At 74.1% G+C, this 57,003-nt stretch carries 47 protein-coding genes, 2 tRNA genes and 1 pseudogene (2 of these 50 cut by a window edge); 19 read left to right on the forward strand and 31 right to left on the reverse strand.

Translation table 11 applies throughout. The annotated features are described in order from the left end of the window. The 7 genes and pseudogenes from LIX60_RS22595 to LIX60_RS22625 all read right to left on the reverse strand — a co-directional run. Positions 1–654: the 5' portion of an alkaline phosphatase PhoX gene (locus tag LIX60_RS22595; protein ID WP_227960107.1), read on the reverse strand. It extends 504 nt beyond the left edge of the window; the window shows 654 of its 1,158 coding nt (coding positions 1–654); the start codon lies at positions 652–654; the stop codon falls past the left edge of the window. Between the two features lie 310 nt (positions 655–964). Beyond that, on the reverse strand, positions 965–2,020 hold the full coding sequence (locus LIX60_RS22600; protein WP_227960108.1) for an SDR family NAD(P)-dependent oxidoreductase: 1,056 nt from the start codon (positions 2,018–2,020) through the stop codon (positions 965–967). 159 nt (positions 2,021–2,179) lie between these two features. After that, positions 2,180–4,846: pseudogene (locus LIX60_RS22605) on the reverse strand (glycoside hydrolase family 3 N-terminal domain-containing protein); the annotation flags it as partial. A gap of 41 nt (positions 4,847–4,887) precedes the next feature. Continuing rightward, positions 4,888–5,790, reverse strand: coding sequence for a carbohydrate ABC transporter permease (locus LIX60_RS22610; RefSeq protein WP_374117896.1), 903 nt, complete (start codon positions 5,788–5,790; stop codon positions 4,888–4,890). After that, complete coding sequence (locus tag LIX60_RS22615) at positions 5,787–6,746, reverse strand: carbohydrate ABC transporter permease (RefSeq protein ID WP_374117897.1); 960 nt, start codon at positions 6,744–6,746, stop codon at positions 5,787–5,789. Before LIX60_RS22615 ends, LIX60_RS22610 begins: the two co-directional genes overlap by 4 nt. 5 nt (positions 6,747–6,751) lie before the next feature. Then, entirely contained in the window at positions 6,752–8,062 is a 1,311-nt protein-coding gene (locus LIX60_RS22620) for an ABC transporter substrate-binding protein (protein WP_227960111.1), read from the reverse strand. A gap of 692 nt (positions 8,063–8,754) precedes the next feature. Continuing rightward, the gene (locus LIX60_RS22625) at positions 8,755–9,792 is read right to left on the reverse strand and encodes a LacI family DNA-binding transcriptional regulator (RefSeq protein ID WP_227960112.1); all 1,038 of its coding nucleotides are present in this window, start codon (positions 9,790–9,792) and stop codon (positions 8,755–8,757) included. 126 nt (positions 9,793–9,918) lie between these two features. Here LIX60_RS22625 and LIX60_RS22630 point away from each other — a divergent pair, with 126 nt between their 5' ends. Beyond that, a complete protein-coding gene (locus tag LIX60_RS22630) occupies positions 9,919–11,046 on the forward strand; it encodes an endo-1,4-beta-xylanase (RefSeq protein WP_227960113.1) in 1,128 nt (375 codons plus the stop codon). A gap of 122 nt (positions 11,047–11,168) precedes the next feature. Here LIX60_RS22630 and nirD read toward each other — a convergent pair whose 3' ends face one another. The 5 genes from nirD to LIX60_RS22655 form a co-directional block, all read right to left on the reverse strand. Then, positions 11,169–11,582: a nitrite reductase small subunit NirD gene (nirD, locus tag LIX60_RS22635; protein WP_227960114.1), complete on the reverse strand. Its 414-nt coding sequence runs from the start codon at positions 11,580–11,582 to the stop codon at positions 11,169–11,171. Then, positions 11,579–14,128, reverse strand: coding sequence for a nitrite reductase large subunit NirB (gene nirB / locus LIX60_RS22640; protein WP_265585676.1), 2,550 nt, complete (start codon positions 14,126–14,128; stop codon positions 11,579–11,581). The genes nirD and nirB overlap by 4 nt, the downstream gene beginning before the upstream one ends. 166 nt (positions 14,129–14,294) lie before the next feature. Further along, positions 14,295–15,869 (reverse strand): NAD(P)/FAD-dependent oxidoreductase, encoded by a 1,575-nt coding sequence (locus LIX60_RS22645; RefSeq protein ID WP_227960116.1) that lies wholly within the window; start codon positions 15,867–15,869, stop codon positions 14,295–14,297. A 122-nt stretch (positions 15,870–15,991) separates the two neighbouring features. Next, positions 15,992–16,831, reverse strand: a complete 840-nt coding sequence (locus LIX60_RS22650) for an oxidoreductase (protein ID WP_227960117.1) — start codon at positions 16,829–16,831, stop codon at positions 15,992–15,994. Further along, entirely contained in the window at positions 16,828–17,409 is a 582-nt protein-coding gene (locus tag LIX60_RS22655; RefSeq protein ID WP_227960118.1) for a TetR/AcrR family transcriptional regulator, read from the reverse strand. Before LIX60_RS22655 ends, LIX60_RS22650 begins: the two co-directional genes overlap by 4 nt. A gap of 175 nt (positions 17,410–17,584) precedes the next feature. Between LIX60_RS22655 and LIX60_RS22660 the strand changes: the two genes are divergently transcribed. Then, complete coding sequence (locus LIX60_RS22660; protein ID WP_227960119.1) at positions 17,585–18,370, forward strand: TSUP family transporter; 786 nt, start codon at positions 17,585–17,587, stop codon at positions 18,368–18,370. A 332-nt stretch (positions 18,371–18,702) separates the two neighbouring features. Here LIX60_RS22660 and LIX60_RS22670 read toward each other — a convergent pair whose 3' ends face one another. The 3 genes from LIX60_RS22670 to LIX60_RS22680 form a co-directional block, all read right to left on the reverse strand. Further along, positions 18,703–18,912: a 4-oxalocrotonate tautomerase family protein gene (locus LIX60_RS22670; RefSeq protein WP_227960120.1), complete on the reverse strand. Its 210-nt coding sequence runs from the start codon at positions 18,910–18,912 to the stop codon at positions 18,703–18,705. Between the two features lie 114 nt (positions 18,913–19,026). Continuing rightward, positions 19,027–19,932 carry an SDR family NAD(P)-dependent oxidoreductase gene (locus LIX60_RS22675; RefSeq protein ID WP_227960121.1) on the reverse strand — a complete coding sequence of 302 codons (906 nt, stop codon included), beginning with the start codon at positions 19,930–19,932 and terminating at the stop codon, positions 19,027–19,029. Continuing rightward, on the reverse strand, positions 19,929–20,684 hold the full coding sequence (locus tag LIX60_RS22680; protein WP_227960122.1) for an SDR family oxidoreductase: 756 nt from the start codon (positions 20,682–20,684) through the stop codon (positions 19,929–19,931). The genes LIX60_RS22675 and LIX60_RS22680 overlap by 4 nt, the downstream gene beginning before the upstream one ends. Before the next feature lie 78 nt (positions 20,685–20,762). Here LIX60_RS22680 and LIX60_RS22685 point away from each other — a divergent pair, with 78 nt between their 5' ends. Next, positions 20,763–21,632: a helix-turn-helix transcriptional regulator gene (locus LIX60_RS22685; RefSeq protein ID WP_308101736.1), complete on the forward strand. Its 870-nt coding sequence runs from the start codon at positions 20,763–20,765 to the stop codon at positions 21,630–21,632. A gap of 23 nt (positions 21,633–21,655) precedes the next feature. Here the strand turns inward: LIX60_RS22685 and LIX60_RS22690 are convergent, their stop codons facing one another. Genes LIX60_RS22690 through LIX60_RS22700 form a run of 3 tightly spaced genes read right to left on the reverse strand, consistent with a single transcriptional unit; the run spans position 21,656 to position 22,799 of the window. Beyond that, positions 21,656–22,090 (reverse strand): PRC-barrel domain-containing protein, encoded by a 435-nt coding sequence (locus LIX60_RS22690; protein WP_227960124.1) that lies wholly within the window; start codon positions 22,088–22,090, stop codon positions 21,656–21,658. Further along, positions 22,090–22,659: a PRC-barrel domain-containing protein gene (locus LIX60_RS22695; RefSeq protein ID WP_227960125.1), complete on the reverse strand. Its 570-nt coding sequence runs from the start codon at positions 22,657–22,659 to the stop codon at positions 22,090–22,092. Before LIX60_RS22695 ends, LIX60_RS22690 begins: the two co-directional genes overlap by 1 nt. Further along, entirely contained in the window at positions 22,656–22,799 is a 144-nt protein-coding gene (locus LIX60_RS22700) for a hypothetical protein (protein WP_227960126.1), read from the reverse strand. The genes LIX60_RS22695 and LIX60_RS22700 overlap by 4 nt, the downstream gene beginning before the upstream one ends. A 261-nt stretch (positions 22,800–23,060) precedes the next feature. On the opposite strand from LIX60_RS22700, the gene LIX60_RS22705 reads away from it, so the two are divergent. Both LIX60_RS22705 and LIX60_RS22710 read left to right on the forward strand, forming a co-directional pair. Next, complete coding sequence (locus LIX60_RS22705) at positions 23,061–23,594, forward strand: GNAT family N-acetyltransferase (protein ID WP_227960127.1); 534 nt, start codon at positions 23,061–23,063, stop codon at positions 23,592–23,594. A gap of 127 nt (positions 23,595–23,721) precedes the next feature. Then, the gene (locus LIX60_RS22710; protein ID WP_227960128.1) at positions 23,722–24,231 is read left to right on the forward strand and encodes a hypothetical protein; all 510 of its coding nucleotides are present in this window, start codon (positions 23,722–23,724) and stop codon (positions 24,229–24,231) included. Positions 24,232–24,314: 83 nt separating this feature from the next. On the opposite strand, the gene LIX60_RS22715 is transcribed toward LIX60_RS22710, so the two are convergent. Next, on the reverse strand, positions 24,315–25,523 hold the full coding sequence (locus tag LIX60_RS22715) for a LuxR C-terminal-related transcriptional regulator (RefSeq protein WP_227960129.1): 1,209 nt from the start codon (positions 25,521–25,523) through the stop codon (positions 24,315–24,317). A gap of 407 nt (positions 25,524–25,930) precedes the next feature. Here LIX60_RS22715 and LIX60_RS22720 point away from each other — a divergent pair, with 407 nt between their 5' ends. From LIX60_RS22720 to LIX60_RS22730, 3 genes are all read left to right on the forward strand, one after another. Continuing rightward, a complete protein-coding gene (locus LIX60_RS22720) occupies positions 25,931–27,094 on the forward strand; it encodes a S8 family peptidase (protein ID WP_227960130.1) in 1,164 nt (387 codons plus the stop codon). A gap of 269 nt (positions 27,095–27,363) precedes the next feature. Next, positions 27,364–27,687 carry a divalent-cation tolerance protein CutA gene (gene cutA / locus LIX60_RS22725; RefSeq protein WP_227960131.1) on the forward strand — a complete coding sequence of 108 codons (324 nt, stop codon included), beginning with the start codon at positions 27,364–27,366 and terminating at the stop codon, positions 27,685–27,687. Next, positions 27,684–28,166: a gamma-glutamylcyclotransferase family protein gene (locus LIX60_RS22730; RefSeq protein ID WP_227960132.1), complete on the forward strand. Its 483-nt coding sequence runs from the start codon at positions 27,684–27,686 to the stop codon at positions 28,164–28,166. Before cutA ends, LIX60_RS22730 begins: the two co-directional genes overlap by 4 nt. Positions 28,167–28,227: 61 nt before the next feature. Here LIX60_RS22730 and LIX60_RS22735 read toward each other — a convergent pair whose 3' ends face one another. After that, positions 28,228–30,339: a molybdopterin oxidoreductase family protein gene (locus tag LIX60_RS22735; RefSeq protein ID WP_227960133.1), complete on the reverse strand. Its 2,112-nt coding sequence runs from the start codon at positions 30,337–30,339 to the stop codon at positions 28,228–28,230. 184 nt (positions 30,340–30,523) lie between these two features. Then, positions 30,524–31,246, reverse strand: coding sequence for a vancomycin high temperature exclusion protein (locus LIX60_RS22740; RefSeq protein ID WP_227960134.1), 723 nt, complete (start codon positions 31,244–31,246; stop codon positions 30,524–30,526). Between the two features lie 223 nt (positions 31,247–31,469). Here LIX60_RS22740 and LIX60_RS22745 point away from each other — a divergent pair, with 223 nt between their 5' ends. The 5 genes from LIX60_RS22745 (at position 31,470) to dnaG (ending at position 38,459) form a co-directional block, all read left to right on the forward strand. Next, on the forward strand, positions 31,470–32,513 hold the full coding sequence (locus LIX60_RS22745) for a sirohydrochlorin chelatase (RefSeq protein ID WP_227960135.1): 1,044 nt from the start codon (positions 31,470–31,472) through the stop codon (positions 32,511–32,513). Positions 32,514–32,939: 426 nt separating this feature from the next. Next, positions 32,940–34,376: a deoxyguanosinetriphosphate triphosphohydrolase gene (locus tag LIX60_RS22750; RefSeq protein ID WP_227960136.1), complete on the forward strand. Its 1,437-nt coding sequence runs from the start codon at positions 32,940–32,942 to the stop codon at positions 34,374–34,376. A gap of 239 nt (positions 34,377–34,615) precedes the next feature. Next, complete coding sequence (locus LIX60_RS22755; RefSeq protein WP_227960137.1) at positions 34,616–35,893, forward strand: NAD(P)/FAD-dependent oxidoreductase; 1,278 nt, start codon at positions 34,616–34,618, stop codon at positions 35,891–35,893. An 87-nt stretch (positions 35,894–35,980) separates the two neighbouring features. Then, positions 35,981–36,442 carry a GNAT family N-acetyltransferase gene (locus LIX60_RS22760; protein WP_227960138.1) on the forward strand — a complete coding sequence of 154 codons (462 nt, stop codon included), beginning with the start codon at positions 35,981–35,983 and terminating at the stop codon, positions 36,440–36,442. An 85-nt stretch (positions 36,443–36,527) separates the two neighbouring features. After that, positions 36,528–38,459 carry a DNA primase gene (gene dnaG, locus LIX60_RS22765; RefSeq protein ID WP_227960139.1) on the forward strand — a complete coding sequence of 644 codons (1,932 nt, stop codon included), beginning with the start codon at positions 36,528–36,530 and terminating at the stop codon, positions 38,457–38,459. A 13-nt stretch (positions 38,460–38,472) separates the two neighbouring features. Here the strand turns inward: dnaG and LIX60_RS22770 are convergent, their stop codons facing one another. Next, entirely contained in the window at positions 38,473–39,402 is a 930-nt protein-coding gene (locus LIX60_RS22770) for a hypothetical protein (protein ID WP_227960140.1), read from the reverse strand. Between the two features lie 410 nt (positions 39,403–39,812). On the opposite strand from LIX60_RS22770, the gene LIX60_RS22775 reads away from it, so the two are divergent. Beyond that, positions 39,813–41,135, forward strand: coding sequence for an RNA polymerase sigma factor (locus LIX60_RS22775; RefSeq protein ID WP_227960141.1), 1,323 nt, complete (start codon positions 39,813–39,815; stop codon positions 41,133–41,135). Between the two features lie 148 nt (positions 41,136–41,283). Then, positions 41,284–42,849, forward strand: a complete 1,566-nt coding sequence (locus LIX60_RS22780; protein WP_265584909.1) for an FG-GAP and VCBS repeat-containing protein — start codon at positions 41,284–41,286, stop codon at positions 42,847–42,849. 141 nt (positions 42,850–42,990) lie between these two features. On the opposite strand, the gene LIX60_RS22785 is transcribed toward LIX60_RS22780, so the two are convergent. From LIX60_RS22785 to LIX60_RS31525, 7 genes are all read right to left on the reverse strand, one after another. After that, positions 42,991–44,946: an ABC transporter ATP-binding protein gene (locus LIX60_RS22785; protein ID WP_308102087.1), complete on the reverse strand. Its 1,956-nt coding sequence runs from the start codon at positions 44,944–44,946 to the stop codon at positions 42,991–42,993. A 41-nt stretch (positions 44,947–44,987) separates the two neighbouring features. After that, positions 44,988–46,751 carry an ABC transporter ATP-binding protein gene (locus LIX60_RS22790; RefSeq protein ID WP_227960143.1) on the reverse strand — a complete coding sequence of 588 codons (1,764 nt, stop codon included), beginning with the start codon at positions 46,749–46,751 and terminating at the stop codon, positions 44,988–44,990. 364 nt (positions 46,752–47,115) lie between these two features. Then, positions 47,116–50,685: a CHAT domain-containing protein gene (locus LIX60_RS31795; RefSeq protein ID WP_227960144.1), complete on the reverse strand. Its 3,570-nt coding sequence runs from the start codon at positions 50,683–50,685 to the stop codon at positions 47,116–47,118. Continuing rightward, positions 50,682–51,614 carry a DUF6338 family protein gene (locus LIX60_RS22800; protein ID WP_227960145.1) on the reverse strand — a complete coding sequence of 311 codons (933 nt, stop codon included), beginning with the start codon at positions 51,612–51,614 and terminating at the stop codon, positions 50,682–50,684. Before LIX60_RS22800 ends, LIX60_RS31795 begins: the two co-directional genes overlap by 4 nt. Positions 51,615–51,626: 12 nt before the next feature. Beyond that, the gene (locus LIX60_RS22805) at positions 51,627–51,791 is read right to left on the reverse strand and encodes a hypothetical protein (RefSeq protein WP_227960146.1); all 165 of its coding nucleotides are present in this window, start codon (positions 51,789–51,791) and stop codon (positions 51,627–51,629) included. 261 nt (positions 51,792–52,052) lie between these two features. Continuing rightward, positions 52,053–53,522, reverse strand: a complete 1,470-nt coding sequence (locus LIX60_RS22810; protein ID WP_095757422.1) for an FGGY family carbohydrate kinase — start codon at positions 53,520–53,522, stop codon at positions 52,053–52,055. A 193-nt stretch (positions 53,523–53,715) separates the two neighbouring features. Next, positions 53,716–54,021 carry a hypothetical protein gene (locus LIX60_RS31525; RefSeq protein ID WP_019709154.1) on the reverse strand — a complete coding sequence of 102 codons (306 nt, stop codon included), beginning with the start codon at positions 54,019–54,021 and terminating at the stop codon, positions 53,716–53,718. A 159-nt stretch (positions 54,022–54,180) separates the two neighbouring features. Between LIX60_RS31525 and LIX60_RS22820 the strand changes: the two genes are divergently transcribed. Next, positions 54,181–54,253, forward strand: a tRNA-Asn gene (locus tag LIX60_RS22820). Positions 54,254–54,439: 186 nt separating this feature from the next. Beyond that, positions 54,440–54,513, forward strand: a tRNA-Ile gene (locus tag LIX60_RS22825). Between the two features lie 204 nt (positions 54,514–54,717). On the opposite strand, the gene LIX60_RS22830 is transcribed toward LIX60_RS22825, so the two are convergent. Next, entirely contained in the window at positions 54,718–55,164 is a 447-nt protein-coding gene (locus LIX60_RS22830; RefSeq protein ID WP_125623647.1) for a PIN domain-containing protein, read from the reverse strand. Beyond that, positions 55,161–55,403, reverse strand: a complete 243-nt coding sequence (locus tag LIX60_RS22835) for a type II toxin-antitoxin system Phd/YefM family antitoxin (protein WP_039821370.1) — start codon at positions 55,401–55,403, stop codon at positions 55,161–55,163. The genes LIX60_RS22830 and LIX60_RS22835 overlap by 4 nt, the downstream gene beginning before the upstream one ends. Before the next feature lie 155 nt (positions 55,404–55,558). Between LIX60_RS22835 and LIX60_RS22840 the strand changes: the two genes are divergently transcribed. Further along, positions 55,559–56,851 (forward strand): VWA domain-containing protein, encoded by a 1,293-nt coding sequence (locus tag LIX60_RS22840; protein ID WP_227960147.1) that lies wholly within the window; start codon positions 55,559–55,561, stop codon positions 56,849–56,851. Then, positions 56,851–57,003, forward strand: partial view of a hypothetical protein gene (locus tag LIX60_RS22845; RefSeq protein ID WP_227960148.1) — the beginning only. It continues 711 nt past the right edge of the window; 153 of the gene's 864 nt are visible here — the first part of the coding sequence; the start codon lies at positions 56,851–56,853; its stop codon lies beyond the right edge, outside the window. The genes LIX60_RS22840 and LIX60_RS22845 overlap by 1 nt, the downstream gene beginning before the upstream one ends.

A 57,003-nucleotide genomic window follows, 5' to 3' on the forward strand; every position in this document is an offset into this window, starting at 1 on the left:
CATCCTCAGCACCTCCAGCGTGCCGGAGGAGAGGTCGCCCCACGTGGTGGGCCGGAAGCGGTAGAAGCAGCTGTCGGAGACGTCCTCGGTGAGGTAGACGACCTTGCGCACCGGGTCGGCCGCCGCGGCCTCGTGCTTGAAGCGGCCCATGGCGTCCCGGCGGACGGCCTGCTCCACCCCCCACGGGTCGGTCTCGTAGACGTAGCCCCGGTCGACCTCCTCGCAGGAGAGCCAGGTGTTCCAGGGGGTCTTGCCGCCCGCGCAGTTCTGCCGGGTGCCGGAGAGGATGCGGTACGCGCCGGTGATCGAGCCGGACGAGGAGAAACGCACCGCGCCCGCGCCGCCCGAGGGGGTGATCTCGGAGTTGGAGACGTAGATCCACCCGCTGCCGTCGGCGTAACAGGCGCCGCCGTCGGGGGCGTTGTGCCAGGTGTACGAGGTGCCGGAGACCTTGCGGCCGGACCGGGCGATCACTCTGCTGCTGAAACCGGCCGGCAGCCGGATGCCGTTGGCGTCCGCCGCCCGCAGGGCCCCGTAGGGACCGCTGCCGGGCTGGGCGGGTGCCGCGTACGCGGCGCCGCGCCAGAGACTGCCGCCGAAGGCCGCGGCCGAACCGCCGATGACGGTGGTGCGCAGGAAGGTACGACGTTCCACGGATCCTCCCACCAGGATCGTGTCTGCCCCGCGCCGGACCGGACGCGGAGTCGGTGTCCGGGAGTCTGTGCGGCGGTGGTTGACTGAGCATCAACAAGCGGTGACGGGTGGGCGGCGGAGCGGGGACGACCGCGGCGCAACCGGGCACGGCTTCCCCCGCGGCCCGGACGGCACGCGGGCGCGGTGGCTCCCCGGCCGCCCCGGGCGCCGGGCCCGCCTCCCGGGCCGCTCCCGTCCCGTGGCGGGACGGGACGCGCAAGAGGCGGGAAGGAGCGGGAAGGAGCGAAACAGGAGGGCGCGCTGCCGCCGCCTACACCGCCGGAGGCACGTCCAGGGCCGCGTAGCGGACGCCGGTGAGCTCCTCCGAGCGCTGCCACAGGCGTTCGGACGCCGCGTCGTCCAGCGTCCGCGCCGCGCGCCGCGCGGGCGCCGGTCCGCCCCGGGGCGGCACCGTGCGGCCGGGCCCGTAGAAACCGTCCGGACGGACGTCCGGTGCGGTGGCCGCGTACAGCGACGGCAGCGCGCCGGCCGCCGCGGGCTGGGCCAGCAGCCGGCCGCCGAGCCCCATCAGGCGCTCGGTCCCGCGGCGTCCCTCCATCCGCGGGCCCGCGGTCTGCAGATTGGTGGCGGCGTAGCCGGGGTGGGCCGCGGCGGCCACCACGTCCGAGCCCGCCCGCCGCAGCCGGCGGGACAGCTCATGGGTGAAGAGCAGATTGGCGCTCTTGGAACGGGCGTAGGCCATCCACCGGCGGTACGGCTCCTCGCCGGACGGATCGCCGGGATCGCCCGCGCCGGGCAGCAGGTGCATCGCGCTGGAGACGGTGACCACCCGCGCGCCCGGTGTCGCGAGCAGGGCCGGCAGCAGCAGGCCGGTGAGGGCGAAGTGGCCGAGGTGGTTGACCCCGAACTGGGTTTCGAAGCCATCGGCCGTGCGCCGGTACGGCAGCGCCATGACACCGGCGTTGTTGATCAGCAGGTCCAGCCGGGCGGTGCCGCCGGGCCCCGATCCGCCGGACTCCGATCCGCCGGAACCGGACCCGCCGGACCCCGGCGCTTCGGAAGCGGACCCGCCCGGCCCGGACCCGCCGCTCCGGCCGCCCCCGAGGAAGGCGCCGGCGAACTCCCGCACGGAGGCCAGGTCCGCCAGGTCCAGCGCGGCGAGCCGGACCCGCGCGCCCGGAACCTCCTCCGCGATCCGGGCCTCGGCGGCGCGGCCGCGCGTCTCGTCCCGGCAGGCGAGCACCACCTCGGCGCCGTGCCGGGCGAGTTCACGGGCCGTGACGAGGCCGAGGCCGCTGTTGGCGCCGGTCACCACGGCCGTGCGGCCGCTCTGGTCGGGGATGTCGCTCACGGTCCAGCGCCGCACGCCCTGCTCCTCGGATCGGCTGGTGGCGGGCCGCTCACACGGCCCGCCGTCAGCCTAGAGGGACCGCACCGGGGGCGCGACGGCCACGGTGCCGTTCTCCTCGCGCGCCGGTTCCGGGGCCGCCGCGGCCGTGCCCTGCCCGGGCACGCCCAGCCGGTGCACCATGGCCGCGCAGACCATCCGCCGGCAGTGGCCGACGGTGCGCTCCGCACCGTTCAGCCGGACCCGGGCCGCGTGCCGGATGTCGGCGCTGGACGCGGCGAGCCGCAGCTCCAGGTCGCCGGGCTCCACGATGCGGCGGCCGTCGCGCGTGGTGTACGCGGCGAGGTCGGTGTGGAAGCCGAACCGCACCTCCGCGGCCTCGCCCGGACCGAGCGGCACCCGCGCGTAGCCGATGAGGCGGTTCACCGGCCGGGTGGTCCGGGCCACCGGGTCGTGCAGATAGAGCTGGACGGTCTCGGTGCCGGGCCGGTCGCCGGTGTTGCGCACGGTGAGCCGGACGGTGGCCTCGCCGTCGGTGTCCAGCAGGACGGTCCCGTCGCCGTCGGCCGCCTGCGCCGCGGAGCCGTCCGCCGCCTCCACGGCACCGCCGGTCCACGCGAACGAGGTGTACGACAGGCCGTGCCCGAACGGGTAGAGCGGCGTCGGGTCGAGCGAGCTGGCCTCATTGTGCAGCCCGAGCTGCGGGGCCAGGTACGTCCAGGGCTGGCCGCCGGACCCGTACGGCACGCTGACCGGCAGCCGTCCGGAGGGGTTGACCCGCCCGGACAGCACACCGGCGACGGCCGGCCCGCCCTCCTCGCCGGGGAAGAACGCCTGCACGACGGCGGCGGCCGGGGGCGTGCCGCCGGAGCGGCCCGGGCCGGCGTACCGGCCGAGGGCGTAGGGGCGTCCGGTCAGCAGGACCAGTACGACCGGGGTGCCGGTGGACAGCAGGGCGTCCAGCAGCGCACCCTGCGCGCCCGGCAGTTCGAGGTCCGCGGCGTCGCAGCCCTCGCCGGAGGTGCCGCGGCCGAAGAGACCGGAGCGGTCGCCGAGCACGGCCACGCAGACGTCGGCCCCAGCGGTCAGCGCGACCGCCTCGGTGAGCATGTCGGCCTCGGCGTCGAGCAGCTCCGCGGCCGTCGGCAGCCCGGCCGCTCCGCCGGAAGCCGTCTCCGGCTTGGTGAGGACGCCGCCGAGGGACGGGGAATCCGCGCCGGCGACGCCCGCGGCCACCGCGCCGGACTTCTCCGGCTCCGGCGGTACGCAGCCGGGGGCGTGCGAGATCTCCGCTCCGGGCAGGGCCTCCCGGACGGACTCCAGCAGGGTGGGGACCTCCACGCCCAGCGGCAGCTCGGGGTGCTCGACGCCGACGTGGCGGGGGAAGGTGTAGCAGCCGAGCATGGCGGCCGGGTCGTCGGCCATCGGGCCGACCACGGCGATCCGGGAGCCCGGGCCGTCGGTGAGCGGCAGCAGTCCCGCGTCGTTGGCGAGCAGCACGACGGACTCCTCCGCCAGCTGCCGGGCCACCGCCCGCATCTCGGCCGGGTCGAAGTCGACACCCGCGGCGCCCGGAACGGTGCCGGGCCGCAGGGCCGCCTCGCGGGCGGCGGTCAGCGGGGCCACGGCGCCCGCGGTGTCCGCCGTGTCCGGGGCCGCGGTGCTGTCCTCCGCGGCCCCGGCGGGGCCGGTGACCGCGGCGGGCGGGCCGGCGAGGGCGGGCGGGGCCGGGTCCCAGTCCGGGTCGAGGAGGCCGAGTTCGCACTTCTGCCGCAGGACGCGGGTGACCGCGCGGTCCACCAGGGACTCGGGGACGTCCCCGGCGCGTACGGCGTCCAGCAGGGGGGTGCCGTAGCAGCGGACGGCGGGCAGTTCCACGTCCACGCCGGCGGCCAGGGCCATCCCGGCCGCCTCCCGGGGCGAGCCGGCGACGTGGTGGGCCGACTCCAGGAAGGAGATGCCGAAGTAGTCGGCGACGACCGTGCCGGTGAACCCCCACTCGTCGCGCAGCAGTTCGGTCAGCAGCCAGGAGTCGGCGGCGGCCGGCACCCCGTCGATCTCGTTGTACGCCTGCATGACGGAGCGCGCGCCGCCGTCCCGTACCGCCAGTTCGAACGGCGGCAGCAGGACGTCGGCCAGCTCGCGCCGCCCGGCCGAGACCGGGGCGTGGTTGCGGCCGGCGCGGGAGGCCGAGTAGCCGGCGAAGTGCTTGAGGGTGGCGATGACGCCGCTGGACTCCAGCCCGCGCACATAGGCGGTGCCGATGGTCGCCACCAGGTACGGGTCCTCGCTGATCGACTCCTCGGTACGGCCCCAGCGGGGGTCGCGCACCACGTCGAGGACGGGGGAGAGACCCTGGTGGATACCGGCGGAGCGCATGGTGGAGCCGATCAGCTCCGCCGCCCGGCCCACGAGCGCCGGGTTGAAGGAGGCGCCCCAGGCCAGCGGGGTCGGGAAGACGGTGGCGCCCCAGGTGGTGAAGCCGGTGAGGCACTCCTCGTGGGCGATGGCCGGGATGCCGAAACGGTTCGCCGCGGCGATCCGGGCCTGGGTGCGGGCCAGGGCCGCGGCGCCCGCCGCCGGTTCGAGGGGCGCGGTGCCGAAGGCCCGGGTGAGCTGGCCCAGTCCGTGCCGGATCAGGGCGTCGAGGTCCGCGGGCTCGTCGGACGCCGTCATCTCGTGCTGGAGAGGGGCGACGTCCTCGCCCTCGGAGTCGGAGCCGGGCCAGATGCTGAACAGCTGTGCGAGCTTCTCCTCCAGGGTCATCCGGGCGAGCAGGTCGCTGACGCGGTCCCCGGTGGACAGCGAGGTGTCCTGCCAGGGGCCTTTCGTCTCGGGGTGCATGGGACTCCTGTCCGGCGCATGAAGGTGGGGGGCGGTGCCGTCTACTTGCCGCCGACGCCCATCAGGCCGCTGACCAGCTGACGGCGGGCGAAGAGATAGACGACGAAGATGGGCACGATCGACAGCACGACGGCCGCGAGCAGCGCCGGGATGTCCACCCGGAACTGGCCGACGAAGTCGTAGAGGCCGAGGGTCAGCACCCGGGTCTCCGGGGACTGGGTGAGGATCAGGGGGAACAGGAAGTTGTTCCACGCCTGGAGCGAGGCGTAGACGATCACCGTCGAGATGCCGGACCGGCTGAGCGGTACGACGAGCTGCCGCAGGATGCGCAGCGAATTGGCCCCGTCCAGGGCCATGGACTCGTACATCTCCTCGTCGATGTCGCGCATGGTGCCCGCCAGGATCACGACGCTGACCGGCAGCGTGAAGGCCGCGGTCGGGAGGATGATCGCGAGCAGCGAGTCGTAGAGATGCATCTTGGTGATGATCAGATAGACCGGAATGATCACCGCCTGCGCGGGAATGGCCAGACCCAGCAGGAAGACCTGGAAGATCCGGTTGGACATCCGGCTGCGGGTGCGGACGACGGTGTATCCGATCGTCACGGCGAGCACCACCACGATGGCCGCGGTCGCCACGGTGACGATGGCCGTGTTGGTGAGGTAGGTCAGGAAGTCGCTCTCGAAGACCTTGCGGTAGTTGTCCAGGGTCGGATCGGCCGGCACCGACAGCGCTCCGCTGTCGAGATAGTCGTCCCGGGTCCGCAGGGTCGACGTCAGCAGGGCGTAGAGCGGCACGCCGACGATGAGCAGCCAGATCAGGGAGGCGAAACCGGCCGGGTAGTTCCAGCGCGGCAGCCGGAAGGACCGCCGTCCGGACGCGGGCCGGGAGCCGCCGTGCTCCGGTGAGCCGGTGGCGGGGCGCTTGGACAGCACGTCGGTCACATTCCCTCCCGGGTACTGCGCATGGCGCTGAAGCCGGTGAGTCGTACGAGGAGCAGGGAGATGCCGGTGGCGATGGCGACCAGGATGGTGGCGATGGCGCTGGCGTAGCCCATGTCGAACGCGTCGAATCCGGTGGTGTACATGAGGAACGGCACGATGGTGGTGTCCGTGCCGGGACCGCCCTCGGTGAGGATGAGCACGGTGTCGAAGAAGGTCAGCGCGCCCACCACCATCAGCACCGACGAGGTGATGACGGTGTTCTTGAGCTGCGGCAGGGTGACGCTGAAGAACTGCCGGACGGTGCCGGCCCCGTCCACGTAGGCCGCGTCGTAGAGCGACTTGGGGATCTGCCGCGCGCCGCCCTGGTAGAGCAGCGTGTGGAACGGGATGAACTGCCAGGAGGCGACGAACAGCACGGCCGCGAAGGCGCCCTTGGGGTCACCGAGCAGATTGCCGTCGGGGAAACCGATGTACGGGCCGATGTCGGCGATCAGGCCGAAGTTCGGGTCGAGCAGTGACTTCCAGAGCAGCGCCAGGGCCACCGAGGAGGCCAGCAGCGGCAGGAAGAAAATCGCGGAGAGGACGGCGCGGTTGCGCTGCGTCCCCGCGGCCCAGACACCGAGCAGCAGTGCCACCGGGGTCTGGAAGAGCCAGGACAGGCCGGTGAGCAGCACGCTCAGCCAGATGGCCTGCCGCATCTCCGGGTCCTCCCAGAGCCGGGACCAGTTGGCGCCGCCGGTCCACTCGGGGAGGCCGAGGCCCTGCCACGAGGTGAAGGACAGAGCCACGACCAGCAGCATCGGGATGATCGCGAAGAGGGTGAAGAAGAGCAGCCCGGGGACGGCCCAGCCGAGGCCCGGCCGCCCCGCGCCTGATGAGGCGCGGGACGGCCGGGCCCTGACCGCTCCCGTGGGGGGCTCTTTCACCGTGGTACCAGGGGTGGCGGACGCCGGCATGTGACTTACAGACCCTTCATCGCTTCGACGAAGTCCTTCGGCGAGAGCTGGCCGTTGAAGAGCTTCTGGATGTTGGTGAGCATGGGCTCCGCCTGCTGGGAGGGGAGCGCCTGGTCCCAGGAGAGGGTGAAGTTCGGGGCGGCCTTGACCATCTCGTACTGGAACTCGGCGTACTGCGGGGCGTCGTGGGCCTTCAGCCGCTCTTTGGCGTCGGAGGTGGTGGGCACGTCACCGTTGGCGACCAGGTCCTTGACGTACTCGTCCTTGGCCGCGGTCTTCACGAACTCCAGAGCCGCTTCCTGCTCCTTGGCCTTGGCGTTGATCGACCAGTAGTTCGTCGGGTTGCCGACGACGTTCTTGGGGTCGCCCTTGCCGTCGGGGAGGGCCGGGAAGGAGGTCCAGCCGATGCCGTCCTCGGCGAACTTGGGCTGGTTCGCCTTCTGGTTGGCGTACTCCCAGCTGCCCATCAGGTGCATGGCGGCGCGGTCCTTGGCGAAGAGGGTGGAGGCACCGTCCTCGGTGTAGTTGACCGACGCGAAGTTCTTGCCGAACGCGCCCCGGTCCACCAGCTCCTTGATCTGCTCCGCCGTCTTGAGCACGGCCGGGTCGCCCCAGGCCTCGGAGTCGCCGTCCTGGATGCGCTGGAAGACCTCGGCGCCGCCGTTGCGGTCGAGCAGGTACTCGACCCACATCAGCTCGGGCCAGGCGTCGGCGCCGGCGAGGGCGAACGGGGTGACGCCCTCCTCCTTGAAGGTGTCGACGAGGGCGAGCATGTCCTCCCAGGACTGCGGGGGCTCGGCGTCGGCCTTCTCGAAGACGTTCTTGTTGTAGAACAGGATCACCGGCTGCATACCGCGCATGGGGACGCCGTAGTACTTGTCGTTGACCTTGCCGGCGTCGACAATCGAGTCGATGAACGCGCCCTTGAGGTCCGGGTCCTTCTCGAACTCCGGGGTGAGGTCGACGAGCATGTCCTTCTCGACGAAGTTGGCGATGCTTCCGCCGCCCCAGTTGAAGAAGACGTCCGGGGCGTTGGGGGTGCCCATCGCGGTACGGAGCTTGTCCTGGTAGCTGTCGCCGGGGACCTTGGTGAGCTTGGCCTTGACGTCGGAGTTCTTGTTGAACCGCTTGACGGCCTCGTCCTGCACCTTGGTCGAGGCGTCTCCGTAGACCCAGACGTTGAGGGTCCCTTCCTCACCGCCTCCGGAGCCTTCGGGGCCGCTGCTGCCACAGGCGGCCAGGACGGATGAAGCGACGATCGTGGCCGTGACGGCGGCGATGGTACGGCCGCCTCTACGTGACAGGTTGTTCCGCATGGCACACCTTCCGGAAGCTTTCCGAAAATTATCGGTCGATGTTTCTGGAAGTTACGGATCCATCATGAGCTGTGTCAACGGCTGTAACGAAAATGGGATCGGAGGGTTCGTGCCGGAGGGGTCCGGGCGGCCCCCCGGGTCGCCGTACGGGCACCCGGACACCGTGGTGCGGAGGGCCGGTTGACGGGGTGTCGGATGGCCGGGCCGCCGGCGCGGTCCCCGGAACGGGTGTAGGGGCCACGGGGGTTGACGGTTGCCTGAGGCTACCGGTTGGGTGCCCGGGTCCGCGTTCGCCGGGACTTCCCGGTGCGGGTGGCCGAGGGGGTGTGCGGGCCCGGAGTGTCCATCGGGGCCGCTTGAGGCTGCCGGGGCTCGGGGCCGCCGAGGGAGACGGGGTGCGCGGGGCCGCCCCGGTGCCGGTGGTGCTGCCGGCGCGGGAGGTTCATGCTCTCCCGCCCTCACGAGTGCCGGGGGCGCTGGGGGCACCAGGGGTGCCCGGGCGGGCTCGGGAGGGCGCCTGAGGGGCCTGGGGGCGCCGGCTGCGGCCCGGGGGCCCGGCGCCCGGAGCCGCGGCCCCGGAGGGCACCGGCGGCGGGACCGCCGGACGGGCCGGACCGGCGGCGGGGCGGCTGGACCGGCGGCGGGGTCGGCGGCGGGGTCGGCTGGGGTGCGGGCGGGGGTGCCGGCGCCGCTCAGGACTCCCGGGCGGGCGCCCCCGAGCTGTGCCGGACGATCAGCTCGGTCGCCAGCTCGACCCGCGGGGAGTCCAGTTCCTCGCCCCGGGCCTGGCGCAGCACCGTACGCGCCGCGACCTTCCCCATCTCGGCCAGCGGCTGCCGCACGGTCGTCAGCGGCGGCGAGGACCACCGCATCTCGGGCAGGTCGTCGAAGCCGACGACGCTCACGTCGTCCGGCACCCGCAGCCCCCGGCGGCGCAGCGCCTCGATCGCGCCCAGGGCCATCTGGTCACTGGAGGCGAAGATCGCGGTGGGCGGCTCGGGCAGGTCCAGCAGCTTCTGTGCCCCGGTGAAACCGGACTCGTGGTAGAAGTCGCCGCCCACCATGAGTTCGTCCACCGCGGGGATGCCCGCCGCCTCCAGCGCGGTGCGGTAGCCGTCCATCCGGGCCCGGCTGCACAGCAGCCGCATGGGGCCGCCGATGAAGCCGATCCGGCGGTGCCCGAGCTCCAGCAGGTGTTCGGTGGCGGCCATGCCGCCCGCCCAGTTGGTGGCGCCGACGGTCGGGGCGTCCAGGGCGGGGGAGCCGGCCGGGTCCACCACCACGATGGGGACGTCCAGCCGCCGCAGTTCCTTCTGGAGCAGCGGTTCCAGGGCGGAGGTCACCAGGATGACGCCGTCGGAGGCGCGGTCCCGGAGATTCTCCAGCCACTGCCGGGTGGCACCGGCCCGGCCGTGGGTGGCGGAGACGACCGTGCCCATCCCGGCCGCGTGCGCCACCTCCTCCACCCCCCGGATGATTTCCACGGCCCACGGGCTGTCGAGATCGCTGAAGACCAGGTCGATCAGGCCCGCCCCCTCGCGGCCGGCGGTGCCCCGCCGCTGGTAGCCGTGGCGGCGCAGCAGGTCCTCCACCTTGGCGCGGGTCTCCGGCGCCACGTCGGACCGGCCGTTGACCACGCGCGAGACCGTCGGGACGGAAACCCCCGCTTCCTGTGCGATCGCCGTGATCGTGACCTTGGGTCGCGACTGCCCGGCTTCGTCGACCGCCATGGAACCTCCTTGCACCACACCCGTTGACGGGTGTCCCAACCAGCTCTAGCGTTCCCGGCGCAGCCTCCGAAAACTTGCAGCATTCTTCCGGAAAACTGGAAGCGCGTGAAGCTGAGAGGGAACCTCATGAATCTACTGCGCGTCCGGAGGGCCGCGGTGGCGGCTCTCGCCGCGACCGCCCTGCTCGGTGGTCTCGGCGCTGTCTCGGCCTCGCCCGCGACCGCCGCGGAGACCTCCGGAGGAGCCCACGGCGAGGCCCACCGCACGGCCCACGGCAGGACGCTGAGCGATGCCGCCGCGTCGACGGGCCGCTTCGCCGGCACGGCCGTCGCGGCCGGCCGGCTGGACGATCCCACCTACGCGCGTATCGCCGCCACGCAGTTCAGCAGTATCACTCCCGAGAACGCGATGAAATGGGAGTCGGTCGAGCCGGAGCGCGGCGAGTTCAACTGGACCGACGCCGATCGTATCGCAGACTTCGCGGATGCGAACGAGCAGGATCTGTATGGACATGTCCTGGTGTGGCACAGCCAGCTCCCCGCCTGGCTGAACGAGGGCGACTTCAGCCCGTCCGATATCCGTACCATCATGACAGACCACATCGCTACCGTGGCAGGCCGCTACAAGGGCCGGGTGGACCGGTGGGACGTGGTCAACGAGGCGTTCAACGAGGACGGCACCTTCCGGGAGACCATCTTCCACAACGCCATGGGCGAGGACTACATCGCCGAGGCCTTCCGCGCCGCCCACCGGGCGGACCCGGACGCGAAGCTGTTCATCAACGACTACAACACCGACGGTCTCGGCCCCAAGAGCGACGCGACGTACCGGCTGGTCAAGAAGCTGCTGGCCGAGGGCGTGCCGATCCACGGCGTGGGAGTCCAGGGCCATCTGGTGCTCGGACAGCAGCCGGAGGACATGAAGGCCAACCTCCAGCGCTTCGCCGACCTCGGCCTGGACGTCGTCGTCACCGAGCTCGACATCCGCATGGAACTGCCGGTCACCCGGAAGAAGCTGCTCCGGCAGGCCGTCGAGTACAAGGCCGTCACCGACGCCTGCACGGCCGTCGCCCGCTGCGAGGGCATCACCGTCTGGGGTTTCTCGGACGCCGACTCCTGGGTGCCGGGCTGGTTCGAGGGAGAGGGCGCGGCCTGCCCGTACGACGAGGAGTACGAGCCGAAGCCCGCCTACTACGCCATGAAGCTCGCCTACACCGTGGCCGGATGGAAGCACCACCTGCACGGACGGCGCTGAGCCGCGGCCGGCCGCCCGCCCCGCCGCATGGCTCCGGCGCGCCCCGGCCCGTGAGGGACCGGTGGCGCGCCGGACGCGTGTGCGGACGACGGCGGCCGCGGCGGTACCGGTGCCGACCGCCGTCAGCCCCTGCGCGCGGTGTACGCGGGCACGGCCACCGAGGCGTCGTCCAGGCACTGGCCGGTGGCCAGGTCGAAGCGCTGCTTGAGGAGCGGCGAGGCGACGAACGGCCGGCCGTCCCGCCCCGTGCGGCCGATCAGCCCGCGGGAGAGGACGTAGGCGCCGGTGAACGGGTCCTGGTTGCCGATCGCGTACACCGCGCCCGCCCGGTCCAGGAAGACGGCCGCCTGCCGCCCGTCCGGCAGCAGCACCGCCACCCCGCGGCCGGGCGTGAGGCCGGCGGTGTCGCAGACCGCGTGCCAGCGGTTGCCGACCAGCAGTTCGACACGGGTCGCGGTGGCGGTGGCCGTACCGGCGGCGGAGGCCGGGGCGGCCGGGGTGAGCCGGTCCAGGGTGGTCTCGGGTGCGAGCGTCATCGGGCGGAGCTCCCTTCGAGGGTGCGGACGGGGAGAACGGGGCCGGCCAGGATGCCGAGGTCCGGCTTGACCTGGTCGCGTTCGGGCACGAAGCGGACGGACGGGTCGGGGGTGCCCGGGGCGTTGACGAAGGAGACGAAGCGGCGCAGCCGCTCCGGGTCCTCCAGCGTCGCGCCCCACTCGTCGCGGTAGCCGGCGACGTGGTCGGCCATCAGCCGCTCCAGTTCGCCGCAGATGCCGAGCGAGTCGTGCACCACCACGTCCCGGACGTGGTCCAGGCCCCCTTCGATCCGCTCCAGCCAGACGGAGGTGCGCTCCAGCCGGTCGGCGGTGCGGATGTAGAACATCAGGAACCGGTCGATGAGGCGGACCAGTTCGGCGTCGGACAGATCCTGGGCGAGCAGGTCGGCGTGGCGCGGGTCGGCGCCGCCGTTGCCGCCGACGTACAGGTTCCAGCCGTTCGAGGTGGCGATGACCCCGAAGTCCTTGCCGCGCGCCTCCGCGCACTCCCGGGCGCAGCCGGAGACGGCGGACTTCAGCTTGTGCGGCGAGCGCAGGCCCCGGTAGCGCAGCTCCAGCTCGATGGCCATCCGGACCGAGTCCTGCACGCCGTAGCGGCACCAGGTCTGCCCGACGCAGGACTTCACGGTGCGCAGCGCCTTGCCGTACGCGTGCCCGGACTCGAAGCCCGCGTCCACCAGCCGGGCCCAGATCTGCGGGAGCTGGTCCACGCTGGCGCCGAACAGGTCGATCCGCTGCCCGCCGGTGATCTTCGTGTAGAGCCCGAAGTCGCGGGCCACCTCGCCGATCACGATCAGCTTCTCCGGGGTGATCTCACCGCCGGGGATGCGCGGGACGACCGAGTAGGAGCCGTTGCGCTGGATGTTGGCGAGGAAGTGGTCGTTGGTGTCCTGAAGGGCGGCCTGCTCGCCGTCCAGGACGTAGCCGTCGGCACCGATGGAGGGGGCGAGGGAGGCGATGACCGAGGCCACGGTCGGCTTGCAGATCTCGCAGCCGTCGCCGCCGCGCGCCTCCTCGCGGCCGTGCTCGTCGAGCACCTGTGCGTACGAGGTCAGCTGCCGCACCCGGACGATCTCGTACAGCTCGGCGCGGGTGAGCGCGAAGCAGCCGCAGAGGCCCTTGTCGACGCTGACGCCCTGGGCCTCCAGCTCGTCGTTGACGAGCGTGGTGAGCACCTTGACGCAGCTGCCGCAGCCGGTGCCGGCCTTGGTGCACTTCTTGACCTCGGGCACCGTGCCGCAGCTGTGCTCGGTGACGGCTCCGCGGATGCTGCCCTTGGTGACGTTGTGGCAGCTGCAGATGACGGCCTCGTCGGGCAGCGAGGACGGTCCCAGCGCGACCGGCGCCCCGGCCCCCGCGGGCAGCACGAGCTGCTCGGGCGGCACCGGCGGCACGGACCCGGTGAGCGGGCGCAGCATGCCGTAGGCGTCGGCGTCGCCGACCAGGACGCCGCCGAGCAGCGCACCGTCGGAGCCGACGACCAGCTTCTTGTAGACGCCGGAGCGGGAGTCGGAGTAGACGACGTCGAGGCAGCCCTCGGCGGTGCCGTGCGCGTCGCCGAAGCTCGCCACGTCCACGCCGAGCAGCTTGAGCTTGGTGGAGGTGTCGGCGCCGGTGAAGGCTGCCTCCGCGCCGGCGATGGCCGCGGCGGCGGTCTCGGCCATCTCGTAGCCGGGGGCGACCAGGCCGTAGACCCTGCCGTCGGCGGCCAGGGCGCACTCGCCGATGGCGTAGACGGCGGGGTCGGAGGTGCGGCAGCTCTCGTCGACGGTGATGCCGCCCCGCTCGCCGACCGCCAGGCCGCAGTCCCGGGCGAGCTGGTCGCGGGGGCGGATGCCGGCGGAGAACACGACGAGGTCGGCGGCGAGCGCGGAGCCGTCGGAGAGCGCCATGCCGGTGACGGAGCCGCCGTCGCCGGTGGTGATCTCCTGGGTGCCGACGCCGGTGTGCACCTCGACGCCCATGTCCTCGATGGTGCGGCGGAGCGCGGCGCCACCGCCCTCGTCCACCTGGACGGGCATCAGCCGGGGCGCGAACTCCACGACGTGCGTCTCCAGGCCGAGGCCCTTGAGCGCCCCGGCGGCCTCCAGACCGAGCAGGCCGCCGCCGACGACCGCGCCGGTGCGGGAGTTCTTCGCGTACTCCTCGATGGCGAGCAGGTCCTCGATGGTGCGGTAGACGAAGCAGCCCTCGGCGTCCTTGCCGGGGACCGGCGGGACGAAGGGGTACGAGCCGGTGGCGAGGACGAGGGTGTCGTACCGGAGCGTGCGCCCGGCGCGCGAGGTGACGGTGCGCGCTTCGCGGTCGACGGCCACGGCCGGGTCGCCGAGGTGGAACTCGATGCCGTGCCGCTCCATGAACTCCGGCTCGCCGAGCGCCAGGTCCTCCGGGGCGCGGCCGGAGAAGTACGAGGTGAGCTGGACCCGGTCGTAGGCGGCGCGGGGCTCCTCGCAGAACACGGCGATGTGCGCGCGCTCCGTCAGCCCGCGGTCGGCGAGGGCCTCCAGGAAGCGCTGGCCGACCATGCCGTGGCCGACGAGGACGATGGTGGGACGGCCGGTGGCGCCGGTGCCGTCGGCGGCGGCGGTGGTGGTGGCCGTGGCGATGCCCGGGGTGATGCCCGTGGTCGCGGCGGACGTCCCGGTCACGCCGGTCACGCCGTTGAGGCGGGTCGTCTGGTCGGGTGCCATCTCAGCAACCTCCGTCATGGGTCAGCAGATGGAGCAGGGGAGCGGAGGGCAGCGGCTCGTCGCCCTCCCAGGTGCGGGCGAGCGCGCCGACAGTGCCGAGATCGCCGAGAAGGATTCCGCCGACAAGCCGGTCGCCGCGGACGACGACCTTGCGGTACGCGCCGCGCGTGGCGTCGGAGAGATGGATGACGTCGTCCCCGGGGGCGGGGGTGGTCTCGCCGAAGGCGGCGAGGTCGAGCGGGCCGGCGGCGTCGCCGGCTCCGGAGCCGTCCGCTCCGGGGGTGGCGGTGGTGTCCGTTCCCGGCGCGGCGGCGGGGGCGGCGAGCACGGTGGCCGCGGCGTCCCCGGCGGCAGCGGTGGTGGCCCCGGCGGTGACGGGCCGCGGCTCCGGGCGCCGCGGATCCGGGCGAAGGGCGGACAGGTCACCGTCATCCGCCGGGACCGGGACCGGGGCCGTCCGGCCGGTGGCGGCGGCGCCATTGCCGCCACCACCGGCCGGCCGCGGGCCGGACCAGGCCGGCAGGCTGAGCCGGGTCAGGGCGCGGGTGCCGCGGTAGCGCGGGGCAGGACCGCCCGCGGCTCCGGCCAGCACCCCGGCCAGGACATCGGCCTGCTCCTGCGCGGCCCCGGCCAGTCCGTAGACGGTGCCGTCGTGCTCGGCGCAGTCGCCGATGGCGTGGACGCGGGGGTCGTCGGTGCGCAGTTCGTCGTCGACGACGATGCCGCGCGCGACCTTCAGCCCGGCCGCCAGGGCGAGGCCCGTGCGGGGCCGCACCCCGCAGGCGAGGACGACGATCTCGGCGTCGAGCCGGAAACCGTCGGCGAGCTCCACGGCGGTCACCTCGCGGGCGGACGAGCCGCCGTCCCGGGTGACGCTCCGGGTGCGCAGCCCGCGGACCCGGCACTCGGTGTGCACCTCCACGCCCAGCGCCTCCAGGTGGCCGCGGAGCATGCCCGAGGCGTCGGCGTCGAGCTGGCGTTCCATGAGGTGCTCGCCCTGCTGCGCCAGCACCACCTGCGCGCCGCACCGGGCGAGGGCCCGGGCGGCGGACACGCCGAGCAGTCCGCCGCCGATCACCACGGCGCGCACGCCGGGGCGCACGGCCTCGGCGAGCGCCCGGCAGTCGTCGAGGGTGCGGAAGGGGTGCACCCCGGACGGCAGGTCGCGGCCGTCGGGCTCGAACAGGCCGCGCAGGGGCGGCAGTACGGGGTTGGAGCCGGTGGCGAGCACCAGCGCGTCGTACGGCACGCTCTGCCCGTCGTCGCACAGCACCAGCCGGGCGTCGCGGTCGATCCGCACGGCGCACACGCCGGTCAGATGCCGCACGGAGGCGCCGGGGGCGGGCAGGGCGATCACCTCGGGCCCGTACCGTCCCGCGAGGACGTCCGCCAGCAGGACCCGGTTGTACGGACCGTGCGGTTCCTCGCCGATGACGGTGACGTCGGTGCCGTCGGCGAGGGCACCGCCGCCGAGGGCGGTCAGCTGCTGCACCAGCCGGGCACCGGCCATGCCACCGCCGATCACCACAACGCGACGGCGGCCCGGGTCCCGGTCCGGCTCCTTGTTCGAGGTCATACGGAGAGCGTGCGGGGTGGCTGTTTCCCGACCGCATCCCCGCTGTTTCCCCCCGGCAACGCTGCCCTCAGCGGGCCCCGCCCCTCACTGTGAGCCGGACCCGCTCCCGTGGGACCGCGCGGTCAGACCGCCGCCCTGAACTGCCGGCGCAGGTAGGCGTCGAAGAAACCGGCACCGAACAGCCGGCGGATCTGCACCAGCAGCCGGGCGGCGGGCGTGATGACATAACGGGTCCGCGGGCGGGCTCCGGTGGCGGCGCGCTCGATGACCTCGGCGACCGCCTCGGGCGGGGCGGACAGCGTCCGCGACTGGAAGGACCGGGCCATCTGCTGGTCCATCGCGTCGTTCAGCCGGGTGTACGGGCCGGCCGCAGCGGCCGAGCCGGCCAGAGTACGGGCCGCGGTGCCGCCGAACGCGGTACGGATCAGGCCGGGCTCGACCAGGCTCACCTTGATCCCGAACGGCGCGGCCTCGAAGCGCAGCGCGTCGGTGAGGGCTTCGACCGCGTACTTGCTGGCGTGGTAGTAGCCCGCGACAGGGAAGACGAGCCGGCCGCCCATGGAACCGACGTTGACGATGCGGCCGTGCCCGGCGGCGCGCATGCCGGGCAGCGCCAGCTGGGTCAGCCGTGCCAGACCGAAGACGTTGGTCTCGAACTGGCGGCGCACCTCGGCCAGATCGGTCTCCTCGACGGTCCCGTACGCGCCGTATCCGGCGTTGTTGACCAGTACGCCGACCGAGCCGTGCTCGGCCTCGACGGTCTTGACGGCGGCGGCCATGGACTCCTCGTCGGTGACGTCCAGGGCCAGGGTGCGGGCCCCGGCCCCGGCGAGAGGGGCGAGCGTCTCGGGCCGGCGCGCGGTGGCGTAGACGGTCAGGTCCGGCCGGGCGGCCAGGCGCAGGGCCGTGGCCCGGCCGATGCCCGAGGAGGTCCCGGTGATCAGTACCGCGGTCGTGGTCATGCTGTCTCCTCGGAGTAGTGGTCCATGCCGGCGACGAACAGCGCGACGCCGTGGCGCAGGCGCCGGACGGGGGCCTGCGGGTCGGTCAGGTCGGCCTCCAGGCCGCGGGTGAAGGCCAGGAGCAGCTGGGCCACCTCGTCCGCTCCGGTCTTCGGCAGATGCGGGCGGGCGGCGGTGATGGCCGAGGTGAGCAGCTCGCACATGGCCGTCTCGTAGGCCTCCAGCAGATCCGCCGACTGACGGGAGTCGACCCCGAGCAGCTCGGCGGCGTGCGCCGGGCTGTCCCGCCACACCCCGGTGATCAGCCGCAGCTTCACCTCCAGCACGCCGGTGAGCCGCTCGGCCAGGTCTCCCCGGGCCGTCGCCGCGGAACGGGCGTCGCTCAGCGAGGAGTCCAGCAGCCGGGTGGTCAGGCGGCGGAACGCGTCCTGCTTATTGCGGACGTACTGGTAGACACCGGGCCGGGACAGACGCGCCTCCCGGGCGATGTCGTCCATCGTGGTGCGCCGCACGCCGTGCCGGGTGAAACACGCATATGCGGCATCAAGGATCTGGTCGAGCCGCTCATCCTCCAACATGCTGACAATATTTGCATGAAATGTCAGTCTGTTCAATCCTGTGGCGGGGACCTGCCCCGCCGGGCCAGGGGTTCCGGCGGTGGCCGTTCCGGGCTTTCGTCCGGACGCGCGTACGATTCCCCAGGCTGTTGCGGTCGCCGGCGAAGTGCTTCCGCCGTGAACGGGAACTGCGGGGATGGACGACATATCACTGGCGACCGTGGCCCTGCTGTGCCTGGCGGCCCTCTCCGCGGGGTGGATCGACGCCGTGATCGGTGGTGGCGGCCTGCTCCAGCTCCCGGCGCTGCTCGTGGGTTTCCCGCACCTTCCGCCCGCGTATCTCCTCGGCACCAACAAGGCCGTGTCCATCGTTGGCACCACCGCCGCGGCCGTGACGTACACGCGCAAGGCGCCGGTCGACGTCCGGACGGCTGTGCGGATCGGACTGGCGGCGCTCGGCGGCTCCCTGCTCGGGGCGTTCTTCGCCGCCGGCGTCGAGAGCGCGGTGCTCCGCCCGCTGATCATCGTCATCCTGCTGGGCGTGCTGGCCTTCGTCCTGCTCCGCCCGTCCTTCGGCACCACGGTCCCGGTGATGACCGGTCCGGTGACCCGGCGGCGCGTCCTGACGGCGATCCTGGTCGCGGGCCTGGGCATCGGCTTCTACGACGGCCTGGTCGGCCCGGGCACCGGGACCTTCCTGGTCATCGCCCTGGTGGCGATCCTCCACATGGATCTGGTGACGGCCTCCGCCACCACCAAGATCGTCAACGTGTGCACCAACTTCGGCGCCCTGGTGGTGTTCACCGCGCAGGGCACGGTGCTGTGGAAACTGGCCGCCCTGATGGCCCTCTTCAACCTCGCGGGCGGCACCCTCGGCGCCCGTACGGCCCTCAAGCGGGGCAGCGGCTTCGTCCGCGTGGTGCTGGTGGTCGTGGTCCTCGCCCTGGTCGCCAAGCTGGCGTACGACCAGTGGACCGGCTGAGAGGCTTCAGCCGGCGGGCCCGCCGCCGCGTTCCTCCGGAACCAGACCGATGCACCGCACGGCCGCCGGTGCGGCGGGACCGTCGGGACCGGTGGGGAGATCGAGCTCGCACCAGACGGTCTTGCCGACCGTCCGGTGCGTAACGCCCCACCGGGCGGCCGGCGTCCGGACGATGAGCAGACCCCGGACGGCCTGGTACTCCGCGTCGGGGCACCGAGCTGGGGCGCGTTCACCAGCGGTGTCGTGTCCGCCGGCCTTCGCTCCGGCGGTGAGGGCCGCGGTTGCGCGGGCCCGGCGCCGCGTGGCGCCGGGCCTTACACAGGGGGTGGAGATCAGGTGTCGCCGTTGAGCATGGCGGCGGTCAGGACGTTGCCGGCGACGCCCCAGCCGCCGTCGGCCACTTCGTCGACGAGGACGACGGTGGTGGGGCGGGCCCGCTCACCGTAGATCTCCGCGTACAGGTCGGTGGTGCGCTCGACGATCTTCTGCTTGTCCTCGGCGGTGATGGTGCCCGCGGGGACCTTGAAGTGGGCGAAAGGCATGAGTGTTCCTCTTGGGTGGTGGGTTTCTTCCGTGGTCCGGACGTATGGGTCCGAGGGTGTGCGGCCATGGGGCCGCTTCCCGGCCGCGGCCGGAGTGGCCGGAGGCCGGCGTGGTCAGAGGCTTGCGTGGGGGGTGAGCAGTTCGCCGATCCCGATGCGGCGGAAGAACTCCGCGCGGATCCGGTCGTACACGGCCGACACCACCTCGCTGCCGTCGCGGCTGGGATCGATGTGGGTGCGGAACGGGCGCTCGCCGTGCGGCAGGCCGATGACCCGGACGATCTCGGCGGCCACCTCTCCGGCTTCGCGTCCGGACGGGAAGATGTCGCTCAGGGCCTCGGTCATGGTGTCCCTGAGCCGGCCGTAGGGCTCGTCGTACTGCGCGCCTCGCGTGGTGTCGGCGGGTGTGCCGGCGTGGGCGAAGTGGTTGGTGCCGCTCGGGTAGGCGCCGGGGACGACGAGGGTGGTCTCGATGCCGAACTTGACCAACTCGGCGGCGTAGCTCTCGGCGAGGGCGTCCATGGCGGCCTTGGCGGCGAAGTAGGGCGCCAGGAAAGGCGGGTGACCGCCGCGGGTCGAGGAGGAGCCGACCCACACGAGCAGACCCCGTTGCCGGCGGCGCATGACCGGCAGCACCGTGCGGTTCACCCGCTGCGTGGACAGCACATTGACGTCGTAGACGCCGGCGAGCTGATCGACGGTGAACGCCTCGGCCGGCCCGAGAACCATGTGGCCGGCGTTGTGGACCACCACGTCGACGCGTTCCTGCTCCGTCATCACACGGTCGATGGCGGCGTCGACCGACTCCTGTTCCAGGACGTCCATCTCCACGGCTGCGATCTCGGCGCCGCGGTCCCTCTTGAACTCGGCCAGCGCGGCGGCAGCGGGTGCGTTGCGGTCCGCGGTGGCGCGCATACCGGCGTAGACGATGTGGCCCGCCTCGGCCAGGGCCCGTGCGGTGAGGTTCCCGAAGCCGCTGGAGGCGCCGGTGACCACCACGACCTGCGGCTGCGCCGTCATACCATGCCCCCGTTGGCCCGCAGGATCTGGCCGTTCACCCAGCGCCCTGCCGGGCCGGTGAGAAAGGCGACCACCTCGGCGATGTCCTCCGGGGTGCCCAGCCGTTCCAGGGGCGGGGCCTTGGCGAGCCGGTCGATCTGTTCGGGCGTCTTGTCTTCGAGGAACAGGTCGGTGGCCGTGGGGCCGGGGGCGACGGTGTTCACCGTGATGTCCCGTCCGCGCAGTTCGCGGGCGAGGATCAGCGTGAGCGCCTCGACGGCTCCCTTGCTCGCCGCATACGCGCCGTAAGCGGGGAACTGTGTGCCGACCACGGAGGTCGAGAACCCCACGAACGAGCTGCCCGCCCGCAGGCGCCGCGCGGACTGCTGGGCGACGACGAAGGTGCCGCGGATGTTGGTGCGGTGCACGGCGTCGAGGACGGCCAGGTCGAGGTCGGCGACGGGCGAGAGGGCGAGCCGGCCGGCGCAGTTGACGACGACGTCCACGCCGCCGAACTCCTGCTCCGCCCGGTCGAACAGCGCGGCGACCGCGTGCTCGTCCGCCACGTCGGCCCGCACGCCGATCGCCCGTCCGCCGGCAGCGGTGATCGCAGCCACCGTCTCCTCGGCGGCATCCGCGTCGCGGGCGTAGTTCACCACGACGGCCAGGCCGTCCCGGGCGAGCCGGTGGGCCACCGCCCGGCCGATGCCGCGCGATCCGCCGGTGACGACAGCGGCCCGTACGGCCGCCGGAGTGGGATGGTTCGTAGTCATGTCCTCCACGATGTGCGGGACCGGCGGGCGGAACCAGGGGATGGCATCCCCTGTGTCCGCGGCCCGGCGGCGCGCAGAATGGGAGGCATGGGGTCTGCGAAATACACCGAGCTGGGGGTCTTCCTGCGGTCGCGGCGCGGACGCATCCGCCCGGCCGACGTGGGACTGCCCCACGGGCCCCGGCGCCGCGTGCCCGGGCTGCGCCGCGACGAGGTCGCCCAGCTCGCCGGGGCATCGGTGGAGTACTACACCGAACTCGAACGCGGAGCCGGATCCCAGCCCTCCGAGCAGATGATCGCCGCGCTGGCGAGGGCGCTGCGCCTGACCGCCGACGAGCGCGACTACCTGTACCACCTGGCCGACCGCCCGGTGCCCGGGCCCGGCTCGGCCGCCTCGCACGTCCACCCCGGCATGCTCGACCTGCTCACGCGTCTGACGTCGACACCCGCACAGGTCATCACCGACCTGCACGTCACCCTCGTACAGAACCCGCTCGCGGTGGCGCTGCTCGGGGACCACTCCGGCTTCCGGGGCCCCCGGGCCAGCTTCGTCCACCGGTGGTTCACCGACCCCGGCGCCCGGGGGCTGTACCCCGAGGCCGACCACGAGGGCCAGTCCCGCGCCTTCGTCGCCGACCTGCGGGCAGCCGCCGCCCGGCGCGACGCGAAGGACACCGAAGCCGGATCGATGATCAGCTCGCTGCTCGGTACCTCCGCCGAGTTCGCCGCCCTGTGGGCCGAGCACGACGTGGCGTTCCGGCGCGACGACCGCAAGCGCCTCATCCACCCGGCACTCGGCCTGATCGAGGTCAACTGCCTCAACCTGTTCAGCGAGGACGGCCGGCAGCGGCTGCTCTGGTTCACCCCGGCGGTCGGCACCGACAGCGCCGATCTCCTCGACCTGCTCGCCGTCGTCGGCACCCAGGACATCACCGAACCGGCGGGCTGAAGCGGCGCGGAACGGGTCCCGCGTCAGGACTCCGCGGTGACGACGAGGGCGTACGAGCCGACGCCGGTCAGTGCGGCACCAGGGTGCTGGTCGTTGGCGCTGTGCACGGTGAGCACCGCTCCGGTGCCGGTGTCGATGTCGAGGTCCTGGAGAGTGCCGGCCTCTTCGCCCCGGGTGGTGAGGACACGGCGGCCGACCAGGTCCTTGCAGACGGCGGCGGGGGCGGCGAGATCACCGTCGGCGTCCTGCAGTGCATCGGTGCGGGCCATGACCGCGTCGTGGCCGACGGCCTGAACGTTCTCCCAGGTGATGTAGGAGCCGGAGCGGCCGGTCTTCTTCAGCCGCAGGGCGAGGACCCGCGGCGGCTGGGCGGCGAGGACGAGCCCGTCGACCTTGCCGATCCGGTGAGCCTCGGCGGTGTCCATGACCGGCAGGCCGGTGATCTGGGAGAGCAGCATCAGGTCTCCTGCAGGTGGGCGCGGAACGCCTGGACCATGCCGGCGAAACCGGGCAGGTCGTCGGCGACGAAGTCGGTCGCGGCGGCGGGGATCACCAGCGCCTCGCCGGAGACCGCGACGGTCTCCGCCAGCGGGACGTACACCGTGCGCTCCTGGCGGCCGAGCGCCTCAGTGGAGGCGACCTGGTAGCCGGCGACGGCGGCGGTGGTCGCGGTCACCTCGATGACCACGTCCGTGACCTTTCCGACGTCCGTGCCGGCGTCGGTCAGCACGCGCGAGCCCAGCACGTCCCCGCCGCCCGCCTCACCGCGGTCGACGACCTCGCTGCGGGCCTCGAACGCCGCCTCGTCGCGGACCATCACCGCGTGGGGGCCCAGGGCGGTCACCGCCGTCCAGGGCAGGGCGTGGCGCTTGGGGCCGGAGAACATGCCCCGCCCGCTGAGCGTGAAGCCCGCCACCCGGCCCGCGCCGCTCTCGAAGACGATGTCCTTCACCTGCGCGACCGCTTCGCCGGACAGGGTGACCACGGGACGTTTGCCGATCTCCGAGGCCAGCATCAGCGTGCTCATGATCTCCCCTTCCCGCCCGCCCGGCCGCGGCGCACCGCGATCACACCGCCGGACCGGCGCCGGGCCTGGATGCCCAGCATCGCCCCGATCACCACCACGGCCACTGCCCCGGCGATGACGAGCCACAGCCACCAGTCCATCGCACACCTCCCGGTACGACGCCGGAAAGGCCGGCATCCGTACTACCGGCATCCTGCCCGCATCTCCGGAGTCCAGGCATGGCCCATGTGCCAACCCGGGCCGCTGCTTGTTTCGGAGGCCGGCCGTGTCCGTGATCGGTGGCCACACCGATCGTGGACGCCCGCGGTTCCGCCCGGAAATCTCTCGCGCGGGAACCGGACGAACGTGAGGATCGATACAAGCGGTGTCCGTGTCGGGCGTGCGGTGAAAGGGAGACCACCATGATGGGTCGGGTGGCATTGCGGCGGATGGACGAGGCGAGCCTCGAAGGGCTGCTCGCCGTGGCCGTCGACGACGCGGCACCGGAGGAGGTCATGCCTCCCGTGGCCGGGCCACCGGGATGGACGCCTGAACGGCAGGAGGCCTTCCGGGCTTGGCATCGCGCTCGGCGCGCCGGGCTCGCCGGCCCGCTCCGGGAGTCCACCTACGCGATCATCCACGACGGGGAGACCGTGGGCGCGGCCCGCCTGGCCGCCCGCGGCAGCGGGGAAGCCCTCGAAACGGGTATGTGGCTGGCCCGTTCCCAACGGGGCCGCGGAATCGGTACCGCCGTACTGCGCGCGCTTCTCGACGAAGCCGCCAGGGCCGGTGCACGAGTCGTCGTCGCGGACACCACAGCGCAGAACGCGGCGGCGCTCGCAGCGCTGCGCCGCAATGGCGCGACCCTCACCTCGAGCGAGGACACCGCTGATGTTCACGCCGAGTTGACGCCGAGGGCGATGCCGTCGACTCCGCCTCCCACGGCGAGCCCGTGAGGATCCGGTCGGTCGACAGACCCGGGCGGGGCGCGCGAACGCCGCGATGGTGCGATTGGGCGAGGTAGGCGGCAGTGGCCGGAGCCATAGGCTCTGTGCCGCAGACCGAGCGGAGTGGGAGAGTGCCGTGAGCAGTCAGCCGACCGAGAACGATGGCCCCATCATTCCCATGCCGTCGCTCACGCCGGATGCCCTGCGGGAGGCCGTGGCGCACATCGTTCCGAGCCGTCTTCCGGAGCTCAACCGGCATCCTGCCCGGGCCGCGACGAACGCGCAGCGCACCAGCAGCCTCGGGCCTCTGCGTGCATTCACTCTGCATTGGGGCGCCATCGTCAACATCGAACGATGGCCGCGGCGCGCGGCGCGCTTCCACGCCTGCCGGGAGCGAGCCGCAGATCCGCTCGCCGACCCCGAGGAAGCGCGTTCCGCGGCCGCTGAGGTGGGCCACATCCTTCGTGTGGCGAGTGAGGAAGCGGGCTCCCGGCGCACGTCGTCACAGAAGTCGAACGCCTCGCACGGGAGCTGGCCGTTCTCGGCCGCGACGCCGGCGAGGTCGGCGAGGGCGGTGCTCTGCGGACACTCGACTTCCTCGGTGCGGGCCTGCTCTGGTTTCTGCCGGTGCCGAGTCGGCAGATGATCGTCGTGGTCCGGGGCACCTGGGCCGACTGAGCTGCACTGACCGGTGCGTTCGTTCCCGGGCCCGTGGGCCGGTGGTCGCTGTCAGTCGACCAGGCCGAGGCGGGCCGCCCTGACGCCGGCCGCGAAGCGGCTCTCCACGCCCAGTTTCTCGACCAGTTGGGTCATCAGGCGGCGCAGGGTGCGTTCGGAGATCCCCAGGCGGCGGGCGATGCTCTCGTCCTTGGCGCCGGTGGCGAGGAGGGCGAGCACCTCGCGTTCCCGGGAGGTGTAGTCCCGGGCGGTCTGCGCCCGGTCGGCGGACGGGCCGGGGATGTGCGGGGAGGCGGCGGCCCAGCTGTGCTCGAAGACCTGGACGAAGCACGCGGCGATCAGGGAGCCGTGCAGGGCGACGTCACCGCGGTCGCGGTCGGAGCCCAGACCGGCCCACATGACGGTGAGTTCCCGGTCGATGATCAGGAGGTAGAGCGGCACGGAGGTGGCGACGCGGACCTCGGCGCCGGCCTCGGCCACGCTCTCCACATAGCGGGCCGCGCCCGGCCGGCGCAGGGCGCTCGCCGAGACGAGCAGCCGGCAGGCGGCGCCCCGGGCGAGCAGCCGGAGATCGGTGACCAGGCTCTCCTCCAGCACCTCCGGCTCGGGGAAGGTGGTGCGCATGGACAGCAGTTCGTGGCGCGTCAGCGGATGGAATGCGTCGATGCGCCTGCGCAGTTGCTCCCGGTCGGTGAAGAACTCGACGGGCACGGTGTCGTGTCCGTGCAGCCGGGGAGGCGGCAGCAGCCGCGCGACGTCCTCCACGGCCCTGAGGTCGCGCTGCAGGGTCGTGCAGGCGCTGAGCAGCCGTTCCCTGTGCTCGGACAGCAGTTCGGTGATGGCGCGCTCGGGTGAGCTGACGCCCGCGCGGGAAGAATGGAGGAGACGGCGCTCGGTGAGCCAGCGGGCCACGTCCTCGGGCAGGGCGTCGGCTGTGGCGCCGTCGGGGCCGGGGAGTGGCGCCCCGTCAGTTTCCGCCCCGTCAGCGCCTTTTCCGCCCTGGTCCGTCCCGCCCTGGTCCGTCCCGCCCGGGCCCGCGCCGTACGGCGTGCGGCTGGCCGGTGCCGTCCCCGGTGCCTCCGGTACGGCGTCCGCCCGCTGCCGTACCGTCAACTGCCGCAGCAGCGCGGCGTAGGCCGCCCGTGCCCTGGCCTCGGTGCCGCCGTCGGCAGGGGCGGCCGCGGCGCCGGGCGGGGGCAGGCCCCGTCCGGTGCGTGCGGCGTGCGGCCGGCCGGTGGGCCGGTCCTCTCCGGCAGACATGTGCATGACGATAGGGCGCCCTGCCGTCTTTGCCAAAAAGTCGGACACCCCGCACCGGTGAGCGGTGACTGGCCGGGACCGGTCATGCCTGATCCGGCCGGGGTCGGCTCACGGTAACCGGCGTTAACGTGAGCCGCACAGCGTCGGGTTACCGACGGTCCGGCGGTGTTCCCCAACCCTCCGGACCGCCGGCCGGCGTGCCGCGCCGCGCACGTTTCCCGGGGACGTGCGCGCCGCGGCGGCTCTTCCGTCCGTACGCGTGCTCGAGACCGTACGGGCGGGCCCTCCGCCGTGCCATCCCAGCACGGACGCCTGCCCGGACTCCCACGGTCCGTGCGGTGCCGGAGGCCTCCCCACAGCAGCGGCGGCCACCCCTGCCGCCGCGAGACGAAAGGGTCTCTTCTGCCATGAAGCGTTCCCACATCGGCGCACTGCTGCTCGCCGTGCCGCTGGCCCTCACCCCCACCGCCGGCGCGGTCGCCGCCTCCGACGAGTCCCCCGCCCCGCTGGTCGCCGTCCAGCAGGCACCCCAGGAACAGGAAGTGACGGGCAGTTACATCGTCACCCTCAAGGCCGGCACCAAGGCCAAGGACGTCGCCAGGGCCGAGGGCATCAGAACCCGGCACGTCTACTCCAAGGCCCTGAACGGCTTCGCCGCCAAGCTCACCCCGGCGCAGCTCACCGAGTTGCGCGGCAACGGATCCGTGGCCGCCATCGAGGAGGACCAGCGGATCACGGCCGACGCGACCCAGTACAACGCCCCCTGGGGTCTGGACCGCATCGACCAGCGGAACCGCCCGCTGAGCGGCAGCTACACCTACAACCGCAACGGCTCCGGCGTCACGGCCTACATCATCGACACCGGCATCCAGACCTCCCACCCGGACTTCGGCGGCCGGGCCCGGAACGTGTTCGACGCGTTCGGGGGCAACGGGCAGGACTGCCAGGGCCACGGCACCCATGTGGCCGGTACGGTTGGCGGCAGCACGTACGGCGTCGCCAAGGGCGTGCAGCTCCGCGGCGTCCGGGTGCTCAACTGCTCCGGTTCCGGCACCACCGCCGGGGTCGTCGCCGGATTCGACTGGGTCCGGCAGAACGCGGTGAAGCCCGCCGTGGCCAACGCCTCGCTCGGCGGCGGCTACTCCTCGGCCATCAACAACGCGGCGACCAACCTCGCCAACTCCGGCGTGCACCTCTCCGTGGCGGCGGGCAACGAGAACCAGAACGCCTGCAACGTCTCCCCGGCCAGCGCGCCCGGCACGATCACCGTCGCCGCCTCCGACAGCTCGGACCGCAAGGCGTCGTTCAGCAACTACGGCTCCTGCACCGACGTCTACGCCCCCGGCGTGTCGATCACCTCGACGCGGCTGGGCGGCGGCAGCACCTCGCTCAGCGGCACCTCGATGGCGTCCCCGCACGTCGCCGGCGTCGCCGCGCTCTACAAGTCGGCCTACGGCGACGCCTCGTCGTCCACGGTCAACAGCTGGATCACCTCCAACGCCACGACGTACGTCATCAGCGGCAACTACAGCGGCACCCCCAACCGGCTGCTGTACAAGTCGGGCCTCTGATCCACGGCCCCGTGATCGCGGCCGGTGATCGCGGCCCGTGATCCGTGACCGTGATCCGTGGTCCCGGCCCGCGCCGCCGCCGCTGACGGAACCGGCGGCGGCGCCGGCCGCGCGGCCCGCGGCGGACCGCCCGCCCTCCGCTCCGCACCCGTGGCCGCCACGGGCGCGCGGACCGGAGGGCGGGCGCCGTTGTTGCGGCCGGTCCGGCCCCGCCGGTTACCGTTCAGCGGACGAGGCGACCGCACCGGCAGCACGAGGAGGACCCCGCCGTGGCCGAGTTCCTGACCGTCATGACGACCACCGACAGCGCGGAGAAGGCCGCGGCCCTGGCGCGCGGAGCCGTGGAGGCGCGGGTGGCGGCGTGCGCGCAGATCAGCGCGCCGGTCACCTCCGTCTACCACTGGGACGGCGCGGTCGAGACGGCCCGCGAGTGGCAGGTGCTCTTCAAGACCGCGAGCGTTCGCTTCGGCGAACTGGAGACCTACATCCGGGGCGCCCACGACTACGACGTCCCCGAGATCATCGCCACCCCCGTCACCCAGGGCGGCGCCGACTACCTCTCCTGGATCGCGGCGGAGACGGCGTCCCGGTGAGCCCGGGCGAGCCCCGGCCCGGCGAACCGGGGGACCGGAGCGCACGGCTGCCCGTCTTCGTCTACGGCACCCTGCGCCCCGGCGGACGCCACCACACCCGCCTGCTGCGCGGCCGGACCGACCACGAGGAGCCCGCCCGGCTCCCGGGCGCCGCGCTCTACGAGGGGCCCGGTTTCCCGTACGCCGTCGAGGAGCCGGGCCGTGAGGTCCACGGCCACCTCATCACGCCGCGCGCCGCCCACTACGGCGAACTGCTCGCCGGGCTGGACGCGTTGGAGGGCTACACGCCCGGGGAGCCCGCCACCTTCTACGAGCGGTGCGCGCGGGATGTGCTGCGCGCCGACGGGCGGGCCGTGCGCGCCTGGGTGTACTTCGCGGCCGAGCCCGTGGCGCGCGGGCTGCGGGCCGGCGGCACCCGGGTCCCCGGCGGCCGCTGGCCGCCCGAGCCTGCGGAGCGCGGCGGCTCGGCGCGCGGCTGAGGCCGGCGGCCGGGTCCGGGCGCGTCCCGGGGCGGCGGGGGGAGCCGCCCGCGCCGCTCGGCTATGGCCCGTCCGCCGCCTCCACCCGGACCGCGCAGACCTTGAACTCCGGCATCCGTGAGGTCGGGTCGAGCGCCGGATTCGTCAGGGTGTTCGCCCGGCCCTCGCCCGGCCAGTGGAACGGCATGAACACCGTGTCCTGCCGGATGTCCCGCGTCACCCGGGCCGGAGCGACCGCCCTGCCGCGCCGCGAGGTGACCGCCACCGCCTCGCCCTCCGCGACGCCGATCCGCTCGGCCAGCCGCGGATGCAGCTCCACGAACGGCCCCGGCGCGGCGGCGTTCAGCTCGGCGACCCGCCGCGTCTGCGCCCCCGACTGGTACTGGGCGACCACCCGCCCCGTCGTCAGGAACACCGGATACTCCTCGTCCGGCTCCTCGGCGGCGGGCCGGTGCGTCACGGGGACGAACCGGGCCCGGCCGTCCTCCGTCGCGAACCGCTCCAGGAACAGCCGGCGCGTCCCCGGGTGCCCCTCGTCCGGGCAGGGCCAGAAGACGCCGTCCTCCTCGGTGATCCGCCGGTAGCTGATGCCGGAGTAGTCGGCGGGGCCGCCCGCCGACGCGCGCCGCAGCTCCTCGAACACCTCTTCGGGATCGACGGGGAAGCCCTTCTCCCGGCCCATCCGCCGCGCCAGCCCGTGCAGCACGTGCAGGTCCGACCGCACGCCCGCCGGCGGATCGACCGCCTTGCGGCGCAGGATGACCCGGCCCTCCAGGTTGGTCGTCGTCCCCGTCTCCTCGGCCCACTGCGTCACCGGCAGCACCACGTCCGCCATCGCGGCCGTCTCCGACAGCACCACGTCGGCCACCACCAGGAAGTCCAGCGCGGCGAACCGCTCGGCGACATGCGCGGCGCGCGGCGCGGACACCACGGGGTTCGACCCCATCAGCAGCAGCGACCGCACCTCACCGCCCAGCGCGTCCAGCAGTTCGTACGCGCTGCGGCCCGGGCCCGGCAGGGACTCCGGATCGACACCCCAGACCCCCGCCACATGGGCGCGTGCCGCCGGATCCACCAGCTTGCGGTAACCGGGCAACTGGTCGGCCTTCTGACCGTGTTCCCGCCCGCCCTGGCCGTTGCCCTGGCCGGTCAGGCAGCCGTAGCCGGACAGCGGACGCCCGGCGCGGCCCGTGGCCAGGCAGAAGTTGATCCAGGCGCCCACCGTGTCGGTGCCCTTCGACTGCTGCTCCGGGCCGCGCGCCGTCAACACCATGCCGCTCTCCGCGCCGCAGAACAGGTCCACGGCCTCCCGGACCGCCGGCAGCGGCACGCCGGTGATCCGCTCCACCAGCTCCGGCCAGTGCGCCATCGCCGCCGAGCGCGCCTCCGGCCAGCCCGCCGTCCGCTCCGTCACGAACTCCTCGTCGACCCGGCCCTCGGCCACCACCAGGTGCAGCATCCCCAGCGCCAGCGCCAGGTCCGTGCCCGGGCGCGGCGCCAGATGGAGATCGGCCTGCTCGGCGGTCCGGGTGCGGCGCGGGTCGATGACGATCAGCTTGCCGCCGTTCTCCCGCAGCTCCCGCAGATAGCGCAGCGCGGGCGGCATCGTCTCGGCGAGGTTCGAGCCGACGAGGATGACGCAGCCGGTGCGGGCCACGTCCTCCAGCGGGAACGGCAGCCCCCGGTCCAGCCCGAAGGCGCGCTGGTGGGCGGCCGCCGCCGAGGACATGCAGAAGCGGCCGTTGTAGTCGATCTGCGAGGTGGAGAGCGCCACCCGGGCGAACTTGCCCAGCGCGTACGCCTTCTCGTTGGTCAGCCCGCCGCCGCCGAACACTCCGACGGCGTCCGGGCCGTGGGCCGCGCGGGTGCGGAGCAGCCCTTCGGCGGCCCGGTCCAGGGCCTCGTCCCAGCCGGCCGGCACCAGCTCGCCGTCCCGGCGCACCAGCGGCCCGGTGAGCCGCAGCCGCGGGTCGAGCACGGCGGCGGCGGTACGGCCCTTGCCGCAGAGGGCACCCCGGTTGACGGGGAACGCCTCCCGCTCGACCACCTCGGGCACCGCCCCGGGCCCGCCCGGCCGCAGCCCCATCCCGCACTGCAGGGCGCAGTACGGGCAGTGGGTGTCGACGGCGGTGCGCTGGGGCGGGGCGGCGGCTGCCGGAAGCGTGGCACTCATGCATGCCAGCCTGCGCCGCCCGTGTTACACCCCGCTCCCCGCCGGGTTACGCGCCTCGGACGGAGACCTCAGCGCGGCCGGCGGGCCGCCGTGAGGTGCTGGGGCGCGACGCGCCTGGGGCCTCGCCGGTGCTTCGGCCGCCGTGCCCGCACGCGAGCGTGCGTGTGCCGGGCCGGCGCCCGCCCTACGGCGCCGGCGAGCCCGCGGGCTCCGCCGAGGCCAGGGCCTCCCGCACGCCCGGCTCCCGCGGGCCCAGGAAGTGCGGGTCCGGGCGGACCGCCGCGTCCAGCGCGGCCTTCGCCGCCGCGAGGACCTCCCGGGCCCCGCCCGCGTACCAGGTCACGTCGCGCCGCTCGGCCACCCCGACGCCGTACGCGTCGAGGCCCGCCGCCGCGCACAGCGCCAGCGCCCTGCGGATGTGGAAGCCCTGGGTGACGAGCACCGCGCGCTCCACACCGAAGATCTTCCTCGCCCGTACGCAGGAGTCCCAGGTGTCGAACCCGGCGTAGTCGCTGACGATCCGGCCGTCCGGTACGCCGCGCGCCGTGAGGTAGGCGCGCATCGCGTCGGGCTCGTCGTAGTCGCGGGTGCTGTTGTCGCCCGTCACCAGCACCACCCGGACCGTGCCCGCCCCGTACAGTTCGGCCGCCGCGTCGAGACGGTGGGCCAAGTAGGGCGATGGGGTGCCGTCCCGCAGGCCGGCGCCGAAGACGACGGCCACGGGGGCGGGCGGGACGTCCGCGACGGTCCGCACCCGGCCGGAGCCGGCCGCCGTCATCCACGTCATCGGCAGCAGGCCCAGCACGCAGCCCAGGACGGCCGCTCGGACGAACCGTCGTCTGTCCCGGACCGAACGCACCGCACCCCGCTCTCTCGCCGCCACCGGCCACCCCCGCCCCGTACGCATGTACGATCACCACAACGCCCGGCGGGCGGGCACCGGTTCCCTCCGGACGGACACCGGCCGCTCCCGCACCCCGGGGTGACGGAAGCCCGTGCCCCGCTCGCACGCCCCCGCCCGCCGCCGCGCTCGCGCTCCTCACAGATCCCGCCCGCGCCGGTGAAGCAGCGGAAACCAGGCGTCATCACGGCGCAACGGCACGGCAACGAGCGCCCGGCAGACTCGTCGCATGACGGCGTCGACCCCGCACCCAGGCCCCCACGGCCGCCGCCCCGGCCCTCTCGACCTCGACAGCACGGCGCAGCTCATGCACCGGATCGGCAGCCGGCTCGGCACCGCCCTCCACTCCATCGGCGCCCGCGGCGGGCACCCGTACCCCACAACCCGCCGCTCCGGGACCCGGTCACCCGTTCTGGTCGCCGTGGCGCACGGCAGCCGCGACCCCGAGGCCCTGCGCACGGTCACCGAGCTCCTCGACCGGGTCCGCGCGCTCCGGCCCGGGCTCTCGGTGCGCCTCGGGCACATCGAGCTGAACGAACCCCTGCTGCCGGAAACGCTGGCGGAAACCGAAGCGGCCCTCCGGACGGGCCACCCGGCCGCTCCCGGCGCGGGCCCCGGTCCCGGCCCCGGGACCGGCGACCGCGGCGCCGCCGCCCACGGCGCCGTCCTCGTGCCCCTGCTGCTCAGCCGCGGCTACCACGTCAAGCACGACATCCCGCGGATCCTCGCCGACTCGGCCCCCGCCCTGCGGGCCGTCGTCGCCGCGCCGCTCGGCCCGCACCCCCTGCTCGCCGAGGCGCTGCACGCCCGGCTGACCGAGGCGGCCGGCGATCCCCGCGGCCCCGAGGGCGGTCTTGACGGCTACGACGGGGTGGTGCTGGCGGCGGCCGGATCGCGCGATCCGGACGGGGCCCGCGACACCGGCCGCACCGCCCGGCTCCTTGGCGCCCGCCTCGGCGGTGTCCCCGTGCTCCCGGCCTACGCCTCGGCCGCGGATCCCACCGTGCCGGAAGCGGTCCGCGAACTGCGCGCCCGGGGCTGCCGCCGCGTGGCCGTGGCCTCGTACTTCACCGCGCCCGGGCGGTTCGCCACCCTCTGCGCGCAGGCCGCGCCGGACGGTCTCGCGGCGGCCCCCCTGGGAGCGCACACCGCGATGGCCCGCCTGGTCCTGCACCGCTACGACGAGGCGCTCGCCGCCGCGACACCACCGGCGGTCCGGACCTCCCCGCTCCGCACCGCCGGCCCCGGCCCGGGCTCCGCCTCGGCCGCATAGCCCCGGAGACGCGTCCGGCCCCGCCCCGCCACGGGCCCTCCGCGCTCTCGTCCGGGCGGAAGGGACCGACCGGGCCGGGCCGGACTCGGGAGGCCGGGGAGAACCACCTCTCCGGGCGGGCCCGCACCGGAACCCGCGCCCCTGCGCCGTCCCGGCCGGAGCGGCCGGCCACCGGCACCGCTCTCGGCACCGGCACCGCTCTCGGCACCGGCACCGCTCTCGGCACCGGCACCGCTCTCGGCACCGGCACCGCTCCCGCCACCGGCACCGCACCGGCGCGCCCGCTCGCCGGTCCTGCGGGCCGGACCAGCGCCGGGGCGCGCGCGCCCGTGGCCCCGCCGCACCGCGCGCCCGGCCCCCCGCCCGCCCGGCCCCCCGCCCGCCCGGCGCGTGAATGCCGTCGCCCGCTGCGGATACGGTCACCGTATGAACGGCGACGGCACACCAGCGCCCCTGCCCTCCGGGGCCCCCGGCGACCGCCCGGTCCCCGGCGGACCGGGGTTCCTCCGCCCTCCCGGAACCCCCGTGCCGGGATACGACCGGGCGGACGTCGAGCGCTGGTCCGCCGAGCCGGACAAGCGTCCCGGCCGGACCGACTTCCAGCGCGACCGCGCCCGCGTCCTGCACTCCGCGGCCCTGCGCCGTCTCGCCGGGAAGACCCAGGTGGTGACACCCGGCATCGCCCAGGAGTCCGCCACCGCGGCCGCGGGCGGCGCCGGAACCGGGCCCGTCCGGACCTCCGCCTGGGACGCCAGCCCCCGCACCCGCCTCACCCACTCCCTGGAGTGCGCCCAGGTCGGCCGGGAGCTCGGGGCGGCGCTCGGCTGCGACCCCGATCTCGTCGAGGTGGCCTGCCTGGCGCACGACCTCGGCCACCCGCCCTTCGGGCACAACGGCGAACAGGTGCTCAACGACTTCGCCAAGGGCTGCGGCGGCTTCGAGGGCAACGCCCAGTCCCTGCGGCTGCTGACCCGCATCGAGCCGAAACGGTTCGTCCGCACGGACGACGGCGACCTGGTGAGCGTCGGCCTCAACCTCACCCGCGCCGCCCTCGACGCGGCCACCAAGTACCCGTGGCCGCGCGGCGCCCACCCCGCCGGCCCGGCCTCCCCGAAGTTCGGCGTCTACGAGGACGACCGGCCCGTCTTCGACTGGCTCCGGCAGGGCGCGCCCCCGCGGCGGCAGTGCTTCGAGGCCCAGGTCATGGACTGGTCCGACGATGTGGCGTACTCCGTCCACGACGTCGAGGACGGCCTCCACGCCGGCCACATCGACCCCAACCTGCTCCTCGCGGAGCCCGAACGGCAGGACATCTTCCGGGTGGCGCTGGCCCGTTACGCGCCCCCCGGCGCCGAACCGGACGAACTGGCCGAGGCCCTCGACCGGTTGACCGACCAGGAGTGGTGGCCGCACGGCTACGACGGCTCCGCCGTGGCGCAGGCCCGGCTCAAGGACGCCACCAGCCAGCTCATCGGCCGTTTCTGCCTCGCTGCCGAGGGCGCGACGCGGGCGGCGTACGGCTCGGGGCGGCTGACCCGCTACGCCGCCGAGCTGGTGGTTCCCCGGGCCACACGCCTGGAGTGCGCCGTGCTCAAGGCGGTCGCCGACCGCTACGTCATGCAGCACCCGGAGCAGGAGCGCCTCCGCGCCGACCAGCGCGTCGTCCTCGGGGAGCTGGCCGAGGCGCTGAGCGCGCGGGCGCCCGACGGCATGGACCCGCAGTTCCGGGCGGAGTACGCGGCGGCCGGCGACGACCGGGCCCGGCAGCGGGTGGTCGTCGACCAGATCGCCTCGCTCACCGACAGCTCGGCCCGCGGCCTGCACGCCCGGCTCACGGCCCGGCCGGGCCCGCACGACGGCTGAGCGGCGGCCGGCCGGCGACGGCGGGCCGGACGGAGATCCCCCGCCCGCTCCCCGCCCGGCCCGGCGGCACCCGCCCGGCCCGGCCCGCGACCGCCCTCATGGGTACGACCCGTGAAGGTCTGCCCCGCTCACGCCACTTCCCCTTCACCCGGCACGCCCGTTGCGGGACGCTCGCTTGGGGCGGGACGCCCGGGGGACTATGAACACAGGCCCATACGCCGGTAGCGAGGAGGCATCACGTGGTCGACGCACATCAGACCTTCGTCATCGTCGGGGGAGGACTGGCGGGGGCGAAGGCGGCCGAGACCCTGCGGTCCGAGGGGTTCACCGGCCGGGTCATCCTCATCTGCGACGAGCGCGACCAGCCCTACGAGCGACCGCCCCTCTCCAAGGGCTTCCTCATCGGCAAGGAGGAACGGGACAGCGTCTTCGTCCACGAACCCGCCTGGTACGCGCGGGCCGAGATCGAACTGCACCTCGGCCAGTCCGCCGTCCACCTCGACCCGGCCGCCAAGACCGTCGGCCTGGGCGACGGCACCCGCTGCCACTACGACAAGCTGCTGCTCGCCACCGGCGCGGAGCCCCGCCGCCTCGACATCCCCGGCACCGGCCTCGCCGGCGTCCACCATCTGCGCCGGCTGGCGCACGCCGAACGGCTGCGCGGCGTCCTCGCCTCCCTGGGCCGGGACAACGGCCACCTCCTCATCGCCGGTGCCGGCTGGATCGGCCTCGAAGTGGCCGCGGCCGCCCGCGGCTACGGCGCCGAGGTGACGGTGGTCGAACGCTCCGCCACCCCGCTGTACGGCATCCTCGGCCCCGAGCTGGGCGGCATCTTCACCGATCTCCACGCCGAGCACGGCGTCCGCTTCCACTTCGGCGCCGGCCTCACGGAGATCACCGGCCAGGACGGCATGGTGCTCGCGGCCCGCACGGACGACGGCGAGGAGCACCCGGCGCACGCCGTCCTCGCCGCCATCGGCGCGGCCCCGCGCACCGCCCTCGCCGAATCGGCCGGGCTGGAACTGGCCGACCCGGCCTCCGGAGGCGGCATCGCCGTCGACGCCTCCCTGCGCACCAGCGACCCGGACATCTACGCCGCCGGTGACGTCGCCGCCGCGGCACATCCGCTGCTCGGCGGCCGGCTGCGCGTCGAACACTGGGCGAACGCCCTCAACGGCGGCCCGGCGGCGGCCCGTTCGATGCTCGGCCGCGAAGTGGTCTACGACCGGGTCCCGTACTTCTTCTCCGACCAGTACGACGTGGGCCTGGAGTACTCCGGCTACGCCCCGCCCGGCAGCTACGACCAGGTGGTGATCCGCGGCGACGCCGGCCGCCGGGAGTTCATCGCCTTCTGGCTGTCCGCCGACGGCCGGGTGCTCGCCGGTATGAACGTCAACGTCTGGGACGTCACCGACAAGATCCAGCGGCTGGTCCGCGCCGGGCGGCCCGTGGACCCGTCGGCGCTCGCCGACCCCTCCGTACCCCTGGGATCGCTGACGGAGCAGGCGGGCGGGTAGCGGCGGCCGGAGGCGGCCGGAGCGACGGACGGCCGGCGACGTGGCCGGTGGAGCCGGCGGAGGGAGCGCTGGAGTAGCGTCGCCCCCATGGCGATCCCCACGGCCGTCACTCCGGTGGCGGAGATCTTCGAGCTGCGGTGGAAGGTGCTCCGCCCCGGCCTCCCCGAGGAGTCCGCGGTCTTCCCGGAGGACTCGGCTCCCGGCACCTTCCACATCGCCGCGTACGACGGGACCCGGGCGGTACGGGCCTGCGTCACCTTCTTCCCGGAACCCCTCCCCGGCTCCGGCGGCCGGACGCCCGCCCACCGCTTCCGCGGGATGGCGAGCGATCCGTCGGTCCGGGGACGGGGCTTCGGCCGGGCCGTGCTGGCGGCGGGGATCGCCGAGGCCCGCTCGCGCGGGGCCGGTGCCGTCTGGTGCCACGGCCGCACCGGCGCCCGGGGCTTCTACGAGCGCGAGGGCTTCACGGTGGCCGGTGAGGAGTTCGAGATCGAGGGCGTCGGCCCGCACGTGGTCCTGACGAGGGCGCTCGGAGACGGCGCGGACTGACCGCCGCCGGACGATCCGGACCGCGGGATCCGGCCGGAGAACCGGCCGGTCCGGGGTGTCACAGCGCCACCGTAGACTTCACCGCGTGGCAGGCAGGATCAACGACGACGATGTGAAGGCGGTCCGGGACGCGGTCCCGATCGACGCCGTCGTGTCCGAGTACCTCCAGCTCCGGAGCGCCGGCGGCGGCAACCTCAAGGGACTGTGCCCCTTCCACGACGAGAAGAGCCCGTCCTTCCAGGTCAGCCCCAGCAAGGGGCTCTACTACTGCTTCGGCTGCCAGGAGGGCGGGGACACCCTCGACTTCGTGATGAAGCTCGACCACCTCTCCTTCTCGGAGGCCGTCGAGCGGCTGGCCGCCCAGGCCGGCATCACCCTGCGCTACGAGGAGGGCGGCTACAACCCGGGCCGCCAGCAGGGCGAGAAGATCCGCCTGGTCGAGGCGCACCGGGCCGCCGCCCGCTACTACACCGAGCAGCTCGGCGGCCCCGAGGCGGAGATCGGCCGGAAGTTCCTCGCCGAGCGCGGCTTCGACCAGGCCGCCGCCGAGCACTTCGGCGTCGGCTACTCCCCGGCCGGCTGGGACCACCTCGTCCGCTTCCTGCGCGGCAAGGGCTTCACCGACAAGGAGCTGATCCTCTCCGGCCTGGCGCAGGACGGCCGCCGCGGCCCCATCGACCGGTTCCGCGGCCGGCTGATGTGGCCCATCCGCGACATCACCGGCGAGGTGATCGGCTTCGGGGCCCGCAAGCTCCGCGAGGACGACAACGGCCCCAAGTACCTCAACACCCCCGAGACCCCGCTCTACCGCAAGTCGCAGGTCCTCTACGGCATCGACCTCGCCAAGAAGGACATCGCCAAGGGCAGCCGGGCCGTCGTCGTCGAGGGGTACACCGACGTCATGGCCTGCCATCTCGCCGGGGTCACCACCGCCATCGCCACCTGCGGCACCTCCTTCGGCGGCGAGCACATCAAGATCCTCCGCCGGCTGCTGATGGACAACTCCGGCGCCGAGGTCGTCTTCACGTTCGACGGTGACGCGGCCGGCCGGAAGGCCGCGCTCCGCGCCTTCGAGGACGACCAGAAGTTCGCCGCCGAGACCTCCATCGCCATCACCCCGGGCGGTATGGACCCCTGCGAACTGCGCCTCGCCGAGGGCGACGAGGCCGTGCGCGGCCTGATCGACTCCCGCACCCCGCTGTTCGCCTTCGCGCTCCGCTCGATCGTCTCCGGGTACCACCTCGCCGCCGAGGAGGGCCAGGTCGCCGCGCTCAACGCGGGCGTGCCCGTGGTGGCGCGGATCAAGGACCGCAGCCTCCGTGACCGGTACGCCACCCGGCTCGGCGGCATGGTCGGCCTCACCTCCCCGGCCGAGGAGGAGGCCGTGCGCCGCCGGGTGCACGCCCTGGCGCGCAGCTACGAGCGCGGCGCGCCGGAACCGGCCCTGTCGGGCGCGGCGCCCGGTCCGGGACGCGGTCCGCAGGGCGGCCGGGGCCGGCAGCCGGAGGCGCAGCGTCCCGCGGCGCCCCGGGGCCCGCGGCTGGATCTGCGCAGCCCGGCCCATCGCGTCGAGCGCGAACTGCTCAAACTGGCGCTCCAGCGGCCCGACTTGGTCGCCCCCGTGTTCGACGCCTATGGAGCGGACGAGTTCACGGCCGCCCCGTACGCCACGGTGCGCGAGGCCATCGCCGAGGCGGGCGGCACGACCGGCGCGGACGACGGCTTCCTCACCCGCGCCCGCGAGGCGGCGCCGGACGACACGGTGCGTTCACTGATCACGGAGCTGGCCGTCGAGCCGCTGCTGACCCGCAAGGAGCCGGACGACTTCTACGCCGGCACCCAGCTCGCCGCCGTGCGGCTGGCCGCCGTGGACCGGCGGATCGGCCAGATCCAGGGCTCGATGCGCCGCTGCGAGGCCGGCGGCGACATGTCCGCGTACGCCTCCCTGCAGGAGGAGCTGTGGGTGCTGGAGCAGTACCGGCAGGATCTCCGGAACCGGGGCGCCGCCGCGCTCTGAGCCGCGGCGCGCCCTACTCGTTCTTCCCGGCGCCCTGTCCGCCCTTGCGCGCGGCCTCGTCGGTCATGTCGGCCGTGTCGGCGGCGGGCGGCGGTTCGACGTCCACGTCCGTGCCGAAGCCGCCGAGCTCGAGCGTCGTGGCGACGGTGACCCGCTCGGGACTCGCGCTCCGCCCCTCGCCCGGTGCGGAGGCGTCGATGTCGAGTTCCATTTTCTGCTGGCGGAGCCGCCCCTCGTCGTCCAGCCAGATGTGCAGCGGCAGGGTGTCGCCGACCGTGTCCCGCAGCGCCTCGCCCATCAGTTCGTTGTTCCGCACCAGCGACCGCACGTCCACGTCCACCTCGTAGTGCGTGGTCGCCGTGGAGCCGAGGGTCTCCTCGCCGATCCTCTCGACGTCCTTCTCGGTGATGCCCTTGGCGTAGGCGAGGGCGGCGGCCGGGTCGGCGATCTGGGCGCCGGTGCCCGCCTGCGCGCCCAGCTTGCGGAGGTCGTAGCTCATCCAGGTCTTGCCGTCGGGGAGTTGCTGACGCTGCCCGGCGGGCGGCTTCTGGTAGACGACGCCGTCCACGGTGCGCTGCTCGATCCGGGCGCCCGGGGCCTTCAGGACCATCTCGCTGGTGCCGCTCTTGAGGTCGATGACGCCGGAGCCGCGCATGACGGCTTCCTCCTCCCCGGTCCCGACCTCGGTGACCAGGGTGATCTCGGCCGTCCGGGCCTCCGCCGTCCTCTGGTAGGCGGCGGCGACCGTGCCCCCGTCCCCGCCCGCAGCGCCGTCCCCCTCACCGCCGCCTTTCCTGTCGCCGTCCTCGTCCGTCCTGGCCGGTCCGGGCGAGGCGTCGGGGCTCGCCGCCCCGTCCTCGGGGCCGCAGCCCGCCAGCAGCCCGGTGACCAGCAGTCCGCCGGCCGCGACCGCCGTGATCCGAACGCGCTTGTCCGTACGCATCGCAGAGCCTCCCTGTGGATGTGCGGAAGACGCCCTCGCGGATCCGGCCGCGGCGCGTGCGCCGGTGGCGCGGCAGAGGGCGGTCTGATGCCCTTTCGGCAGCGCGGCTACCCGGAGGACCACCCCTCCATGCGGGACGGAGGAGGGCGTCCGGACGTTCGGTTGCGGGGAGGGAGCGGAGGGTGACGGCCCCGTCCAGAAAGTGGGCGCAGGACCCTCGTACGGGGCATGTGCCGTGCCTCACACTGGTGTGCGGTGCCTGATTCCTCGGAGCGCGGCGGGTCCGGTCGACCGGTTCCCGGCCCCCGCGGATCCGCTCCTGGCGTACGGGACGGCCGGCGGCTGGGCCGCGGCCGTTCCGCCGTCGCACGCCGCCCCGACCCGGCAGCGATCCTCCTGGAGGCCGCCCCGTGCAGACCCATACCCTCGGCGGCACGGCGGCGGCCGTGTCCCCGCTGACCGTCCCGCCGCACCATCCCGGGGCGGCGGACGGCACGCCGCCCGGCGACTCCGCCGGTCCCGCCGACCCGGCCGAGGACACCGAACCGCCGCCGGGCGGCGCTCCGCCGGACGGGGCCCCGCCCGAGGACGCGTTCCCCGGCGGCCCTCCGCCTCCCGGGCCCGGGGAGCCCGCCGGCCCCGGCGGCAGCCCGGCCGGCGACCCCGCCGTCGCGGACGCCGAGCCGGATGCGGCCTCTGATCCCGTTCCGGATCCCGTTCCGGATCCCGTTCCCGAACCCGTCCCGGAGGCCGGGCCCGACGCCGAACCCCCGCCCGCTCCCGCCCGCGCGGGGGACGGCACCGCCCGTCCCGATCCCTCCGGCCCCTCCTCCGACCTCTTCCGCCAGTACCTGCGCGAGATCGGCCGCATCCCGCTCCTCTCGGCCGCCGAGGAGGTCGAGCTCGCGACCCGCGTGGAGGCCGGGCTCTTCGCCGAGGACAAGCTGAGCCGCTTCCCCGACCTCGACTCGCGGATGGCCGACGAGCTGGACCAGCTGGTGGTGCTCGGCCGGATGGCCAAACGCCGGCTGATCGAGGCCAATCTGCGCCTCGTCGTCTCCGTCGCCAAGCGCTATGTCGGCCGCGGGCTGACCATGCTCGACCTCGTCCAGGAGGGCAACCTGGGCCTCATCCGCGCCGTCGAGAAGTTCGACTACGCCCGCGGGTACAAGTTCTCCACCTACGCCACCTGGTGGATACGGCAGGCCATGTCCCGCGCCCTCGCCGACCAGGCGCGCACCATCCGGGTCCCCGTCCACGTCGTCGAACTGATCAACCGCGTCATCCGGGTACAGCGCCGCATCCTGCAGGAGCGCGGTCACGAGCCGGCGGCCGAGGAGGTCGCCGCCCATCTCGGCCTCACCCCGGAGCGGGTGGACGAGGTGCTGCGCCTCGCCCAGGAGCCGGTCTCCCTGCACGCGCCGGTCGGCGAGGAGGACGACGTGGCCTTCGGCGACCTCATCGAGGACGGCGACGCCGCGTCCCCCGTCGAGTCCGCCGCCTTCCTGCTGCTCCGCGAACATCTCGACCACGTGCTCTCCACCCTCGGCGAACGGGAGCGCAGGGTCGTCCAGTTGCGCTACGGACTGGTCGACGGCCGGCCGCGCACGCTGGAGGAGATCGGGCAGATCTTCGGGGTGACCCGGGAGCGCATCCGGCAGATCGAGTCCAAGACCCTCGGCAGACTCCGCGAACACAGCTACGCCGACCAGCTCCGCGGCTACCTCGACTGAGCCCCGGCAGGCCGCCCGCCGCAGGCATGCCGCCCCGCAGCACCGCCTCCCGTCCCGCGGACCCCGGACCGGCACCGGCGGTTCAGCGACTCGGCGACAACCCGCCCCCGCCCTTGGCCCGCGGGCAGCGGTGGTGTGGGGTGAGGACATGAGACGCCGAAGCATCCCCGCCCGCGCCCTGGTGGCCTGCGCCGTCCTGGCCCTGCTCACGGCCTGCGGCGGCGGGACCGCCGAGCGGGCGCGCCCGTCGGGGAGTTCCTCCGGCGGTACGGAGGAGAACGGAGACCCGGTGGCCACGCCGACGGCCTCCCGCCCGCCCGCCGAGGGCAAGGGCTCGGAAGATCCGGACGACATCAACGGCGACGGCCACCGCGACCTGCTCATCCCGGTGGGCGGCGGCTCCGGGACCAGCGAGCGGACACCACGCCGGGTGGCCGTCGTCTTCGGCTCTGCCGGGGGCCCGGACCCCGCCACGCGGACCGTCCACGACCGCGCGAGCCTGGTGCCGCGCCCGCGGGAGCCGGACCGGGCGCCCCGGAACGGGATCGGTCCGGCCCAGATCACCACCGCCGATCTGGACGGCGACGGCTACCCCGACTTCGTCACCCAGTACAGCGAACCCCTGACGCGGGCGGAGGCGCAGCGGGACACCGGCGGTCACGCCCAGCGCTCCGCTCTCGCGGTGAGCTGGGGCGGACCGGCCGGCCCGGCCGGACCGCGCGACGGCACCCCGCCGACCACCGTCCGCCCGGCGGGGAACACGGGCGCCGGGGGCCTCGACGCGGCGGTGCGCGGTGACTTCGACGGCGACGGCCACCACGACCTCGCGGCGCTGCGGCAGGACGGCACGGCGGTGCTCATCCTCCACGGCCCGTTCTCCCGCTCCGGCGTCCCCGCGCGCACCGACACCCGTCCGGGCACGCGGGACGCGCGCCGGCTGATCGCGGACGACATCGACCCCACGGGCGAGCCCCGCGCCACCGGCCTGCTGGTGCACCGGGGCGGCGACGGCGAACAGGTCGGCGGCCTCTTCTACACGGCGCGCCGGGGCAGCGGCCTGGCCGCCTCCGGCGAGGAAGTGCGCAAGGGCAACGCCGTGGCCTTCGGCGATTTCGACGGGGACGGCCTCCGCGATCTGGCCGTCGGTGACGACGGCGGCCGCAACGACGAGCCCGGCTACCGGACCGAGGCACCCGAGGTGCACGCCTCCCTGGCGGTCCATCCCGGCACGGGCGGTTCCCCGCGCACGGTGAAGCTCCCGGAGACCCGGAAACCGTACGGGCCGGGCGGCTACAGCGCGGCCGACCCGGACGGCGACGGACGCGACGCGCTGCTGGTGGCCACCGACGACGGGGCCCTGCTGATCGACCTGCTCGACGGCGAGGGCGACCGGCGCACGGAGGTGCTGCGCCGCGGCCCCGCCCGCGTGCCGGGCGAGCCGGACGGGAAGAGCGGCAAGAGCGGCAAGCCCGGGAAAAGCCGCGCGGTGCCCGCCGGGGAGCGGACGGCCCGCCCGTACGGCGCCGCCGACTTCGACGGCGACGGCCGGGACGAACTCGTCCTGAACTGGGCGGCCCACAGCCTGTTCGACTTCTACGGCGAGGACCCCACGCACTGGTGGATCACCCGGGGGACCGGACCTGGGAACATGACGGCCTTCACGACCACACCGTTCCTGGACGGCGACACTGCCGGTGCCGGCGACGGCGGTTGAGGAAACCGGTCCGGTGCCGGGACGGGACGGGGCGGGCCGGGCCGGGCCTCGTACGGCGCCCGCACGGGCCCGGAACCCCGGCCCGGAACCCCGGCCCGGACCCCGGCCCGGCCCCGCCCGGCCCCCGGTCCCGTCCCACCGTCAGTCCACCTCCGCGACCGCCTCCGCGAACTGCGCCGCGTACAGCCCCGCGTAGGCGCCGCCCGCCGCCAGCAGGCTCTCGTGCGTGCCCTGTTCGACGATCGCGCCGGACTCCATGACGAGGATGACGTCGGCGTCGCGGATCGTGGACAGCCGGTGCGCGATGACGAAGCTCGTGCGCCCCGCGCTGAGCCCGGCCATGGCGTGCTGGATCAGCACCTCCGTGCGGGTGTCGACGGAGCTCGTCGCCTCGTCCAGCACCAGGATCACCGGATCGGAGAGGAACGCCCGTGCGATGGTGAGGAGTTGCTTCTCGCCCGCGCTGACGCCGGTGCCGTCGTCGTCGATCACGGTGTCGTAGCCCTCGGGCAGGGTGCGGACGAAGCGGTCCGCGTGCGCGGCCCGCGCCGCCTCCTCGACCCGCTCCCGGCTCACCGCCCCCGGGTCCGCCGCCCCGTACGCGATGTTCTCCGCGATGGTGCCGCCGAACAGCCAGGTGTCCTGGAGGACCATGCCGATCCGGGAGCGCAGCTCCTCGCGCGGCAGCGCGGCGATGTCCGTGCCGTCCAGGGTGATCCGCCCGCCCGTCACCTCGTAGAACCGCATCAGCAGATTGACGAGGGTGGTCTTGCCGGCGCCGGTCGGACCGACGATCGCGACGGTCTGCCCGGGCTCGACGGTCACCGACAGGTCCTCGATGAGCGGCTTCTCCGGCCGGTAGCGGAACGCGACGTGCTCCAGGGCGACCCGGCCGCCGCGCGCCGCGGACCGCCCGGGCCCCGCCGGGGACGGGAGCGGCGCCGGCGACGGCCCGTCCGGCTCCTGCTCCTCCTCGTCCAGCAGCCCGAAGACGCGTTCGGCCGAGGCGACCCCCGACTGCAGCAGGTTGGCCATGCTCGCCACCTGCGTCAGCGGCTGGCTGAACTGCCGCGAGTACTGGATGAACGCCTGCACGTCCCCGATGGACAGCGCGCCCGAGGCCACCCGCAGCCCGCCGGCCACCGCCACCAGCACATAGCTGAGATTGCCGATGAACATCATCGCCGGCTGCATGATCCCGCTGATGAACTGGGCCCGGAAGCCGGAGCGGTACAGCGCCTCGTTCTGCTCGCGGAACGCCTCCGCCGACTCCCGCTGCCGCCCGAAGACCTTCACCAGGGCGTGCCCGGTGTACATCTCCTCGATGTGCGCGTTGAGCTGCCCGGTGGTCTTCCACTGCGCCACGAACTGCGGCTGCGCCCGCTTGCCCACGGCCGCCGCGACCGCCACCGACACCGGCACGGTGACCAGCGCGACCAGGGCCAGCAGCGGCGACACCCAGAACATCATCGCCAGCACCCCGACCACCGTCAGCAGCGCGTTGAGCAGCTGGCTCATGGTCTGCTGGAGGGTCTGCGCGATGTTGTCGATGTCGTTGGTGGCCCGGCTGAGCACCTCGCCGCGCGGCTGCCGGTCGAAGTACGCCAGCGGCAGCCGGGACAGCTTGGCCTGCACGTCCTCCCGCATCCGGAAGACGGTGCGGTTGATGGCGAGCGCGGCCAGCCTGCCCTGGACGAGCATGAAGAGGCCGGCGGCGGCGTAGACGGCGAGCGCGGTCAGCAGGACGGCGCCCACCGCGTCGAAGTCGATGCCCTGCCCGGGGGTGAAGTCCATCGCGGAGAGCATGTCGGCGATGTTGCCGTCGCCCGCGCGGCGCGCGTTCTCCACCACCTCGTCCTGGGTGGCGCCCTCCGGCGTCCGCCGGCCGATCACCCCGGCGAACACCAGGTCGGTGGCGCGGCCCAGAATGAGCGGCCCGATCACGGAGAGCGCGATACCGGCCGCGCTCATCGCCAGCATGGCGTAGAGCACCGCCCGTTCGGGGCGCAGCCGGCGCAGCAGCCGCCGTCCCGAGCCCTTGAAGTCCATGGACCGTTCGACGGGGCCGCCCATCATCCGCCCGGCCGGGCCGGGCAGGGGCGCCGGGGGACGGCGGGCCGCCGGGGTCTGCTGCGCGGTCACGCCGCGGCCTCCTCTTCGGTGAGCTGGGAGAGCACGATCTCCCGGTAGGTGGCGTTGCCCGCCATCAGTTCGCGGTGGGTGCCGGTGCCGACGACGCGGCCCTCGTCGAGGACGACGATGCGGTCGGCCTCGCGGATGGTGCTCACCCGCTGCGCGACGATCAGCACCGTCGCCTCGGCCGTCTCGCGCGCCAGAGCGGCCCGCAGCGCCGCGTCGGTGGCGTAGTCGAGGGCGGAGAAGGAGTCGTCGAAGAGGTAGATCTCCGGGCGCCGCACCAGGGCGCGGGCGATGGCCAGCCGCTGCCGCTGCCCGCCGGAGACGTTGGAGCCGCCCTGCGCGATGGGCGCCTCCAGACCCGAGCCGGTTCCCCCCTCGGCCGCCTCGGTGCCCAGCCGTTCGACGAACTCCCGGGCCTGGGCGACCTCCAGGGCGTGCCACAGCTCCTCGTCGGTCGCCTCGGGATTGCCGTAACGGAGATTGGAGGCCACCGTGCCGGAGAAGAGGTACGGCTTCTGCGGCACCAGCCCGACCGTCTCGGCCAGCAGCACGGGGTCCAGCCGCCTCACGTCCACGCCGTCGACCAGAACCTCTCCCTCGGTGGCGTCGATCAGCCGGGGTATGAGGTGCAGCAGCGTGCTCTTGCCGCTGCCGGTGGAGCCGATCACGGCCGTGGTCTCCCCGGGCCGGGCGGTCAGGGTGACGTCCCGCAGCACCGCGTCCTCGGCGCCCGGGTAGCTGAAGCCCGCGCCGCGCAGCTCCAGCGTCCCGTGGCGGCGCAGGACGCGCACCGGGTCGGCGGGCGGGACGACGCCCGGCTCGGTGGTCAGCACCTCCTGGATTCGCTCGGCGCAGACCTCGGCGCGCGGCACCATCATGAACATGAAGGTGGCCATCATCACCGACATCAGGATCTGCATCAGATAGGAGAGGAAGGCGGTCAGCGCGCCGATCTGCATGCCGCCGCTGTCGATCCGGTGGGCGCCGAACCAGAGCACGGCCACCCCGGCGACGTTCACCACCGTCATCACCAGCGGGAACATGAACGCGAGCAGCCGGCCCGTGCTCAGCGAGACGTCGGTCAGCTCGGCGTTGGCCCGTTCGAAGCGCAGCCGCTCGTAGTCGTCCTTGACGAAGGCGCGGATGACGCGGATGCCGGTGATCTGCTCCCGCAGCACCCGGTTGACGGTGTCCAGCCGCTCCTGCACCAGGCGGAACAGCGGGCGCAGCAACCGCACGACCACGGCCACCGCGATCCCCAGCACCGGCACCACGGCCACCAGCAGGCCGGACAGCGGCACGTCCTGGCCGAGGGCCATCACGATGCCCCCGACGCCCATGATGGGCGCGGCGACCATCAGCGTGAACGACATCAGCACCAGCATCTGCACCTGCTGGACGTCGTTGGTGGTCCGGGTGATCAGCGAGGGCGCCCCGAAGTGGCCGACCTCCCGCGAGGAGAAGCTCTGCACCCGGTCGAACACGGCGGCCCGGACGTCCCGGCCGACGGCCATGGCGGTCCGGGCGGCGAAGTACACCGCGCCGATGGTGCACACGGCCTGGACCAGGGTGACCGCGACCATGACACCGCCGGTGCGCAGGATGTGCCCGGTGTCGCCCTTCACCACGCCGTTGTCGATGATGTCCGCGTTGAGCGCGGGCAGGTAGAGGGCCGCGAGCGTCTGCGTGAACTGGAGCAGGACGATCAGCAGCACGGGTCGCCGGTACGGGGCGAGGCGGGAGCGCATCAGTCGGAACAGCACGGGGATCTCTCATCGGCGCGGGCGGCGGGCGGCGGGCGGAGGGGGAGGCGGTGGGGCGGTAGCGCGGCGCGGGGGACCGGACGGGCGGACGGGAACGCCTGGGGCGGGGACGGAGACCGGGCCCCGGGCGGGCCCGGCCGGGGGCGGCCGGGGGCCGCCGGTCGAAAGCGCGTCGCAATCCTCCGTCATCCGGCCGTCGAACGCGCTCGAATTCCGGCAAAGCCGGGCCGCTTACGCGCATGGCGTACAGAGGCAACCATCCGGCGGCCCGGAACCGTCTTCCCCAGTGAGCCCCGGCAGAGCACGCCCGCGCAGAGCGGGGTGCCACGGGACGGCGAGCGCGAGCACGGCGTGCCTCGGGCCGTCACTGGCCCGAATAGATGAACCCGGCCCAGTAGTAGGGCGCCCGGACCGTCCCGTCCTCCCTGGTCATCAGCGCCTCCTGCGCGGTGCGCAGCGCGGCGGCGGGGGAGAGGCCCCCGGTCAGCGCGGTGTAGAAGTGCCCCATCAGCCTGCCGGTCCACTCCTCGTCCACGCTCCACAGCGTGGAGATCACGCCCCGCCAGCCCAGCTGCAGGAAGGCGGCGGGGAAGCCCGTGCATTCGTCGGGCAGCCCGGTACCCGGCAGCGCCGTCTCGCACGCCGACAGCACCGCCAGCTCGCCGCGGGCCGCGCCCGGTTCGTCGAGGAGCTCCCCCACGGTCAGATCCTCGTCGGCCAGCACGAGGGCGCTCTCCCGGGGCTCGAACATGTTGACGTATCCGTGGCTGGAGACATGGGCGACCCGGGCCGTGCGCAGGGCCGAGCGCACCGCCGCATGCCGCGCCTGGGCCCCCGCGAGCGTGCGGCACCGGGGGAAGGCGCCGAGCACGGCCGCGCGTTCGGACTCCCCGGCCCGGAGGGCGTCCGGCGTTCCGGCGGAGGGGTCGTCGACGAACACGACGCCCGAGCCGTCGCCTTCCGTACCGTCGTCCAGCGGCCGGAACAGGGTCGCGGCGGTCGGCACGTACCGGAGGAGCAGCCTCCGCGCGGCGGGCGTACGGCCACCGGACGGTGCGGGCACCACCGCCGCGTGCAGGGGGACCAGGGACCACAGACCGCCGGGCACCACGATCACCTCCGCCGCGTCGCCCACCAGCTCGGCCAGCGGCCCGACGAGCGCTCTTCCGGCCCAGCCACACAGCGCGTTGAGCTGCCGGCGCCACCGGCGGTGCGACTCCTCGGCGGGCTCGTCGCGGCGGTCCCGGTAGGCCGCGACATAGGGCTCCAGTACGGCCAGCAGCTCGGCGGAACGGAGCTCCGGCAGGGCGCGGGCGGTGTACCGCCCCGCGCGGAGGGCGATCAGCGCGGTGCCGAAATCGGTGGTCTGCACATGGACGAGTGCGCTGCCCTCGGGGAGCGGGGGGAGCGGCGCGGTCTCCCCGCTCCCGATCCCCGGCTCCGGTGGCGGCATGCCGGCGGCCGTACCGATCTGGCGCAGCAGCCCGGCCAGCCGGGCCCGGTCCCGGCGGTGTTCCTCCGCGCCGCGCAGCCCGGCGAACGGGTCGTCTCGGGTCTCCGCGAGGCCGGCGAGCCGCGCCCGCACCTCCCGCAACTCGTCCGCGGCCCCGCCCGCACCGGCCGCGCGGGCCCGCCGGTCGACGCTCTCGTGCGTCAGCAGCGCGGAGCGCAGCCGCAGGGCCCGCCCGCGCTCCAGTACGGCGGCCGCCTCGGCGGGCCGGTCGAGACGGGCCAGCGCGTACCCGGCCAGCCCGTACGCGGCCGTGACCCGGCGGAGCCGGCTCTCCCGGTCGGCGTCGGTCCGCTGCTCCGCCAGCAGCCGGCCGGCGCTCTCCACCGCCTGCCGCGCGGACGCCGCGGCGGTTTCCCAGTGCCCGCGCTCCGCCGACCGGACGGCCAGATCCAGCGCCGCACGGAAGGCGGTGCTCGGGGTGACGGAGTGCCCCAGCCGGATGGCGTCGCGGTAGTACGCGTGACCGCGCCGGCGGGCCCGCACCCGGGCCCGCCGCGTCCCCGCGCCGTCCGAGACGGTGAGCCAGGACGCCGCCATATGTGCCATCAGCGACGGAAGGCTCATCACCCCGAGCCCGGCGCGCAGCAGTTCGCGGCCGTGCCCGATCAGCTCGCGGGCCGCCGCCCCGTCGCCCTCCCCGACCCGGGAGCCCAGCGCCTCCACCAGCGTGATCCGGGCCGAGCGGCGGATCTCCTCGCGCGGGGAGGACTCCGCCAGGGCCCGCGTGATCTCCTCCACCCTGGACAAGTAACCGTCGTCGCCGTCCCCGCCCGCGTCGCCGTCCCCGCCCGCGCCCAGGTGGTGCAGGCTGAGGAGGATGTCGGCGCGGTCCGAGAGCATCCGCTCCCGTTCGTCCTCGTCGGTGTTGGGGAACTCCAGCGCCCCGGTGTTCAGGGACAGCGCCTCTTCCAGGTCGGCCGGGTCGTCGGTGGCCCGGTGCCGTGCCCGCAGCAGGTTGGCCAGGGAGGCCATCGCCAGGGCGCGCTCGGCGTGCCGCTCTGGCAGCAGACCGAGCTGCCTGCGGGCCGCCGCCTCGGCCGCGCGCAGCTCGGCCCGGTCGCCCCCGCGCTGGTACTCGGACAGATGGCTGCCCGACACGGCCCCGAGGAGCGAGGCCCGCTCCGGCGAGCTCTCCGGGAGCGTCTCCGCGGCGGTGAACAGCACCCGCCGTCCCTCCCGCAGGTCCTCCAAGGCCCCGGTGAGGTACGAGCGCTCGCGCAGGCTCTCCGCGTACTGGTAGCGGAAGGCCCACTCGTCGCTGGTGCCGGCCCCGGCCCGTACCGCGTCACCGGCCGCCGCCACGGCCTCGTGCATCAGCTCGGGCCGCTGTGTCTGCCGCCACTGGCGCAGCAGCAGAGCGGACAGGTCGTGGGCGTGGGAGGCACGGCGCGGACAGTGGCGCGGCAGCCGGCCGAGCTCGGCCCGCAGCACGGTGACGGCCCGTGTGCAGTCCTCCTCGGTCATCGCGGCCTGCACCGCCTCGACGGCGGCGTCCGCCGGACTTCCGGTGTCCGCCGGACTTCCGGCGTCCCCCGCTCCGTCCGGCGACCCGGTGGAATCCGCAGTCCCGTCCGCCGGCTCCGCCTCCGCGCGGGCCCGGAGCTCCTCGGCGCGGGCTCGCGCCGTCTCGTCCCCCGTGAACCGGTACAGGTCGTGCAGGAGCACGAGATGGTTGCCCAGAATGCGGTGCCGCAGGTCCGGGTCGCCCGCCGCCGCGGGCCACGCCGTCTCGTAGTCCTCCGCCGCCGCGCGCAGATCACCGGGATCGCCCTGCCACGGATAGCGGTCGCCGAGCGCGTTGCCCCGCGCCAGCAGGGTGACCGCGCGGTCCTCCCCGTCGGGCGCGGTGGCGAGGGCGTCGGTGAGCGTGCCGATGGCGCGGTCGAGCGCGCCGTGGTCCCGGCGCGACCGGAAGAGCCGGATCTCGGTACGGGCCAGAGCGCGCAGCAGCTCCCCGGCCGCGTGCGGGGCGGCCGGAGCGGCGTCGCGGACGGCGGTGAGGACCCGCCGCGCCCGGTCGAGGTCGGCACCGGCACCGAGCGCGTCGAAACGCTGGACGAGCCATACGCCGAGGTCCGAGGCGTACACCACCCGGTCACCCGCCGACGCGGCTTCCTTCAGACGGCGTGTGAGATCGGCGATGGCGAAGTGCCCCACCGGATTGAAGGCATCGGTCTCGCGGGCCGCCTCACCGGCACCGACGGCGAGGACCCGGCCGAGGACGTGGTGGTGCTCGAAGTGCCGCTGCCGCTCGGCCAGTCCGGGGTCGGCCAGCCACCGGTCCAGCAGCGCGACGGCCGTCTCCAGCACGGGAATGCCGTCCGAGACGGCCAGGCGGCAGGTGGCGGGCCAGTCCGGTGCCGCGTACACCCGGTCGAGGAAGGCCCCGGCCTCGCCGGGCGTCACCTCCGCCCCCGTCACGGTCCCGCCTCCGCGGTCGCGGCGGGCGGCTCGCCGGGCCGGGGCGGAGCGGCGGGGCGCGGCGGGATGGTGGGGCGCGGCGGGATGGTGGGCGGTGCCGGTACGACCGGCGGTGCGGCGGACGGCGGGGGCGGCGCGGCGGGAGGCGGTGGCGCGGCGGGAGGCGGCGGTAACGCCCGCGGGGGAGGCCCGGGCGGCCTGGCGTTCGGCGGCCGGACCGGCGGAGAACCAGCCGCCGACGGGGAGGGGACGGCCGCCGCCGAAGGGGACACGGCCACCGGCCGGTAGGCGACCTGCAGATACGCCGACTGATCGAGCCGTACGACCACCCGGTCCCAGTCGTCCAGCGGAATCACCGCGCCCCCCTTGGGCTTCACCGTCAGTTTGGGCTTCCACAGCACCAGCACGGCGTCCGCCGGATCGGCCGAGGCGGCCGGCCAGTGCCGGACGTAGCCCGACACCCGGGTGCCGTCCTGCAGCCGGACGGACACATAGGGAACCCGGTCGTCCGGCAGGTCCTTGTCGAACACCAGCCGCCAGGGATGCACCGGGTGGTAGCGCGAGCGGGACGGCCGGTGCCCCAGCCGCCCCGCCGCCCAGGCCAGCACGCACGCCAGCGCCACATGGAGGAGCACCGTCCGGGCGATGACGGGGAGGTGCCGGGCGGGGTAGCCGTCCGGTCCGGCCGGACGGGCCAGCCACGCGCCCGCGTCCGGCAGCAGTCCCTGCCGGGCAGTGCCCAGCAGGGCGAGCAGGCACAGCGAGACCGTGGTGAAGAAAGCGCCGGCCACCAGGATTCTGGAGGCCTCGCGGAACGCGGTCTCCGGGTAGGACCGGCCGACCCGCTCCCGGGCGAACTCGTGGACCATCCCGGGAATCACCAGCAGGACGAAGACCACGACCGCCACCGAGGCGGTGAAGACCGTCACGGGGATCCGTCGCTACTCGCCGCTGCCGGGGACGTCCGGGGTGCCGGTGTCATCGATCTCACCCGAGGTGTCCGCCGGGCCCTTCTCGCGGATGCCGCTGTCGCGCTCGTCCCCGTCGTCGTAGAAGTCGTCCTCGCTGTCGCCGGGCCGATCCCCGGCCGGAGTCCCGGATGCCACGCTCGTCCTCCCGCCCGCCCCACCACGCACCAGCCGCGCGCGGTTCACCAGAGGCCCCGGAACATACCGACCCCGCCCAACCCCGGACAACCCGATCACCACGGCCGGGCCCCTGCGGCGAACGGTGAGCGACAGGCGGTCGGCGGCACCGGGCGGCGGAGGACGCCTCGTCAGTACGCGGGGCGGGCGCCCCCGGCGAGCGGCCGGCCGCCCCGTCCGCCGGAGCAGCCCTCCGCCCGGCCCGCCGCTCCCGGACGGGCCTCAGTACGCGGGCCCGGACGGGCCGAACGCTCCCGGATAGGTCTGCTCCCGCACCGCCGCGTACTGCTGCCGCACGGCCTGGCCGACCGCCAGGTCGTCGCCCGGGTCGAGCACCTCCGCCGCGGCACCCTGCCACTGCGGCGGCTCCTGCGGCGACAGCGTGCCCTGTGCCACCCCGAGCGCCCAGGCCGCCTGCCGGGCCGCGCCCAGCGCCGCGTAGTCCGCAGGCTGCGGTATGACGATCCGGGCGCCCAGCAGCGCCGGGGCCATGGCCTGGACGGCGGGCAGCGCCGCGGCGGAGCCGAGCAGGAAGACCCGCCGTACCTGGACGCCCCGCCCGCGCAGCACGTCCAGCGCGTCGGAGATCCCGCAGAGCATCCCCTCGAACGCGGCGCGCGCCAGGTGCTCCGGCTTCATGCTCTCCCGGCGCAGCCCGGACAGCGTGCCGGCGGTGTGCGGAAGATACGGCGTGCGCTCGCCCTCCAGATACGGCAGCAGCACCAGTCCGTGCGAGCCGGGCGTCGACTTCAGCGCCAGCAGGGAGAGCCCCTCGGGGTCGGTGCCCAGCAGCTCGGCGGTGCCGCGCAGGACGCGGGCCGCGTTCGAGACGTGCACCACCGGGAGATGCATCCCCGTCGCGTCGGCGAAGGAGGTGATCGTCCCCGTCGGGTCCACCAGCGCCTCGTGGTGGACGGCGAAGATCGACCCGGAGGCCCCCAGGGACACCACCGCGTCCCCGAGCCCGACGCCCAGCCCGAACGACGCCGCCATCGTCTCGCCCGTCCCGGGGGAGATCAGCAGCCCTTCGGGGGTGTAGCCGGCGGCCTCGGCCGGGCCCAGGACGTCCGGCAGTTCGACCTGCCGTCTGAGCGCCAGTTCGACCAGGTCCGGCCGGTAGGCGCCGGTGGCGGCCGACCAGTAGCCGGTGCCGGAGGCGCCGCCCCGGTCGGTCGTCTTGCGCGGCGGCCGCCCCATCAGCTGCCAGACCAGCCAGTCGTGCGGCTGGAGAATGGTGGCCGTCCGGGCCGCGGACTCCGGTTCGTTCCGCGCCAGCCAGCGCAGTTTCGCCACGGGCTGCGCCGCCTCCGGTACGGAGCCGACGGCCTCCGCCCACGCGGCGCGGCCGCCGAGGGCGTCCACCAGATCGGCGGCCGCGGCCTGGGCGCGCTTGTCGTTGCCGAGCAGGGCCGGCCGGACGAGCTCTCCGGCGGCGTCCAGCGTCAGCAGGGTGTGCTGCTGGGCGGAGACCCCGATGGCCTGGACACCTTCGAGCACACCGCCCGCCGCCGCCTCGCCCAGCGACACCAGCCAGGACTGGGGATCGATCTCGGTCCGCTTCCCGCCCGCCCCGGCGTAGCCGTCACCGGGATGCGGCGCGTACCCCTGTCTGATGACGGCACCGGTGCCGCTGTCGCAGACGACGATCCGTGTGTAGTCGGACGAACTGTCCAATCCGGCAACGATCCCCATGGCTCCAGATGATGCCCTACCGCTGTGACCACCACCTGTCGGCGCCACCCGGCCCGCCACCCCCGGCCCGGAGCGCACCCCGCGCGGCGCCGGCCGGGGCGGGCCGGCAAGAGGAGCGGGCCCAGAAGAAAGGCCGCCACCGCGCGAGGCGGAGGAGTCCGCCCCGCGCGGCAGCGGCCGCCCCGGTGAGGGGTCAGGTGCCCCAGCCGTCCTCCACCGCCGAAGCGGCCGTCCCGCCCCGCTGCTCCCGGAGCGAGCGCACCCGCTCCGAGACCGGGCCCGGCAGGCGGTCGCCGAACTTGCTGTCGACCGTCACGGCCGCCTTGGAGGCGGCTTGGCGGCCGCTCTGGGCGGCGGACTCGGCCGCGTTGCGGACTGCCGGGTTCTGCGCCGCCTGCCGCGCCATCCTGCGCAGCTGTTCGTAGCGCTCCCTACCGGCCCGGGAGCCGAGGACGTAACCGACGGCCAGTCCGGTCATGAACGTGAGCCGGTACCGCATGGCTTCCACCTTCCTTCGATGCGTACTGGGCGCCTGCCCCGGCCGCCGGGCGCTGATGCGAATACGGATTTCGGAGCACGCCCTGCCATGCGCTAATGTATTGCTCGCAGCGAGGGAACGCCCCCGGGAGAACCGTCCGGGCGGGACCGAGCAGAGCAGTCCCCTGTAGCTCAATTGGCAGAGCAGCCGGCTGTTAACCGGCAGGTTACTGGTTCGAGTCCAGTCGGGGGAGCACCGCACGAGCACAGCAGGAGGGCCCCGGTTCGGGGCCCTTTTTCTTGCGCCGTCCGCGGGTGGAACCGCGGCGCGACGTAGATCGTCCTCACAGGCAGCCCAGCGCAGCCCGTACGGGCGGCAGATCGTATGAGCGGCTATGCTGCGGCAGACGGCGCGCACACATGTGCGCGACGCGCCGTGAGGGGCGGTAGCTCAGCCGGTTAGAGCAGCGGACTCATAATCCGTCGGTCGTGGGTTCGAGTCCCACCCGCCCCACTCGGCGAACCGGGGAGCCCCGCTCCCGCCCGGTCCCCGGCCTCGGGAGGGATCCCCTCGGAGTCCCCTCGGAGTCCCCTCCGGCCGGGGTGGAGCCGGCAGGGAGCGGAGAGCTACGAAGAGTCCTTCGGCCTCTCGGGCAGCCGCGCCACGAACGTCCCGATCCCGGCCGACGGCGCCGCGTCCGCCCCTGCCGGCGGTGACTCACAGATCGTCGGGCAGGAGCCGGAACGCCGGATGGCCGGTCAAGGGGCGGACCATGCGGAAGTGGCGGTCGGTGGTGAAGACGGCGTCGGTGCGATAGGCGGCGGCGAGGGCGACGTTCATCGCGTCCGTCAGGCCGATGCCTTTGCCGTTGTCGGCGTCCGCGTATCCCTCGGCGACTGCGATCGCCGTGTTCAGGTGTTCGCCGGCAGAGGGCACCTCGAAACGGCGCGTCGCCACGTTGCGTTCGATGAACCGGGCTGCGGTCAGGGCTTTGCGGCCCCCTGCGCGCGCCGTGATCAGGTAGTCCAGTTCGGCCAGAACCATGGGGGAGACGATGAGGTGGCTGATAGCCGTCAGGGCCTTCTTGTGCTCCTGGTGTCCGGCGAGCCCGGGGTCGAGCAGGCGGTACAGGCCGTTGGTGTCGGCGATGGCGACCAGGGTCACGCGCCCATCCCCTTGAGCGTGTCCTCGATCTCCTCGTCGGTGAGCTCGGGAAGGCCGAGGTCGGGCAGGTCGATCTCTCCCATGGGATCGGTGGGGTACGGGGGGATGTCGAGGTCGCTTATGGGGACGACCCGCGCGACGGGGGTGCCGTTCTTCGTGACGGTGACGGTCTCACCGCGGGCCGCGGCGGCGAGGATTTGCGAGGACTTCTGGTTGAACTCGCGAGCAGTGGTCTCCATGTAGTACATGTTACTACGTCTGGGCGGTCCGGGTGCGGTGAGCTGGAGACCGCCGCGTCTCTGCGGCGAGCGCGCGGCGGAGGACGTGCGGTGCTCAACCGGGGGGCGGCATACCCGAGTTGGGGGTGGAGATCGTCGCCTCGTAGGATCCGGCGATGATCAGAAGAAGATGGCCGGCGGCCGTGGTGTGCGGGGTGCTCGCCGCCCTGGCTGCCGGGTTCGCCCCGGCCGGTGCGGCGGCGGACGAACCGGCGGAGAAAGAAGCCCCCAAGGTCGAGCTGGTACTCGATGTCAGCGGCTCCATGCGCGAACGCGACATCGACGGCCGGTCCCGTATGGCGGCGGCGAAACAGGCGTTCGGCGAGGTGCTGGACGCGGTCCCGGACGAGGTGCGGCTCGGCATCCGCACCCTCGGCGCCAACTACCCCGGCGACGACCGGCGCACCGGCTGCAAGGACACCGAGCTGCTCTACCCCGTCGGCCCGCTCGACCGCACCGAGGCGAAGACCGCCGTGGCCACACTGGCGCCCACCGGCTGGACGCCGATCGGCCCCGCGCTGCTGAAGGCCGCCGACGATCTGGAGGGCGGTGACGCCACCCGCCGGATCGTGCTCATCACCGACGGCGAGGACACCTGCGCCCCGCTCGACCCCTGCGAGGTCGCGCGCGAGCTGGCGGCGAAGGGGATCGGTCTCACCATCGACACCCTCGGCCTGGTCCCCGACGCCAAGACCCGGCGGCAGCTCGTCTGCATCGCCGAGGCCACCGGCGGCACCTACACCTCCGTCCAGCACGCCGAGGAGCTGTCCGGCCGGGTGAAACAGCTGGTGGACCGCGCGGCCGCCCCCGTCGTCACCCCCGTGCCCACCGAGGGCGCGGACGAGTGCGCCGAGGCCCCCGCGCTCGAACCGGGCCTCTACACCGACCGGGAGGAGTTCGGCGAGCACCGCTGGTACCGGGTGGAGGTCCCGGCCGGCCGCGAGCTGCGCGCCTCGGTGAGCATCGGCGCCGACCGGGCGGTCGACAACGACTACGGCGTGCTGCTGCGGGCCGTGACCGTGCACGGCAGGGAGATCGTCCGGGGCTCGGAGGCGGGCGACGGGCGCACGGACGTCATCTCGGCCGGGCTGCGCTATCCCACGACCATCCCGGAGGACACGGAAGCGGACGGGGACGCAGACGGGGACGGCAAGCCCGCGAGTGAGACCGTCTGCCTGCGGGTCAGCAACTCCTTCTCGGCGCCCGCCTCGGTGAAGACCACACCGGGCCTGCCCCTCGAACTGACCGTCGATCTCGTGGACGGTTCCGACGAGGCGGCCGACCCCGCCGCCTTCGGTCTCGGCCGGGGGCTGTGGCTGCTGGGCGTTCTCGCGCTCACCGGCCTGGCGGCCGGGCTGCTGTGGGGCCTGGTCGCACGCCGCCGTACCGACCTCGGGAGGAGCAGCTGATGCGGAGGACGAGAGCGCTGCGCGCCCTGGCCGGTGCCGTACTGGCCGGGGCCGCCCTCCTCACCACGGCGGGGACGGCCATGGCCGACGACCCGTCCGCGAGTCCGGGGACCGGCGGGGAGGACGGGGCGCCGACGGCGGCGGGCACCACC

The sequence above is a fragment of the Streptomyces sp. S07_1.15 genome (assembly GCF_020739505.1).
GTDB lineage: Bacteria > Actinomycetota > Actinomycetes > Streptomycetales > Streptomycetaceae > Streptomyces > Streptomyces xinghaiensis.

What these genes read in the sequence shown, in the direction of transcription:
- LIX60_RS22615 (WP_374117897.1), bottom strand. Translation starts at nt 6,746, where the DNA reads ATGCCGGCGTCCGCCACCCCTGGTACCACGGTGAAAGAGCCCCCCACG.
- LIX60_RS22620 (WP_227960111.1), bottom strand. Translation starts at nt 8,062, where the DNA reads ATGCGGAACAACCTGTCACGTAGAGGCGGCCGTACCATCGCCGCCGTC.
- LIX60_RS22625 (WP_227960112.1), bottom strand. Translation starts at nt 9,792, where the DNA reads ATGGCGGTCGACGAAGCCGGGCAGTCGCGACCCAAGGTCACGATCACG.
- LIX60_RS22630 (WP_227960113.1), top strand. Translation starts at nt 9,919, where the DNA reads ATGAATCTACTGCGCGTCCGGAGGGCCGCGGTGGCGGCTCTCGCCGCG.
- nirD (WP_227960114.1), bottom strand. Translation starts at nt 11,582, where the DNA reads ATGACGCTCGCACCCGAGACCACCCTGGACCGGCTCACCCCGGCCGCC.
- nirB (WP_265585676.1), bottom strand. Translation starts at nt 14,128, where the DNA reads ATGGTCGGCCAGCGCTTCCTGGAGGCCCTCGCCGACCGCGGGCTGACG.
- LIX60_RS22645 (WP_227960116.1), bottom strand. Translation starts at nt 15,869, where the DNA reads ATGACCTCGAACAAGGAGCCGGACCGGGACCCGGGCCGCCGTCGCGTT.
- LIX60_RS22650 (WP_227960117.1), bottom strand. Translation starts at nt 16,831, where the DNA reads ATGACCACGACCGCGGTACTGATCACCGGGACCTCCTCGGGCATCGGC.
- LIX60_RS22655 (WP_227960118.1), bottom strand. Translation starts at nt 17,409, where the DNA reads ATGTTGGAGGATGAGCGGCTCGACCAGATCCTTGATGCCGCATATGCG.
- LIX60_RS22660 (WP_227960119.1), top strand. Translation starts at nt 17,585, where the DNA reads ATGGACGACATATCACTGGCGACCGTGGCCCTGCTGTGCCTGGCGGCC.
- LIX60_RS22670 (WP_227960120.1), bottom strand. Translation starts at nt 18,912, where the DNA reads ATGCCTTTCGCCCACTTCAAGGTCCCCGCGGGCACCATCACCGCCGAG.
- LIX60_RS22675 (WP_227960121.1), bottom strand. Translation starts at nt 19,932, where the DNA reads ATGACGGCGCAGCCGCAGGTCGTGGTGGTCACCGGCGCCTCCAGCGGC.
- LIX60_RS22680 (WP_227960122.1), bottom strand. Translation starts at nt 20,684, where the DNA reads ATGACTACGAACCATCCCACTCCGGCGGCCGTACGGGCCGCTGTCGTC.
- LIX60_RS22685 (WP_308101736.1), top strand. Translation starts at nt 20,763, where the DNA reads ATGGGAGGCATGGGGTCTGCGAAATACACCGAGCTGGGGGTCTTCCTG.
- LIX60_RS22690 (WP_227960124.1), bottom strand. Translation starts at nt 22,090, where the DNA reads ATGCTGCTCTCCCAGATCACCGGCCTGCCGGTCATGGACACCGCCGAG.
- LIX60_RS22695 (WP_227960125.1), bottom strand. Translation starts at nt 22,659, where the DNA reads ATGAGCACGCTGATGCTGGCCTCGGAGATCGGCAAACGTCCCGTGGTC.
- LIX60_RS22700 (WP_227960126.1), bottom strand. Translation starts at nt 22,799, where the DNA reads ATGGACTGGTGGCTGTGGCTCGTCATCGCCGGGGCAGTGGCCGTGGTG.
- LIX60_RS22705 (WP_227960127.1), top strand. Translation starts at nt 23,061, where the DNA reads ATGATGGGTCGGGTGGCATTGCGGCGGATGGACGAGGCGAGCCTCGAA.
- LIX60_RS22715 (WP_227960129.1), bottom strand. Translation starts at nt 25,523, where the DNA reads ATGTCTGCCGGAGAGGACCGGCCCACCGGCCGGCCGCACGCCGCACGC.
- LIX60_RS22720 (WP_227960130.1), top strand. Translation starts at nt 25,931, where the DNA reads ATGAAGCGTTCCCACATCGGCGCACTGCTGCTCGCCGTGCCGCTGGCC.
- LIX60_RS22735 (WP_227960133.1), bottom strand. Translation starts at nt 30,339, where the DNA reads ATGAGTGCCACGCTTCCGGCAGCCGCCGCCCCGCCCCAGCGCACCGCC.
- LIX60_RS22740 (WP_227960134.1), bottom strand. Translation starts at nt 31,246, where the DNA reads ATGCGTACGGGGCGGGGGTGGCCGGTGGCGGCGAGAGAGCGGGGTGCG.
- LIX60_RS22745 (WP_227960135.1), top strand. Translation starts at nt 31,470, where the DNA reads ATGACGGCGTCGACCCCGCACCCAGGCCCCCACGGCCGCCGCCCCGGC.
- LIX60_RS22750 (WP_227960136.1), top strand. Translation starts at nt 32,940, where the DNA reads ATGAACGGCGACGGCACACCAGCGCCCCTGCCCTCCGGGGCCCCCGGC.
- LIX60_RS22760 (WP_227960138.1), top strand. Translation starts at nt 35,981, where the DNA reads ATGGCGATCCCCACGGCCGTCACTCCGGTGGCGGAGATCTTCGAGCTG.
- LIX60_RS22770 (WP_227960140.1), bottom strand. Translation starts at nt 39,402, where the DNA reads ATGCGTACGGACAAGCGCGTTCGGATCACGGCGGTCGCGGCCGGCGGA.
- LIX60_RS22780 (WP_265584909.1), top strand. Translation starts at nt 41,284, where the DNA reads ATGAGACGCCGAAGCATCCCCGCCCGCGCCCTGGTGGCCTGCGCCGTC.
- LIX60_RS22810 (WP_095757422.1), bottom strand. Translation starts at nt 53,522, where the DNA reads ATGGGGATCGTTGCCGGATTGGACAGTTCGTCCGACTACACACGGATC.
- LIX60_RS31525 (WP_019709154.1), bottom strand. Translation starts at nt 54,021, where the DNA reads ATGCGGTACCGGCTCACGTTCATGACCGGACTGGCCGTCGGTTACGTC.
- LIX60_RS22835 (WP_039821370.1), bottom strand. Translation starts at nt 55,403, where the DNA reads ATGGAGACCACTGCTCGCGAGTTCAACCAGAAGTCCTCGCAAATCCTC.
- LIX60_RS22840 (WP_227960147.1), top strand. Translation starts at nt 55,559, where the DNA reads ATGATCAGAAGAAGATGGCCGGCGGCCGTGGTGTGCGGGGTGCTCGCC.